Below are 57671 nucleotides of genomic sequence, written 5' to 3'. Positions count from 1 at the left end.
TTTGGAAACCCTTGGGAAGATGGTGTTAAATTAACGCCACTGCCAGAGGTCGAAAAACCGGCCTATATTCAAGAGTTAATCGATGATGCAGTTCAAAATGGCGCTAAAGTTATAAACAAAAAAGGAGGGGACACTACAGATAATTTTATTTTTCCTGCCGTATTATATCCAGTAACCAAAGCCATGCGGGTTTATAAGGAAGAGCAATTTGGACCAGTAATACCTGTAGTTCCTTTTACCGATATTGCAGAGCCTTTAGATGATATGGCAGAATCTAATTATGGACAACAAGTGAGTTTATTTGGCAAAAATATCCATACACTGTCACCATTAATAGATACTTTGGTAAACTTGGTATGTAGGGTAAATTTAAACAGTTCCTGTCAGCGTGGCCCAGATGTTTATCCATTTACAGGAAGAAAAGATTCAGCTTATGGCACCTTAAGTGTACATGATGCCCTGCGGTCTTTTTCTATACGAACTTTTGTAGCGTCTAAGGATAATGAATACAACAAAGCCATATTAGAAGGGTTATTGGAAAAGAAAACATCTAATTTTATAAGTACCGATTACATATTATAACCCGTTGTGCATTTTGGGTCAAACCAATTCTAAAAGTGCCAGTTCGAGTGTCCGCCAAAGACGGGACATATCGAGAACTATTTCAAAGATTATAAAATTATGCAAGTCTTGGTAATTAATGCTTACAAAGGAGTGGTCTTGGGGTTTGCTATTGGATAATTATATGTATAATTTTTTTCACTGAATGATACTGTACAATAATATTGGTGTATATGCATAAATTTGAGTAATTTAAATGCATAAAATAACACTAAACAAATTTGACTAAAATGAAAACATTAAAGTATGTATTTGTATCGATTCTTTCTTGTACAATACTAATGGGTTGTGGCGGAAAAGAGGAAAAGAAAAAAGAAGGTTTCTCCTATGAAAAAAAGACCGAAGAACCCCAGAAAAAAGTTGAAGACGACGTTGCGAACATAGTTATTTCCGGGGATGATTTAATGAAGTTTGACAAGTCCGAAATTAAAGTAAAAGCTGGTAAGAAAGTAAAATTGACCCTAAGACATGTTGGCAAGTTAGACAAAAATGTTATGGGACATAACTTTGTGTTGCTTAAAAAAGGGGTAGACTTAACAGCTTTTGCGATTAAGTCGGCTACCGCTAAAGATACAGATTATATACCATCTGGTGAAGAAGGCAATATAATTGCCCATACAAAATTAGTTGGCGGTGGAGAAACAACTTCTATAGAGTTTGATGCCCCAGAACCTGGAACATATGAATTTTTATGTAGCTTTCCTGGTCATTACGCTATGATGAAAGGAAAATTTATTGTAGAATAAGTTTGTAATCCCATAAAGCGAAAACCCCAAAAGCTACTGTTTTTTTGGGGTTTTTTGTTGTAAATAATCGATAACTTGTCACTTAGTAATCTGGTTTAAGGAAAGTTATTTAAGTGATGTATAATTTTTTTCAGTGAATAATACTGCACAGTTCTATTGATTTGTTTACATATATTTGGTTTCATTGCTTATTGAAAACAGTTGCTAAACTGTGTTTTAAGTTTAATTGTTACAATAAATTATTTATGAAATGAGCCATAACAAATCTTGTCGCCAGCTTATGTTAAGTGGCAAATTACATTCCCGTGCCGAGCTTGTTGAGAGCAATGAACCGAAGTGAGGCATGACTTAAAAACAAATAATTATTAAAATTTAAACGAGTGAAAATTAAAATTTTATTGGTCATTATGCTCCTCTTTGGAGTCCATTTGTTTGCCCAAGAGCAAATGAAGCTTGAGAATTTAAATGATTTTAGCCCACAAGCCGGAAACTGGCAAATTGTTGGAGGGGTTAATGTAAATCCAGATTTGGATGTTCACGATATGCAAGAGCACGAACAGAACGCTAAAACTAAAAAGCGTAGGAGAAAGCGAAATAAGCTAGAGGAAGTTCCCCAACCAATAACTTTTACAGCGGGAACAGGAATCCTTCTTAATATAAACGATTCAGAGAAAAGAGATAGATTACAAACCAATTGGGAGCATGGCGATATTAAATTGGAATTGGAAGTTATGTTGCCCAAAGGCTCTAACTCGGGTATTTATTTTCAGGGGAGGTACGAACTGCAATTAAAAGATAGTTGGGGTGTGGTTAATCCGAAGGTGTCCGATATGGGGGGTATTCATAACAATTGGGAATCTGCACCAGATAAAATTTTTAGAGGTATTCCGCCATTGAGTAATGCGTCTAAAGCACCAGGATTATGGCAAACCCTTAAGGTTCATTTTCAGGCTCCCCGATTTAACGATAAAGGGGAGAAAATAGCCCATGCTAAATTTGTTTCGGTAGTGCTTAATGGCGTAGTCATTCATAGCAATGTGGAAGTGCCACATTATACTGGTGGGCCGATTGAGAAAAATGAAGTAGCTAAAGGACCGCTTATGATTCAGGGAGATCACGGCCCTGTTGCAATTAAAAATGTAGCCTATCAATTATTGGAACCTTCCAATGTGTCTGTTTCTTCTTTGAAATATAAAGCATATAAAGGTGCTTTTAAAGGTTTGGATGAAATAAGGGAAGTCAGTATGCTTTCAGAAGGAGAAACCAATTTAATTGATGTGAACTTGACTGGAGAAGAGGATGCCTATGGTATTCGTTTTACAGGTGAGCTGAACATCCCAAAAGAAGACAATTATAATTTGTCTGTGGGATATACCGGAGGTGTTTTGCTGAAGGTTGATGGTGTTCCGGTTATTCGAAAAAATGCTTCAGATAGGCAAGAAACACTAAATGCTACTTTAAAGCTAACAGCTGGTAAACATGACTTTGAGTTGACCAATATCAAGTTTGCTGGATGGCGGGCACCACGGTTAGGATTTACTGTGGGAACAGCTGCGACATATCCAAAAGTATTCCATACTTATAATTCGTATCCACCAGCTGTCAATAGCATTTCTCCTATTTTTGTTCAGCCAGATGCTACGCCAAGGTTATTAAGGGCCTTTGTGAGTTTTCAAGGTAATGGTAAACGTCTGTCGCATACCATTGGGGTTGGAACGCCTAAAGGTATTAATTATGTGTACGATTTAGGGTCGGGCAACCTTATTGGGGTTTGGCGAGGTGACTTTGTAGATGCGACGCCCATGTGGCATAGTAGAGGAGATGGTTCTTTTAGACCAAGAGGGGCGGTACAATGGACTTTTTTGAATCAGCCTATAGCACAACTTTCAGGTTCTAATGAAGCATTTCCTGAAACAGGTACTGCTCCAGATTTTGTTTCAAAAGGGTATGGTATCAATGAAGCTACCCAATTGCCCATTTTCAAACATGTATATAAAGATGTGGAAATTGAAAATAGTATAGTGCCTAATGCTGCAAACACCCATATTGTTCATGAAATCCGTTTTTCAAAAACAGGATTACAAAATTGGTACTGTAAGTTGGCTTCTGGTGAAATTCAAAAGATGCCAAACGGTTCTTATGCTATAAACGGACAGTACTATATAAAACTTATTACGGGCCAAACCCCTGCAATAAGGGAAGTAGATGGAGAAGCAGAATTGGTGGTTCCCGTTGATGGAAGAGCAGTTAAATACGAATTAATTTGGTAAGGGTCATGAAGAAAACAAGTTATAAATATAGAATATTAGTAGTTTTATTAACAGTTGGGTTTTTACAAAGTACTATTGCCCAAAACACGCCGAAAGAAGAGGATTATTATCGAATTACCACCATGCCAACTCCCGAAGGTATTTTAATTGAAGGCGGTGGAGTGTTATCCTTGCCCGATGGTAGTGTAGCGGTGTGTACTAGGCGCGGTGATGTATGGCTCATAGAGAATCCAAACATGGCTAATGGCCAGGCGTCCACCTTTATAAAGTTTGCCTCTGGATTACATGAGCCCCTAGGTCTTGCTTATAAAGATGGGGCTATTTATACCGCGCAACGTGGTGAATTAACAAAATTGGTAGATACCAATGGGGATAGAATTGCCGATGTGTATGAAACTGTATATGCATGGCCGTTATCGACACATTATCATGAATATTCCTTTGGACCTGTCCTAGCGCCCGATAATTCCTTTTTTGTTACAGCCAATGTTGCTTTTGACAGTGAAGAGTGGTGGCGCGGAGAAAGTCGTGTGCCTTGGCGTGGTTGGACGATGAAAATTACTGAAGACGGACAAATGGAGCCATGGGCTACAGGGATGCGTTCACCAGCGGGTTATGGGCTTATAGACGGCGAACTGTTCTACACCGATAATCAAGGCGATTGGATTGGTTCTGGTGGGGTATGGCATTTGCCCAAAGGAGCGTTTACAGTACATCCAGCAGGGTTGAGATGGACTGGTCTTGAAAATTCTCCTGTTAAACTTACCGAAGAAGAATTTTATAGTAAAATTGACAAAAGGCAAGTTAAAAAAGATGGCCGCTTTGTGAAGCCTGAAAATATAGCCAATGAAGAAAATCCAGATTTTCTATACAAGGCAAAAGAATATTTCCCAGAACTGCAATTGCCGGCAGTCATCTTACCACATGGTATTTTGGGCATTTCGAATTCTGAAATTAAAGTAGATAATACTAAAGGTAAATTCGGGCCTTTTGAAGGTCAGGCATTGGTTGGCGATATGGGGCAAAGTAAAATCATGCGGGTGGCATTTGAAAAGGTTAAAGGCCAATACCAAGGTGTTGCTTTCGATTTTAGATCTGGTTTCCAGTCGGGCGTACTACGTATGGATTTCGACCATGAAGGTAACCTCTTTGTAGGAGAGACCAATAGAGGTTGGGGCTCGGCAGGAACCACAAATTCAGGATTGGAATTTGTATCATGGACAGGGCGCATGCCTTTTGAAATGAAAACCGTTAAGGCCATGCCCGATGGTTTTGAAATAGAATTTACTAAACCGGTAGATAAGACCAGTGCTGAAGATTTAGACTCCTATAAAGGTAAAAGCTATATATATAAGTACCATCCGGTTTATGGCAGCCCACAAACGAATATAGAAGATATCAATATAAAAGGTGTAAAGGTTAGTAACGACGGTCTTAGGGTTCGTGTGGTAATCGATAATTTACGACAGTACTATGTACATGAATTGACCTTACAGGGTGTTAAACTAAAAGGAAAAGATGAACTCACATTGCACCCAACCTTCTATTATACATTAAATAATATTCCAGATGGCAATAAGTTGCCCTTGTTTGAATTGTCTACCAAGCGTTCTAGTGCTAAAAAGAAAGTTGTTAAAAGAGCAACTGTTAAGAAAAAGACTGGGGTTAAGAAAACTGTTGTATTGAGTGATGAAGAAATACAGCCATTATTAACCAATAATACCTGTGTGGCTTGCCATAATAAAGATAAGCGTGTTGTTGGGCCTTCATTTAAGGCTATAGCAAAACGTAATTATTCCAACGAAAAGATTGTGGAACTAATCTATAACCCACAACCCAAAAACTGGCCAGAATATGCTACACCTATGGCGCCAATGCCTCAGGTGCCAAAGACAGAAGCCTTAAAGATAGCAGCTTGGATAAATTCGTTGGATGATAAATAATAAACTGTGTCTTGAATTAGTAAGACTAAATTGTGCATTTAAATTAAAAGGACTGTAAAATTTTATAGTCCTTTTTTGTGTTTAGGAGATAAGGTTATATTCTAAACCGTTAATTGTCGCTGTCTCTAATTTTTAAATTTTGAAACACGATTATATTGTTGTTAACAAATCAATAGTATTATGGATTATGAAGACTTAAAGGCTAACAAATTGTATTATTGAATGAAGTTTATCATTTTCTATAGCCTAAATTAGTTTGTTTGTAATCGCACTTGTAATAATTATACTTCAAATATTAAATTTTTGCCATATTAAAATCGATGAAAAGGTTGTTCAAATTCGTCAAAAGGGTGGATTGATTCTTCGTTTTTTTGTCCAAAACAGTACCACTATCATTATTGATGAATGAAGGTACATGTTAACTATAGTAGGGTTTTTATGGACATGGTTGCTATGTGTTTAATCAATGTTTTTGAACAAGCGTAAGTAATGAGCTTGTTTCCTATTTAACAAAATTTTAATACTTTGCTTACTGATTTGTTATCTAAATCGAGTGACTAGTATTAATATCCCATATTTGTTTATCATTTAATAGAAATAAAAATAATTTAAGAATTAGATTTGATGAGTAAAAACTATCAGTATAATGATTCTTTTTTAGTAAGGCGGGTTGCAAATGGTTGTGAAAGTGCCTTTCTAAATTTATTCAATTTCTATAAGAATGATATTTACAGGTATAGCAAAAGCATGCTCAAACAAAAAGAGTATGCAGAGGAAATAGTCCAAGATGTATTTCTAAAGGTGTGGTTGAACCGTGAGAACCTTGATCCTAATTTGTCTTTCAAGTCTTATATTTTTACCATTACGCGTAATTTAACCCTAAACTTTTTGCAAAAGGCTGCTAACGATAAGAAAATAAGAGAGCGTGTGTTTTATACAGCTCCTGAATTTTCTAATCCTACGGATGCTATTTTCGAAGAAGCTTATCTTGAAAAATTAAAACAACAGGCAATAAATAAATTATCGCCTAAACGAAAACTCATTTTTGAGCTTTCAAGAGATAAGGGCTTGAGCCATGAACAAATAAGTAAAGAATTAGGGATATCTAAGAGCACTGTTAAAAACCAAATGAGCAGTGCACTGGATACCATAAGAGACTTTTTATTTGCTCATGAAAATTTAACTTTCCTGTTTATTCTTCCTTTAATTTACTAGGTTTTAATAAAGTTTATTGTTTGTTAATGTGTTAAAATTCAAACATTTAAATTTTAAATTAAAAATTTTATTAAAAAAATGCTGTTTTGGAATAGTACTTTGTCTGTTTGGAGCTGTACTATAAGTACGTAATCATAAAATTATTTATTTGCTATTAAACTAAAACTATGAAAACAATCAAATTAGCATTATTAGTATGCTTTTCTACCTTGTTCTGTAATTACTCATGTAGTAAAGTTGAAGCTACATGGGGAGACCAGGAAATGGTATAGATCGATGCCAAAGGAGGTTCGCCTACTAATAGTTTAACCATAGTATAGGTAAAGTGGTTTGAGTTTTTTGATTTAAGATGAAAATGTATGAAAATTATCTCAATTGAGATTGTTTTGGAAGAGCATAGAGTAATAGTAATTTAATATAAAAAGGTTAAACCACTTTATTAGGAGATCAAAAATTGCAGTAGCCCTAAAATACCTGTTTTTAAAAGTTGTGTTAATGGTTTTTGTATAATTTAATATAATAACATTATGAAATTAAAGATTACTTTTTTATTGATTTTTTTAGGGATGAACCTTGTGGTTAATGCTCAAACAGATCCTTTGGCGGGTAAAGCTTATCATGGAACCAAAGGTCAATGGACCGATGCTCGAGCAACAGGGTTTACCGTTCCCAATACCGCAGAGATGACCATAACGGCTTGGATAAAACCTGAGGGAGACCAAGATGAATGGGCCGCAATTGCATCGTTTTATTGCAGTACGGCACCAACAGGGACCTTAGCATTGAACCTAAAAGCAGTAACAGGGGAGACCCATAACCGGCAGTTAGGGTTTCACTGGCCGGGAACAGCACATTATGGATATGACACAGGTTTGATCGTTCCAGATAATGAATGGTCTTTTGTGGCCATATCTGGTAATGCTACCAAAATAACCATTGTTCTTAACGATCAGGTGTGGGAAGTAAATGACCCTGCACCAAGTGCAATAACTACAGAGAACACTACGCTTTGGATAGGAAGCAATAATAATTATAGTAATAGAATATTCAATGGGTATATAGATGAAGTTACCGTGTATAGCCGGGCTTTAAGTATCGACGAATTAAGGTTGGCAAGGCACTTAATTAAATCGCAAACGGATTTGGACAACGACGCTAGTATTATAAGCTACTACCAGTTTAATAGCTTTATGGATGGCACAACAAATTACATCCATGATTTTAAAAGTGGTTACGATGCTCGTATTGCAGGAGCTACTTTGCCTACAATAGACCCCTCTATGGCACCAATAGGAACCGGAGCAAGTGAAAAAATGACCATAAATGGAGCAGGAACCTATAATTTTAGTACGGCTAAAGCTTCAATGACGTTTATAGATGCTGGCCCAGGAGGTGATGTGGTGGTTACAAAATTGGATAATGCGCCAAGTAATTTGCCTGCTACCAACGCCATTGATGATACCTATTGGATAATAAATAACTATGGCGCCAACAGTTCTTTTACTGCCATAAGTGACATTACATTTTCTGGAATTAATAATATAGATGGAACAACAGTGCCTAATACAGAACTTTTTAAGCGGTCAAGCAGCTCGGATGCCCAAGGCGATTGGGGAGCGTCGATTGCAACGGCATCATCAATAAATACAACAAACAAGTCGGCAAGCTTTAGCGGAATAACCTCTTTTAGCCAGTTTTATGTTGGTAGTAGTGCTGCTTTGGGAATTTATGATTTACAGAAAAGTAATTTCAAGGTATATCCCAACCCTGTAGAGAAAGGTAATGTGCTGCGAATTAAAGACCTAAATGAAACGGCAGCTTTTTCTTTATTTGATGTAGCTGGAAAAAAAGTGTATAATTTAAAAATAGAAACAGGAAATAAGATAGATATCCCAACACTATCAAGAGGAGTATATTTTTACCGATTGGAAACAGCATCAAAAATTGGCGTTGGAAAATTATTGGTAAAATAGAATGCTTCTTGTGGTGTGTTTTTGAAGCATATTAATCACAAGTTAGTTTTTTTTGTAAAAAAATGTATTTCGAGTAGTACTCTATGCATTTTCAACTGTATTATAAGTAAACAGCCCAAGAATATTTATAAATTAGTGCATGATCAAAGATCCACATATTAGAAACTTACTAAAGAAACATGCGTTAAATACATGTTCTAAAGAGGAAAGAGAAGAGCTTGTAAATTTCTTTAAAACACAAGGTGTAAAGGATATCGATTCCATTCCAGATGTTGAAGAGATCAACGAACTTATGGGTGAAGATGACTTTGAAATGGAAGAAGAGGCTTCTTTTCATATTTATAAAGACATAATAGCTCATACTAAGGATCAAAATAATGGTAGTGGGGCCGTTAAACGGTTCTTGAGGGTAGCCGCAATTTTTGTAGGTTTTATTTTAGTAGGGACGCTTTATAAAATGAGCCACAATTCCTCAAATCTGGAAGTGGATATAGAACATATCCGACAAGACAAGGTTACACTTCAGTTGGAGAATGGGGAGGTAAAAGTTATAGATATTAACCTTACACAAGATTTAACCAATGAAAAAGGAAGTATTGTAGGTAAACAGGTTAGAAATAGCATTGCCTATTCTAATAAAGTAGAAATAGAGACACTTACTTATAATACCTTAAATATTCCCTATGGACAAACATTTGAATTACTATTGTCCGATGGTACAGTTGTGCATTTAAATGCAGGGACGTCCATTAAATATCCCGTTAAGTTTTTAAAGGGATATAGTAGAGATGTTTTTTTGGAAGGTGAAGCCTATTTTGATGTAGCTAAGGATAAAAAGCACCGCTTTGTTGTTAATAACAAGGGAGTTAATGTTGAGGTTTATGGAACCAAGTTCAATGTGTCTACCTATCCTGAGGATGAGGTTACCGATGTAGTGTTAGTAGAGGGTTCCGTTAGTATGTATAAGACAGGTGAACAAGTTGATTCTCAAGAACAAGCAAAGGTTATGCTAAAGCCTGGCATTAAAGGGAGTTTTAATAAAAAGGACAAGGCTATTGAAACAAAACCAGTTATAACAAGTATTTATACTTCTTGGATTCATGGAGAACTGGTGTTTAGGGATATGACTTTTGAAAACATCCTTAAAAAATTAGAACGTCGTTATAATGTGTCAATCACCATAGAAAATAAAGTGTTTGCCCAAGAGGTTTTTAATGCGAGCTTTAAAGACGTTCCTATTGAAAAAGTATTAGAATATTTAAAGATAACATACAATATAGATTATACAATAAACAACAATTATATAACCATTAAATAATAATGACTATGAAATAAAACGACTCCTTTTATCACATTTCAATCAAAAAATTACTTGTAAAAATAAACCAGAAACTGTTGGAGCCAGTTTCCGGTTTTAGATAAGTGATTAAGAATAACCACAATTAAACAACTTAAAAGTATGAAAAAAATTCTTTATCAAAAGAACAAACACATTCTGTGTTTAAAATTTAACCTTAAAATGAAATTAAGTGTCTTATTTTTACTTGTTACGTTATTTACAGTACAGGCAAATACAAGCTATTCTCAGGTTACAAAAATTTCTTTAAAGCTGGAAAATGTTAAAGTTAATCAGCTTATTGATGTTATTGAGAGTAAAAGCGACTTTCGTTTTATATACAAAATAAAAGATGTAGACTTAGAACGTATTATTTCCGTTCAAGCTAAAAATGAGAAAATATTTTCCATTTTAGATAGGGTGTTCGATAAAACGGAAACAGCGTACAGTGTTATTGATAGGCAAATATTCTTAATAAGAAAATCAAAAGATAAGCCTGTAGATGAACAAGAAATAAAGCAACAAGATGTAATTGTTAAAGGAAATGTAATAGACGAAAGTAATTTGCCAATGGCGGGTGTTACAATTCTTGTTAAAGGAACTGCTACGGGTACATCTACAGATTTTGATGGGAATTATAGCCTCTTAGTCAAAGATCCTAATGCAATACTGGTATTTTCCTATGTTGGTTTTGAAACACAAGAAGTTCCATTAGAAGGGCAAACCACAATAAACATTATTCTAAAAGAAGATACTGCCCAGTTGGATGAAGTTGTGCTGGTGGCTTATGGTACACAGAAAAAGGAAAGTGTTGTTGGGGCTCAATCTACCATTAAATCAAGAGAATTAAAAGCCCCGGTTAGGGATTTGTCAACAGCGATTGCAGGTAAATTAGCAGGTGTAGTTGCTACCCAGAGGGGAGGCGGGCCAGGAGCTGATGGTGCAGACCTATTTATTAGAGGAATTGCTACTTTTTCATCTAGTCCACAAGGACCATTATTGGTAGTAGATGGTGTTCCAGATAGAAGTATTAATAATATTGATCCCGAAGATGTTGAAAGTTTTACTGTGCTTAAAGATGCCACAGCAACAGCAGTTTATGGTACACGTGGTGCAAATGGTGTTATTTTAATAACAACTAAGAGTGGTAAGGCAGGGAAACCAGTAGTAAATGCAGAGATTAACTCGGCGGTTACCAAATTTACTGAGCTCCCTGATTTTATAGATGGGCCAACATTTATGACCTTGTATAATGAGGGACTAACAACAAGGGGGCAAAATCCAGCCTTTACTCAAGAAGAAATTAATTTAACCGCTAGTGGGGTCGATCCAGATTTATATCCTAACGTAGATTGGTATGATGTGCTGTTCCGTGATTTTGGAACTAATAATCGTATTACTGTTAATATTAGTGGAGGTTCAGATAAATCAACCTATTACATTTCTGCCGGGTATTTTGGAGAAACTGGGCTTTTTAAGACAGGGGATGTAGAGGCTTTTAACTCTAATTTAAAATTAGATCGTTTTAACTTTACAACTAATGTAGATGTAAATGTTACAGAGAGTACAAAAATCGATTTTGGAATTAATGGCTTTATAACAAATTTCAACAGGCCAGCATATGGAGGCTCTGTAGCAGATATTTTTCACTTGGCAACTGCTTCTGCACCACACATTATACCACCCCAGTATAGTAATGGCCAATGGCCACAGCTTCAAGGAACCCTTGCTAGCCCTTATATGGCTTTAACCCAATCTGGAGTTACCAATGAAACAAGAAATACGGTACGTTCAAATTTACGGGTTACACAAAGTATGGATAAGATTCTTGAAGGCTTAAGCGCAACGGCCATGTTTGCTTTTGATGTTAATTCATTTAATGGTTTAAGAAGGGGGCGTAACTTACCAACGTATTGGGCTACAGGGAGAGACGACGATGGAAATTTAATTACTGAAATTTCAAGTACGGGATCTGAAGATTTAAGCTTTTCATTGGGACGTTACGGGGATAGACGTTTTTATTTGGAAACGGCTTTAAATTACGAAAATACTTTTGGTAAACACGACGTATCCGGCTTGTTGCTTTTTAATCAATCAGATTATAGGGATGCCACGAGTAGAGTGGGAACTTATACAGCGGCTATTCCATATAGACAGCGTAATCTTGTAGGGCGTGTTAATTACGGTTTTGAGAATAAATATTTTGTTGAAGCTAACTTTTCCTATTCAGGATCTGATAACTTTATACCTAGCAAGCGTTACGGGTTTTTTCCTTCGTTTGGTGCGGGTTGGGTAATTTCAAAAGAGAAATTCTTTGAACCTGTAACAGACGTTATGTCATTTTTTAAAGTACGCTATAGTTATGGGCTTTCTGGTAATGCAAATATTAATAATCCAAATAATAGATTCTTGTATTTAAGTACTATAGGGGATTCAGGTGGCTATACTTTTGGTGTGCCTGGAGCTACAAGAGGCTATACCGGTTTTGGGGAAACAAGAATTGGAGGTAATGTTAAATGGGAAACCTCATATAGACACAATCTAGGTGTTGAAATGAATTTCCTAAATAACGATTTAAAGTTAATTGTAGAACTGTTTAAAGAACGTCGTGAGGGGATATTGTTACGAGATTATTCAATTCCATATACTTCAGGGTTTACAACTGGTAATATCCCGTTCAACAATGTTGGGAAAACTAAAAATCAAGGTATTGATGTAACCTTGGAATATAACAAATCATGGACAGAAGAGAATTTCTTCCAATTTAGGGGAACATTTAACTACAACGAGAATGAGGCTGTATTTGATGGCCTGCCCGAATGGAGGTACCCTTATTTAAATAGAATTGGACAACCCATTAGCCAAAGGTTTGGATATATTGCTACCGGGTTATTCGAAAATGATGATGAAATAGCTAATGCAGCCGTACAAGCAGGAGATGTTAGAGTGGGGGACATTCGTTACAAGGACTTAAATGGAGATGGCATTATTAATAGTAATGACCAAACGGCTATTGGATACGGTAGTGTACCAAGAATTGTTTATGGTATCTCGATAGGAGGAGGTTTTAAAGGATTTGATGTCAGTTTGTTTTTCCAAGGTGTGGCCCAGGTTGATTTTAATTATTCAGGGGGTTTTGGTACAACACCTTTTTCTCAAGGATCTAGCTATGGTAACATGTATACCAACGTATTAGATAGATGGACTCCAGATAATCCAAACCCGCAAGCGTTTTACCCGAGATTGTCTACAAATCAGACCCAAACAACAAATTATTATACAAGTACTTGGTGGGTTAAACCAGCCGATTATGTTCGTTTAAAACAAGCAGAGATAGGTTATACACTACTTGGTGAGGAAAACAATATTAAAATGTTTAAAAAGTTTAGAATATTCCTTAGCGGAACAAATTTGCTAACCTTTTCTAAATGGGATTTTTGGGATCCTGAATTGGGTGATGGTAGAGGAGCTACATATCCAAACATTACTACTTATAACTTAGGAGTTAGACTTACTTTTTAAAAAAAAATAATATGGAAAGATTTAAACATAAAATTAAAAACACTGTACTTGGTGCATTAATTATATTTAGCATTGCTGGTTGTAACGACGATTTTTTTGATACACAGCCAGATAATTTACTTTCGATAGAAAGTATCTTTGAAAACAGACAGCAAACAGAGCGTTGGTGGGCAGGTTTGTTTTCAAGCATTCAAGATATTTGGGCCTATCCTTATAACTATCAATATGGTCTAATGTGTGATGAAATGGATGCCAGTAACTGGACAAATCCATCTATAAATTCAGGAGCAATTAGTGCAGATAGTTATTATTTTGGATTTACAGGACATTATGAGAAAATTAGATTGGCTACTATTTTTTTAGAAAACATAGATAACAATGATGAAATATTAGCACTTAATAATGGACCTGAAATAATCCGTCAATATAAAGGAGAAGCTCAATTTTTAAGGGCGTACAATTATTGGGTAATGATGAAACATTTGGGGCCTGTGGTAATTCAGCCGTTAGAAGTAGGAAGTCCAGACGGTGATTACCAAATTCCAAGAAGCACATGGAGCGAATGTATTGATTTTGTTCTTTCTGAAATGGCTCAGGCTAAAGAAAAACTTCCAGTAGATTATTTCCAATCGGGAACGGCCGTAGTTGATGGAACCCAAGTGGGGAGAATCAATAAAATGATTGTAGAGGCGGTAGAATCGCAAATATTGCTTTACAATGCAAGTCCTTTGTTTAATGGAAATACAGAGTTAGCTGACTTTAAAAACCTTGATGGAACACAATTAATCCCTCAAACATACGATGCCAATAAATGGACATTAGCTGCTAATGCGGCAAAAGAAGCTATAGATTTAGCTGAGGCCAATGGAAAGGGTTTGTACCAAGCAAGTGGAGCAGATGCTTTTACTACAGCTTACAATTCTGTTAAAAACCTATATTGGGATGGATGGGATGTAGAAGGTATTTGGTTAAGACCTTCAACAGGTAGTTACAATTGGGAAATTCATTGTGCTCCCAGGTCTACCCAAAACACTGGATACAATGGTTTAGCTGTAGTACAACGATTGGTAGACGATTTTAGAATGAGTGACGGAGAATCAATAGAAGATAGTCAAACTTATACAGAAACTGGATACTCAGGAAGTAGCACACCTTACTATGCTGCAGGTACTAACAATATGTATGTTGATCGTGAACCACGTTTTTATGCTTGGATCAATTTTAATGGAGCGGTACATCCTAGTATCCCAAGAGCTGGTCAACCGTATGTTGAGTTTTATAATACAGGTAATTCAGGTAAAAATGGAGCCCCTAGGGATTGGCCTAAAACCGGGTACACTGTTAGAAAAAATACTCATCCAGCTTTCAGGTCAGATCAAGGAACTTTTGGGCGTCCAGCTATGCTCATTAGGTTAGCTGAACTTTACCTTAATTATGCTGAAGCTTTGAATGAAGCAGATCCGGGGAATTCCAATATTTTAATCTATTTAAATAAAGTTAGAGTTAGGGCAGGACTTCCAGAATTGTCTGCAGGTATGAGCCAAGACGAAATGCGTGATCAAATTAGATTGGAGCGTAGGGTTGAGTTTTGTTTTGAGGCTGGCCACAGATTTTTTGATGTTAGAAGATGGAAGATAGCCGATAAATCAGACTCGTACCAAGGAGGAGTTTACTATGGTATGAATATGAATGAAGGAACTGAGTTGTCTAGCGACGAATTCCATACACGTGTTCCGGCATTTACAAGAACACAATGGCAACGTAGGTATTATTTCTTCCCTTATGGACAAAATGAAATGGATAGGAATAAACAATTAGTTCAATTTCCAGGATACTAATGTTAAATAACCATAAATTAAATAATTAATTATGAGATCAATAAAAATAATAGTTTTACTTCTATTGGCTATAATGTTTGGAGTTTATAGCTGCGAAGAAAAGACCCCGCTATATGAGCAATTAACAGACTCTAAAGAAGGAACCAATATTTTTCTTGCTAAATCCAATAAAGGCATAGAGAAACTGACTATTTTTCCAGCTGATGAAGAAACAAGAATAACGACAGTTGGAGCAGGCTATGGTGGGTTAGGTATACCTGCCAATAACATTGATGTTACGTTAGGTATAGATACACATGTATTGGATAGCATTAATGAGACAAGAGTAGTAAATGGTAAAACGCCTTACGAATTATTTCCAGAAGAGGCTTATGTATTTGACAAAATGAATCTTACAATTCCTGCCGGTGAATTGTATTCAGATTTGAGCACGCTTACCTATTATCCCGAAAAGTTTGATATGGAAAAAGGGTATTTATTGCCCATTTCCATTTCTGATGCATCTGGTTACCCTTTTAATAGGCTATCTAAAACATTGGTGTTTTTAGCACCCAAAGGACCAAGGTTGGAAATAGCGCAAAACATGTATGATACAACTGGTTGGGAGGTTATAGACTTTAGTTCAGATGAACCTTATGAAGCTAACTGGAGTGCATATGAACAAACAGGTAGTGCCAGAGCTGTAATAGATGGGATTTTAGATTCGTTTTGGCATACATGCTGGGCTGGATGTACGGCAGAGGAGGTTACAGTTTACCCACATTGGCTTACAATTGATATGAAAGAAGTAAAGTCGTTGGATGGCATAAGATTTCATCAAAGACAATCTAATACAAGAGCAGTTAAGGATTTAGAAATCCTTATTAGCACAGACAATCAAACTTGGGTTAGTCTGGGGGATTATCAACTGGAAAAGAAGATAGCTGCTCAAGATATTGACTTTGAATCAACGCAAGAAGCGAGGTACTTTAAAGTTTTGGCAAAGACGGCTTGGGATGGTACCAATTTTGCTGCTATGGCAGAAATAACTCCTTATGTAGTTGAAGAAACTTATGTGTTTGATGATGAAGATTAACTAGTTTTTTTATTTTGAATTGAAAAAAGCTGTCACAAATTAATTAGGCAGCTTTTTTGTTCAAAGTTAGACGGTAGATATGTTTCATGTATAGATTTTAATTGTGACTAAAATTTCTATCTATTGAATAATTGCTTAGGATGTTTAAAGCTATTATAGTAAATAGTAATCTCAAGGAGAGGTTAGTATAAAAGTAATTACATATCGGTAGCGTCCATTTGTATGAAAAGTTATAGGTTTAGCTTGAGAGAGAGTTGTGGGTAAATAATCCACCATTAAGCTTAAAATGACCCCGAAAACATTCACGTAAAATTTTAAAATTTGTCATGTGTTTAAATGTTTGAACATAATAGTAACTTAGCATAAATTGTTAAGGTTTAGTGTGTGAATAATACAACCAAAATAACCATGAAACTTCTTTACATAACTATGATGAAACAACTAAAATATGCAATAACCTTTATGTTGTTGGTATATGTTGGCGTCTTGAATGCCCAGCAATTATATACCCCTTACGATGATCTTCCAGGAATCATTAAGACCTATAAGCCCTTGTTTGACAATAATTTCCCAGAATGGGCCAAAAAGCTCTACGAATATCCAACCAACTATTTTGAAATAGAACAAGGGTTTAAAGAGTATACGGCCACGCATGGAAAGCAAAAGAGCCCCATAATACGCTATTATAAAATTTGGAGGCACGTGGTGGCTTCATATGTTAATGATAAGGGAGAAATTGTTATACCCAACTTCGATCAAATAGCAAAGACCCAAAATGCTTTGGCTAAAACATCAGGAGTGAATAAAACAGTAGATGCTTCCAATTCCAATTGGACGTTTTTGGGACCCAAACAAACCTTTTGGTTAAATGATGGCTCTATGGGAATACCTGGGGTAGCACCCTGGCAGGTGAATGTGTATAGCTTGGCAGTAGCCCCTTCAAATACAGACATTATATATGTGGGTACTGAAACTGGGTATCTCAACAAATCTGTCGATAAAGGCCAAAATTGGACTTTACTTGCACCAAATTATGCGTTAGGAGGCATTACGGCCATAACCATACATCCAACCAATCCCAATATCGTATACATGGCCAGTTTGGGTAAAATTCATAAAACAACAGATGGAGGCATTACCTGGAATGTGGTATTAAGTAATGTAGAGGCCAACCATATTCTAATAGACCATACCAACCCGAGTAAGATAGTGGCGTCTACAAACCAAGGAATTTATATAAGTTCCAACGATGGTACGAATTGGACCAATAAAGCTTCGGGAAAATTTTATGATGTGGAGTTTAAACCAGGAGATTCCAATGTATTATATGCGTTAAAGCAAAATGCCTCGAGCAAATTAGATGCCATGATGTCTTCTAATGGAGGGGATACGTTTACTGCATTACCAAATTTTCCAAATCAGTTTAATGATGGCAGTGGAGGGTTGCTGGCAGTAACGTCAAATAATCCAAATATTATATATACAACACTACTTAGCGATAATAATACACCACAGTTATATAAGGGAACAAATAATAATGGTAGCTGGACATGGAGTAAAGTGATAGATTGTAATACAGATACTTTTAAATACAATAATGGCCAAGGATATTACGATTTGGTATTAGAAGTCAATCCTAATAATGAAAATGAGTTTTTTGTAGGAACCACTACCTTATTTAAAACTTCTAATGGAGGTAGTACGTTCGATGCTATTGGAGGATATTTTGGTCGCTTTTCCATACATCCCGATATTCAGGATATGAAATGGCTAAGTGATGGCTCTGTTTGGGTCGCTACCGATGGGGGCATGAGTTTCTCAACCGATGCTTTTGAAAACGATTTTCAACCTTTGATCAACAATTTAATTGGATCCGATATGTGGGGCTTCGATCAAGGATGGAATGAAGATATTGTTGTAGGAGGAAGATACCATAACGGTAATACCGCTATAGCCGATTTTTATGGAGATAAAGCCTTGCGTATGGGAGGTGCCGAATCCCCTACAGGATGGGTGTTGCAAGGAAAAAGTAGGCATGTCGCTTTTAACGATTTGGGCAATGGATGGATATTGCCCAAAACAGCCGAAGAACAAGAAGAAGGACGCTTTTTGTTTACTAAGTTTCCTAACATGCTGGAATATGGAGGTAACAGGGGAAGTCTGGTACACCATCCAAATTATTACGAGATCCTGTTTTTGGGCGAGGGCAATGACCTATGGAAGAGTGCCGATATGGGCGTTACTTTTGAGTCGCTTCACACTTTTTCCGACAAAGTCATGGGGGTTTCAATTAGTGTAACAAATCCTAATGTGATGTATGTTGATGTAAAAGGCAACGGATTATATAAAAGTACCGATCAAGGACTAACATGGACTCATAAACCAGCTTTAAGTAGTTCGTCTAACGGCGGAAGTAAAATGAAAGGCAGAACAAGTTTGGTCGTTTCGCCTTACGATGAAAATACCATTTATGCCTGTTATGCTAATGGTACTTGGTCTTCAGATAAGGGTTTGGTATTTAAATCGACCGACGGAGGGGACACTTGGACCAATATTTCTGGAGCTATCGATGCCTACACCAAATGTTTGGCTATTCAACCTACAAGTACAGGCAATGAAATTATCTATTTATTTACCACCCGAAGAAACGGAACCGGAGCCAAAATATATTATAGAAGATCCGATATGAACAGTTGGAGTTTGTTCGAAAACAACTATCCACAAAATTTTGATGTCAATACAGCCATTCCTTTTTATCGCGATGGCAAAATTAGGGTTGCCGGTAGCGGTGGTGTATGGGAGTCGCCCATGCAGGAAGATTTTAAGCCTATCGTGAATCCTTGGGTACAAAGAAAAGAGTTCAATTGTATGACCGATACCTTGTATTTCGACGATCACTCCATTTTAAAACATAGTGGAGCCTCATGGAAATGGGACATATCCCCGGCACCCCAATATATTAACGATGCTAACATTAGAAACCCTAAAGTGGTGTTGGGTAGCCCAGGTTCTTACGATGTAACGCTAACCGTAACCCAAAACGGAATCGATTATGTAAAAACCATCGCAGGTATGGTTACCACTACAACCTGTCCTTCTATAAATGACTGTAGTAATCCTGCAGAATTGCCAAAAGAAGAATGGTCCTTATTGTATGCAGACAGTGAAGAAGTTAATTATCCAGGTTTGGCAACAATGGCTTTCGACGGCGATCCAGATACCATTTGGCATACCAGATGGAGTACGGGAACAGATACTTACCCCCATGAAATTCAAATTGACCTAGGAGGATTTTACAGTCTCAGTAAGTTTACATATTTGCCAAGGCAGAGTGGACAAAATGGACGAATAAATGAATATGAAATTTATTTCAGTACAGATAATACAAATTGGGGTGAGGCCGATTTTACTGGAACCTTCGAGAATTCCTCTGCACCACAAAGTTTAGAGTTTGCTACACCTGAAGTAGCTAGGTACATGAGAATTAAGACCCTGTCTGAAGTTAATGGTGGTGCCTGGACTTCCATCGCAGAATTAACACTTGTTGGATGCATCTACGATAACTGTCCCGATGTGGACAATCCAGACCAAGCCGATTTTGATAATGATGGCTTAGGGGATGCTTGCGACGACGACGATGATAACGATGGCGTATTGGATGCCAATGATCTTTGTCCAGAAACTCCTATAGGTACGATGGTGGATGAAAACGGATGTGAAGTATTTAATTTACCAGTCAATAATTTTGATATCCAGGTTGTGGCAGAAACATGCAGGAACAACAATAATGGAACAATTAGTATTACAGCAGTAGAGACCCATAACTATCAGGTATCATTACAAGGAGATAATGGCCAATCCAATTACAGTTTTACCAATCAATTAACCATCGATAATTTAAGTGCTGGAGTCTATCAATTGTGTATTACGGTAGAAGGTGAAGCTAACTTCGAGCGCTGTTACGACTTAACGGTAAAAGAACCATCCGATTTAGCTGTGCTGGCAAAGTTCGATACGAATACTAAGGCTGTGGATCTGTCAATGTTTAATGGAGAGTTATATAATGTGACCATAAATGGAGAAACCACTACGACAACACAAAGCAAGGTTTCCTTAAACTTAAAGTCTGGTGTTAACACGATAAAAGTAACGACCAATAAAGATTGTCAGGGCGTATTCGAAAAAACAATCATGCTTAATGACGATATACTGGTATACCCCAATCCATTTGAAGAAGACCTGTATATTAATTTAGGAGGTGAAGAGGCTAAGGTGGCTTTTGTTAAAATGTACAATAACAATGGAACGCTTGTGTTGGCACGTGTTCTAGCGGTTGCAAGTCAGACAGTAAAAGTAGAGGCAGCCTTTTTAGCTACAGGAATATATCACGTTAGCTTAAAGACAGAAAACGGTGAGCGTAATTTTAAAGTTGTAAAACAATGAAAAAGTTAATCTATATAAGTATGGCATTATTGGTAGTGTCATGTAGTTCGGGAGGGGATTCCACAGAAAAGAAAGTGTCAAACCCAGAAAAGGCTATTTTGGTTTCCCCTGAAAATAATTCCGAGTGTTTCGAAGGACAAATTATCAGTACTGAAAAGAGCACAGTAACATTTAAATGGAGTGCTGCAAATTTCACGGATAGTTATGATGTTAATGTTAAAAACCTGAACGATCAAACTACAAAACTGTATACAGCAACAGGAACCTCTTTAGATATCGATATCGATAGGGGCACACCGTATTCCTGGTTTGTCGTTTCAAAATCTAAAAAGTCAACATCAACGGCAACAAGTGATACTTGGAAGTTTTATAATGCGGGTGAAGGTGTTACCGAACATGCCCCTTTTCCGGCAGAAATTGTAGCACCTTCGTATAACGAAGCGGTTACGGTATCTAATGGGAAAGTCACTCTGGATTGGACGGGAAGTGATGTGGACAATGATATTGAAAGTTATGAAGTGTTCTTTGGAGAGGCAGACCCTCCTGGGGCGTTTCAAGCTAACATTCAGGAAAGTGTTTTGAATGATGTATCCGTTAGCCCTGGAAAAACCTATTACTGGAAAGTAAAAACCAAAGACAGTCAAGGGAATATATCAAATTCAGATGTGTCCAAGTTTACAGTCAATTAAATGAACAATCAAAGCCATGTTGTAATCCTAACCAAATTCAACATGGCTTTTTTGTGTTTAGGCCCTAATTAAAATCTAAGGGGCATTAACAAAAAGTAGTTTAATTTCTGAAAGTTTTCAGATTTTTTTGTTTTTAAAAATGGGATTTAAAATGTTCAATGCTTATAATTCAACAGTATCCAGTTAGCGTTGGCGACATACTGTTCTTTATCTGTATTATTTTTGAAAACCAAATATAAAGAAGCCTTGTCTTGAGTTGGGCGTACCGGTATGTCGTAGTATTTCATGGCGCCTTTATGTTCATTATGGTAACCTAATGTTGTTGAACCAATAAGCTTGCCATCAGGGGCATTCTCCCTAATTTCCAAGCTTCCTTTATAGGGGTAATCGCTGGCGTAAAATACTGAAAATTTAATGTTCTCTAAGTTCTTAAGGTTTACATTGTTAAATTTTAAATAGGAGTTGTTAACTATGGACCCTACAAGGGTTTCTCCTTCGGCATCCCAAGTGCCTAAACCCGAACTTTTCTCATCGGCGTTTTCGGCTTCGATCTTTGGTGCCTTAAAAATAACTTGTTCCCTTGCAGAGAGTTTGAACTCTAACTGGCCGTCATTACCATTGTCAAGATAAGATGCCATTAACACATACATGCCCTGGTTTTCCTTGCCAATATGCTCTTTAAATTCTATGCTTCCGCTAATGGGTAATAGCTTTTTGTTCGGACTTTTGTCTGGTTTTAGGGATAAAATATATTTTACAATTTTGTCAACTTCATCGGGTTGTAATTGTGGGTGGGCAGACATCATGTGCTCTCCCCATACGCCAGATCCTCCTTTTATAATTTTACTTACTAAGTAACCAATATCATTTTTGGTGTACTTTTTAGCGATATCAATATAGCTAGGGCCATTTACTTTCTCATTGGTGGCATGGCAGGCTTTGCAATCGCTACCATCAATTAATTGTTGTCCTTCTGGAACGGTATTTTGTTGATGGCCTATAGTAGCTTTTACTAAATCATTGCCTTCTGGTATATAATCTAGAGTAACTTTAACTTTGCTTGGGTCTATAGAGCCATCGGCGGTGGTGCCATCTTGTTTGTCGGTTACATGTACCGTGTAGTTAACTTTTTTATGATCCCAATATAGCAGGTTGTCCGGTTCTATTTTAATGCTCAATTCTGGAGGATCATTACCCACCAGTACCTTTGTTTCGGCAATGTTGGTTTCTCCTTGTTTATCGGTAACTTTTAAGCGTATGGTATAGGTACCTGCTTCATTAAATGTAAAGCTTGGGTTTTCTTCTGTCGCTTGTGATTCATTAGAGGTAAAGAACCATTCATAAGTAAGCGGGTCATGGTCATAGTCTTCAGAATCTGTTCCCGAAAATTTAACGGTTAATGGTACAGAACCTACTTCAATGTCTTTGGTGATTCTGGCTATGGGTTTTCTGTTCCCTGCTATGTATGTTATTCGATTTAAACGGGCGTCTAAATTTTGAGAGTTCCATTTTTGTCCATATTCCAGAAGATATAAACTACCGTCTGAACCGAATATCATATCCATCGGGTGGGAGAATTCACTTTTAGGCATAAAACGCTCTGCCTTTTCATAGTTATGTTCTTTGTCTAATGTGACGATATATATCCAGTCTCGCATCCACTCGTAAACGATGAGTTTGTCTTCAAAATATGGTGGAAAAGTGGTCTTGGCATTTGGATAGTCTGATGCATGAAAGATAGGCCCTGCCATAGGGTTTACGCCTCCTGTGCCCAACCAAGGGAATTCTTCCGATCTGTCATACGAATACCATATTAGGGATTCTTGGGCAGGAGGGAGATCCTTTAATCCAGTGTTGTTTGGCGAATCGTTTGTCAAGTGATTTGGGTCAAATTTAGGCCCCGATTCTCGGGTGTCAAAATTATAGTCGTTGTATGCTTGGTTGTTCCCTCTGGTATAGGGCCATCCCCAAAAACCGGCTTTTCTAGCTTGATCAAATTCGCCCATTCCTTTTGGTCCGCGGTTAGGGTCTCCCTTACCGGCATCTGGACCTACATCGCCCCAATAAAGATATCCTGTTTTGCTATCTATAGAAGGTCTAAACGGGTTTCTACAGCCCATAATATAAATTTCGGGTCTTGTGTTAGGGGTTCCGACGGGGAAAAGGTTGCCTTCCGGAATGGAATAGGTGCCATCGTCTTCTGGTTTTATTCTTAAAATTTTACCTCTTAGATCGTTGGTGTTGGCGGCCGATTTTTGAGCATCCCAAAGTGCTCTGCCCTCGCGTTCATCGATTGGAGCATATCCAGACGATTCAAAAGGATTGGTGTTATCGCCCAAAGTGATGAATAAGTTGCCGTTTGGGCCAAACTCCAATGCGCCACCACTGTGGCAGCATTTTCTAATGGTAGGGATTTTAAGTAGTATCTTTTCAGATGTAAAATCGAGAGTATCATCTTTTAATTCGAAACGCGATACATGTTGCAGTGGTTCATCACCAGGAGCTGAATAAAATAAATAAATCCAATGGTTGGTCTTATAATTGGGGTCGACGGCTAAACCCAATAATCCGTCTTCATTGCCATAAAACAGATCGAGTTGTGCTATCGTTTTGGTTTGTTCGGTTTTAAAATCAAACAATTTTAAGGCACCACGGCGTTCAACAAACAAAATGCCACGTTCTGGGAGTTCGTCCAGTTCCATAGGTTCATTTAGATTGAAATCAAGAACCTGTCTTACAAATCGGTTTTCAGGAGTTATACGGTCAGACGTCGCTTTACTATAATCCAATTCATTTTTTCCAATGGCATAGGTTATACCGCCAAGTAAATGTTTTAAAAAGGTTGCATCGGTATATGTTTCGTTGGTATGTCCCATTTCAGTATAAAAGGATCGTCCGCCATCATACTCATGATACCACGAAATGGGGTGGTTGTCTCCATTGGTTCCACCCTTATAACTATTCTCGTCTATTTTGATAAGCACATTTATATCTGGATTTATATCTCTAAAGTTATACCATTCGTCTTCCTTGCTCCAAGTGTCGTCCAGTAATTTTGTAGAGGGATGGGACTTATCGATAACATTAAGCTTAGCTTCCTGAATATGGGGGTGGTTCTTAAAATAAGCACCCACAAGTTTATTGTACCAAGGCCAGTCGTATTCGGTATCGGTAGCGGCATGTACACCAACAAAACCTCCACCAGCTTGCATGTAGCGTTCAAAATCGGCCTGTTGTGCTTCGTTAAGGATGTCTCCCGTAGTATTTAGGAAAATAACCGCAGAAAATTGCTTTAATGAATCCTCAACAAAATAGGCGTCATCTTCGGTAGCAATAACTTTAAAATCATTTGTTTTGCCCAATTGCTTTACAGCATCAATACCTGTTTCAATTGATCCATGTCTAAATTCGACTGTTTTGCTAAAAACCAATACCGTTTTGTCTTTAGAATTGCAGGATAGTATTAAAAATGCAACGGTCAAGGAGACCGCCAATTTTTTAATTAGATTGAATTTCATAAACGTATAATGTCTTAATTAAATAGTTATTTTTTTCTTTTAGCGATGTGTTAAGAAAATCATTTCGTTTTGAGCTTACCGTTGGAACTTATTAACGGTTATAGACTAAAATATAAATAATCCTCTTATACCCGTTCCAATTTAATAGGGTATGTTTTATGGGCATTCCATTGGCATACGTATAGGTTTTTATCATTATCTAGGCAAACGTCATGACAATGGTTGAAAAGTGTCGATTCTTGCACCATTAACTTTAACTTACCATTTTCGTAAACAGGGGCCATCCCTCCTGGGTTTGAAATTACCTTATTGTCTTTGTTCAATATGGTTATAAACCCAGAATCTGGTGTTTGGTTTAAATACCTTAATCGAGACCAACAGACACCTGAGTACATCATATCATCGTCCATCACAGCTCTGCATACATAAGCACCAGGTAAAAATATGGTATTTAGATACTTGCCGTCAAGTGTAAACCGTTTAAAGGAGTTATGCGCTCTGGAAGTACACATTAGTGTTATATTATCAGGATCGCGCTTATCTATTGTAACCCCATGAGCTGTACTGAATTGGTCGTCCTTGTCGCCCGGGCCTCCAAAGTGACGAATATATTCACCTTTAGCGTTGTATTGGATAATGTATTGTGAACCGTAACCGTCTGCTACATAAATGTCTCCGTTGTCCGCTATGGCTGTTTCTGTTGGACTGAACCTGTCTTTTTCAGAATAAATACCAATATCTTTCGGGTGTTGAAGTTTCATTAATAGCTTACCGTCTGTTGTTGTTTTTACAACGCTTCCCGAATTGGGATCGGTAATAAATAAAACATCAGTACCGCCTTCATCAAAGATTGATAATCCATGGGCGGAATTAAAGTTTAGTGTCCATGAATTTAGTAGTTTTCCTGATTGGTCATAAACTATGATATTGTTTTTGGGCTCGTCTGTAGACATGATTAAGTGTCCTTTTGAATCCAATACGATTTCATGACAATTGTTTACCGGAGTAGTATTTGGGTCTAAATTACCCCACGCCTTATGAACCCTGTATCTAAAGTCGCCATGTCCAATAATAGTTTCACTTAGGGAAGGTTTATTAATAATGCCAAAGGAGTGGATTGTAGGGGTTACTAAGGTACTCCCTAATACAATACCTGTTTTTTTAATGAAAGTACGTCTGTTAGGATTCATAATTTATATTGTTTAAACAAATTAACATAAAATGTAATTTGATACGGTTGACTAATCTTATATATTTTATAAGGATGCATCTGTTATTAATCTTAAAATGCTTTAGCTAAAGAAAACATTTGATACTTGTTTCCACTTAAGCTCAAATAATAAGAACAATGTAAGTTTTAAAAGTATGTTTTTTTTATAATATTGGTGTTTAAATTATTTCAGTGAAAAAAAATGAATAATTAACCTTTAACGAACTAAGTCTCTATCTGTTCTAGAAGGGGTAAAGATAAAAGTATGAAATGTGATGTTTTTAAAAGATAGCGTGTTTAAAATATTTCATAGTGGGTAATGTCGCTGTTTTTTTGGAAGTCTGTTGGCTTACTTAAATATATGGTTCAATATTAATTGACAAATGTCTGTAGGGTTTACAAATTCTGAATTAGGCATGGCTTCTGGTTCTTGTTTGTCTTGAACCAATACTGGGTAATAGGCTTCGTCCACGGCAATGGCTCCATGCGAGCCTTTAACTAATTGGGCGTTTAAAGGAATAACATTCAGTAACGTTCTGAAACCTAATTTCTTTTTTAAAAGCTTAAAAATGATCCTGGCGGTCATTAGTTTCTTTTTGGGGTCTGTAAATAGTTCTACAGGGTCGTAACCCGGTTTTTTGTGGATGTCTACCATTCTGGCAAAATCAGGCGCTTTTTTATCATCCAACCAATAGTAATAGGTAAACCAAAAATCTTTGTTGGCCACTGCTATTAAATCGCCAGAGCGCTCATGGTTTATGTGGTGTTCTATTTTGCCTTGTTCATCTAATACCAAATCTATTTCTGGACAGTCTTCCAGTAGCTTTTTTAGGTCTTTAAGCTTGCTTTTGTTATTAATGTATACATGCGCCACTTGGTGATCGGCCATAGCAAAAGCATCACTTATCCCAACATCGGGCAATTCCAAGCCATTTTCAGTTCGCACGTTTATATAGCCATGTTTTCTCAAAAGGCGATTGATATGAAATGGGCCTTTTACTGGATTGATACCATATTCGGAAAGTAAAAGAATCTTAACGCCCTTGGATTCGTAAAACGAAATGAGGTCTTTGCAAACCATGTCCAGTTCTTTTAGATCCTTTAAAATGGAGACTTCATCGTTGTGTTTTTGCAGGACATAATCCAAGTGCGGTAGGTATATTAATTGCAGTGTAGGTTCATGCCAGTTATGGACTAATTTAGAAGCATTGGCAATCCATTTTGTAGACTTAATGGATGTGTTAGGGCCCCAAAAGTTGAACAAGGGAAAAGTGCCCAGTTCTTTTTGTAATCGGTCCCTTAGGCCTTCAGGTTTAGAATAACAATCTGGTTTTTTTTGTCCGTCGGCTCGGTATTGCGGTCGTGGGGTGACATTAAAATCGGCATTAGAATACATGTTGTACCACCAAAACATATTCGAGCAGGTAAATTCAGGGTTTAGGGTTTTGGCCATGTCCCAGATTTTAGGGGCTTGAACCAAATGATTGGATTGTCGCCATAGCTTGATCTCGCATTCGTCCTTAAAATACCAGCCATTGGCAACAATACCATGTTGGTTGGGCCATTTTCCTGTAAGATAGGTAGATTGTGCGGTACAAGTAACAGCTGGAAGTACTGGCTTTATCTTTGAAAGCTGCCGTTTTTCAATCCATTGCGTTAGGAAGAGGTCTTTATGTTTTAATAAAGCACTTGACAGGCCAACAATATCTATAACAACGGTTTGATGCATGGGTTTAATTTACGATCCTGTTTAAAAATTTGCCAATTGTTTTTGTACCCATTCCAGTTCTCTGGAAATGGAAGCGGTAAGGCTGGTTTGCAATGCTTTGGGAAGGATGGACCAAGTATAGGTCTCAACTTCTAAATGGTTGCTATAGGCCTTTTGTTTCCATAGTTTAAGGGCTTTAATAATATCGTTTTGGGTTGATTGTAATACATCAAAGTTAGAAAGAAAAATGGGCACGTGAAAATGGGTACGCAACTCTTTAAAATCTTTATGAGCCATAGTTTGAATACCTTCACTTAAATCTGAAAAGTGTAATAGCTTACCATCATCCAGTTTTATCACCGATTGGTGTAAATAGGTGGGTTCATCAAATTGGCGCAAGTGTTTTTGTTGAATATTGATTGGAACATTGCTGGAACGTTTACACTTTATAGCGGCACTAATTTGAACTTTTCCAATATTGATGCCTTCTTTTTGTAAATTGGAAATCACATGTTCTGGCGATTCATAGGCCAGGGCAAAATGGCATACATCATAGCAAATTTGTATGTGGAGCAACAGATGCTGTTTGGCCGTTTCTTCACTGCATTTTAGTTGCTTTTGAAGCTCCAAAACCCCCACTTTTAAAAGGTAGTCTTTAAAGAAGTCAATAACTTCCTGGGTGTTTTCTAAAAAGCCATCGGGTTCTGGTTCCAAATCCAAGTGTAATAACTTACCGGTTGCGTTTTTTATGCCGACTAGTTGCGCGACAATTTTAGCTAATGAAGCACAGGCGTCTTTTTTAGCGGTATCAACAGATTCTTGATCTTTGAACCAATATTTATAGGATAGTGGCGATGTCGATACACTACCGTCCATATTTTCGGGGAGTAATTCTGCCAATATGGTCATGAGGTCGCATGTGTAAGCCAAACGCTCCGAAGTTGTCCAATCCGGGGTGTGAACCTGGTCTTTTATAACGACATTGTGGAAAGCGCCATAGGGAAATCCGTTAATGGTAAATACATATAGGTTTTCACGTTCCAGCCAGTTTTTAAAATCATCTAAGTTGGAACGCTCTAATAGGGTTGAGGCACTTTTTTGTGAAAGCCTCAATCCAATACCAAAAGGGGCATCTTGTGAAAGCTCCTTTTTTACGTTAAGGGTATAGTGTTTTATATTATGAAATACCTCTTCCCAGGTTTCACCAGAATGGATGTTTGTGCAATAGGTTAGATGTGCGTTTTCTCCAATTCTCATGCTTCAAAGGTATTTAATTTTGATATTTGGTACATGACAAAAAATGAATAACACATTTAAAATATTGGTTAACAAAGGATTGTGTTTTAGACCTGCCAGGTTTTTGAAACCTAGCAGGTCTTTGAGTTCAAGTGATTGCAATATGAAAAGTGATTTTTGTCATGTGCTCTAATTTTGATGGTAAGCGTTAAGGTAATCTATGGCTTTTAATACGGTGGTTTCATCCATATCATGTACTTCAAAACCGGTTCCTAAAGCTTTTAGCAACATAATGGTTAACTTTCCTCCCAGGTGTTCCCTAAACTCATTAAGTCCTTTAATAACCTTGTTATTCAAATGACTGTGGGTGAGGTCAAATCCAGCGTTCAAAATGCAATTTAAAATGCGGGTTAGGCTTTCTTCGTCGAGGTGGCCTTTTAAGTAAGAATAGGTGCTGTCTAGGGCAATGCCTATAGCAACCGCTTCTCCGTGACGTATGCTGTAATTGGATAATTGCTCTAATTTATGGGCTGCCCAATGTCCAAAATCCAATGGGCGGGATGAGCCCTGTTCAAAGGCATCTCCAGAATTTTGAATGTGCTGCATATGCATTTCAGCGCACCGGTGGATTAAGGTGTTCATGGCGTCTTGGTCCCTGTTGTTAAGCGCTATCGCATTTGCTTCTATCCATTCAAAAAATACCCGATCTTTTATTAAAGCCACTTTTATAGCTTCTGAAATGCCCGAACGCCAATCGCGATCGTCTAGGGTCGAAAGAAATGTATCGTCGTTAATAACAGCAAAAGGCGCCGAAAAGGTGCCTACAAAATTTTTCTTTCCAAAGTAATTAATACCATTTTTTACACCTATTCCCGAATCGTTTTGAGAAAGGACCGTTGTGGGGATTCGTATTAAGCGAACGCCGCGATGGGCTATGGCCGCAGCAAATCCAACAGCATCCAAAACGGCACCACCGCCTATGGCAATAACATAGGAGTGTCGGTCAATGCCAAAACTATTAACGCTTTTTAAAATGGTCTTAATATGTGATTCGTCATTTTTTGCCTGCTCACCTCCTGGAATTTCCAGAATGTCGCCCTGTAGGTTTACAAATGTATTATGAGTTTTAAAATAGTTTGAAATCGCAGCTTTTAAATGTGGATGCGCTTTGGTTACACCATCGTCAATAATAACAATGGCATTGCTTTTTGTAGGGGCGTTATCTGAAAATAAATCGACAAGTATGGGGTTGTCAACCTCAAAAAGGGAACTTGTAAATATGAGGTTGAAGTTAATATTAACTTGAAACGATTGTTTTATAATTGTCGTTTTATTCATTATTAGGTCACTGGAAATTTCTTTGATAAAAATAACGATAGGGGTAAAAAGCATAGCAATAATAATGCCATGGTTATCGAACTGAAACCTGCCGTATAGCTTGCGTCAAGTGGGATAAGTGATAACACTCCCAGTTTAACGGCTTGTTGTATTAGTTTAGGATTGTTGTTAAGAATGGCCCTTAACTTGGCAAATGCATTGATGCCGTACCAAAACATTAAGAAAATGAAAGCATTCTTAATCGATAGATCGTAATATTGGTACATAGCTATAAACCCAATAACGATCATGACATCCAATAGCATGGCAATCGCAATCGCTATTTTATTTTTGCCTTTGGTTTCCTTTTGAGCGGTTAATGTAATGGCTGAAATGAATATTACAGGTAGCAAACCTATTAAATAGTACTTAGGGTCCAATGCCGTATTAATACTCATACCAAGGATAAGATTAACACCACGACATAGTCCCATGTTTAAGGGGCCTAAAGCGACATGGTGCTTGCTGTATTTGTCATATAAAAGTGCTAAAAGCATGATGGCCATGGCCAAAAAACCACTGGTCTTGGAAACCAAAAAGGCAGCAATAATACCTAATGCGAAAAGTGTTGTTCCAAGCGATTGGGCTGCTTTTAGTGATAATCTCCCACTGGGAATAACACGCTCTGGGCGATTGATCTTATCCTGTTCAATATCAAAAACATCGTTAAAGACAATGCCCCCGGCATATAAGCATGCAGTGGAAACACCTAATAGGATGATATGTGTTATTATTTCCGGATTCCACATATTTGGAATTAAAAAACCGGCAATAGCTATACCCGCAATAATATCAGCAATAGAGGTGATAACATTTGCGGGACGCATAATTTGCAAGACAGCATACCATTTCATTTGTGTAATTAGTTTTTTTCAAAGGTTATACTTCACTTCGGCGGAACTCAGTGGCCATGACCTGCGCTGAGCACAGGCTGTAGCATCCATCGTTTAATGTTTTTAAAATGCTTTATTTAGAACCTTTAAAATGGATTGTTTTGGCTTCTTGTCCCCTTAATATGGTATTGCCTTCGTGCAAATCGGCTTGATTTACAGTAGTCTCGTTAAGCCAGTCCGATTCATTAAACTGTCCGCTTTGCCCATAAATGGTGAGTGCATTTTGGTAACAGGTCAAATGAATATCTTTGTCGGAAACACCATTCTTTTTCATTAGTGCAGCCGTTTTAGGAACCGATAGAGGATCACTTACACCCCAATCGGCCGAACTGTCTACAATAATTTGCTCCGAGCCATAGTTCTTAACAATATCGACCATACGCATTTTACTCATCTTTGTTTTTGGGTAAATGGTAAAAGCGGCCCAATAACCACGATCACGAACCCATTTAACGGTCTCTTCATTATTGTGGTCGATAACTACCTTATTGGGCGATATGCCATGTTCTTCAATAACATCCATGCTCCTTAGCGTACCATTCTTTTTATCGCGATGAGGTGTGTGGATCATAACGGGAAGATCAAACTCCTTGGCTAATTCCAATTGCTGTCTAAAATACTTATCCTCGGCGGCGGTTTGGTCGTCATAACCTATTTCACCCACGGCAACAACGCCCTCTTTGGCTAAAAATTCGGGTAAGATGTCAATAACCTGTTCTGCTAAGGCTTCGTTATTGGCTTCTTTTGAATTTAAACCAATAGTGCAATAGTGTTTAATGCCAAACTGTGAGGCTCTAAAACGTTCCCAACCAACGAGCATGCTAAAATAGTCTTTAAACGAGCCAACACTGGTACGTGCCTGGCCTAGCCAAAAGGCGGGTTCGATAACCGCAACGATACCGGCAGCTCTCATGTTTTCATAATCATCGGTGGTTCTGGAAACCATGTGGATGTGCGGATCTATATAATTCATAATATATGTTTTATTTAGTTTTTACCTATGCGATCCCAATATTCACTGTTTAGATTGGGATTATCTTGTTGCAAAATTTGTTCTATGACTTCTTTTTCCAATCCATCAAAGGATCGTTCTGAAATTAGTTGTTTTATGTCATCTCTAAGATAGCCTGCTACCATGCGCCATATTTCAAGAGAAACCTGTCTGCCTGCAGCCCAACGCTCTTTTACATAGTCTTGAAGCATATTTGCTAAATGTTCATTCTTTCCTAAATCGATGTTTTGAACATTATAAAGGGGCCTATCCATAAAGAAAGACTTCAGGACCAGTTGATTCCAGGCCTCTTCATCAAGGTATTGCAGGGCAAAAGGATTACCAGATGCAATGGCATCAAAAACATTTACCATGTTGGTACGGATGCCTTCAGCAACTTGAGCACTAAAATCGGATGCGTTTTCCAGAAAATAAAGACCTCTGTATAAGACCACTTGTTCTTTCATTTCGGCAATCTCAAAAAATGCTTCTATAATGGTTTTATTTATCGATATATCCAAGGCCAACATCAATAGAATACGCGCCAGATCTTGCTTGCTCCATGGTGTTTTTGAAAATCCGGGGTATATTATTTCTAATTGCTCCAATTCGTCGGGAGACCATGTTATGGTTTCACTACCAATAAATCGTGAGGTAAGACTAAAAAGCATATTAAACTTTTTACAGGTCTCTATATTCGAAATAATGGCTGTTTTAGCAAGAATCCAGTCTAGTTCTTTAGAATTAAATTTAGATTTTGCTAGCGTTATAAATTGTTCTTGTTCCTTAAATGAACTCATCTTTTAAAAGTAAAATAGAAGCGGTTATTATTATGCTATGCTTTTCTCTGTTTAAGTAAGTATAAAACACCCAGGGCTGCTATTAAAAGTCCTAAGAATTCCCTGGACCCTTCCAAATAAGGTTTCTCGTATACCATTTTACCAAATAGTTCTTCTTTATGCTCTGTTTGTAAATAAGTGATGAACAATGAGAGGTGAAAGGCAGAATAGGCCAATAAGGCTATGATAATTAATATGAGTGCCTTCTTAGGAATTTCCCTGAAATTGGAATATAAAAAAATAGCAGCAACAAACCCGTAGATTGAAACCCATACTACGGCATCAGGATCATTGAGCTGCAAAACAGCAAAAATGCCAAATAGTATAAAGAGTACGATGTTAATTGTTTTTTTTGATTTATTCAAGGTCCTTGGATTTTATAAAAAATTACACCTACGTTGTAAAATTAACTAATTTACAGTGGAGGGCGTCATTATTTAGCAATAAAACAATAGCTTTTTTTTGTTTTTCTCAACTATTGGTAGAACATAAGAAAAACAAGTAATCCTATTGTAATTGCCATCCTTCTCTGTATTCTCGCTTTACAAATTGATTGGCTTCGTCAAAGTTTTTAACGGTCATGTTAATGCCGTCCCATAACAGTTTTTTTCTGCCTGGGTATTGGAATTGGTTGGGTTTTGTTTCCTGTCTAAGCATATAACTTCTAATTGCCAGATTGCCCATTAAAACACTTTCTGTGAGAGGTCCTGCATAATCAAATGATGAAGTTAAAGCTTTGTGTTTTGCTTTGCCAAAGCCTTCTTTGCAGGCTTCTACCCAAGAGGAATGGTGACCGTGTTCGGGTAAAATGTCTTTTTTATCATCGGTAAACGTGATGAGTTCTCCATTATTCAAATAGACCTTAGGGGCTCTTCCATAGGTGCCGCAGGTCATAATGCCTTTTTCTCCAATCATGATAACACCATTGGTACTGTCGTTGTCTCCAATAGGATGGTCAGCAGGAATAAGGTCTGGGTGGAATGGACGTAAACCGCCGTCGGACCAAGTTAGTGTGACTTCAGATTTGTTTTTTGCTGAAGCTGAAAACTTTAATTGCGTTCTAGATGAAGGTGGACAAGATTCTGGTAGATATTCTGGAGACCAGTCTTTTTTGAAAACGGCCCCAACACTGCTTTCCACTTCGGTAGGATAACCAAGTCCTAAAACTCTATAAGGAGGATCCATTAAATGGCATCCCATATCGCCCAGGGCTCCGGTTCCAAAATTCCACCAACCGCGCCATTTAAATGGGTGGTAGAGTGGGTGGTAATCTACCCATTGGGAAGGGCCTATCCACGTGTCCCAATCCAATCCATCCAATAATGCTGGTTTTTCGGTAGGGGTGGCAATACCTTGTGGCCAAACGGGTCTGTTGGTCCAAACATGGACTTGATTTACAGAGCCAATCATACCCTCGTCAAACCATTTAGTCATTTGTTTAACGCCATTCCCTGAAGCACCTTGGTTTCCCATTTGGGTTACTACTTGGTATTTGTTAGCTGCTTCAGTAAGCATTCTAGCCTCATAGATATCATGGGTTAAAGGTTTTTGAACATATACGTGCTTACCAGATTGAATGGCGGCCATAGCGATAACAGCATGTGTGTGATCTGGTGTTGAAACGGTTATGGCATCAATGTCGTTTCTGCCATCAAGAAGTTTTCTAAAATCTTTGTATCTGGCAGCATTTGGAAATTTTTCCATTAAGGCTTTAGATTGATTCCAGTCGACATCGCAAATAGCAACAATGTTAGAAGCTCCATTGTTCCAAGTATTAATAGCGTCTGAATACCCTTTGCCGCCGCCTCCAATAACAGCGATATTTAATTTATCACTAGGCGGAATAAACCCTTTGCCCATAACATGTCGAGGGATAATTGAAATGCCTAAACCTGTTAATGCGGTTGTTTTTATAAATGTCCTTCGGCTATTTTTTTTGCTATTTGTCTCCATGGTTTAAGTTTTTAAAAACTATCAGAATTTTTATAGGCTTCAATGACTTTTAATTCGCCTTCTTTGCCGCTTATGGAATTGCCATGTTCCATACCCAATATACCATTGTAACCTTTGGAATGAATAAATTTAAACACATTTTTATAATTTATTTCACCTGTGGTAGGTTCATTACGCCCTGGATTGTCACCAATTTGAAAATAGGCTATTTCATCCCAACATTGCTCAATATTTGGAATTAAATTGCCTTCTTGAATTTGTTGGTGGTAAATATCAAATAATATTTTACAAGCAGGGGAATCGACGGCTTTACAGATTTGATACGCTTGTGGCGATTCACTTAAAAAGAGCCCTGGATGATTCCTGAAATTTAAGGGTTCAAGAACCATGGTGAGGTTATGGGGTTCTAATATAGCCGAGGCTTGTTTTAAAGATTCTATAACATGTTCGGTTTGAAAACTCATATTTTGTTTTAAATCTACATGTCCAGGGACTACGGTCATCCATTTGGCGTTTACACGTTTGGCAACTTCAACCGAAGATTTAATGTCGTTTAAAAACTCTTCTCGTTTTGTTTTATCACCACTAGCTAAATTGGGTTCTTTCCAATAAATTTTATGGGCTACAAACACGCCCATGGTCATATTCCTTTTGGCCATGGTTTTGGCCATTTGTTCTTGGGTATCTGTAGACCTGCCCTTCATACCGTTATCTTCAAAAGCAGTAAAGCCTTGCTCTGCCATAAAGTTTAATTGGTCTATAGGGGCGACGCCTGCAAGGTTTTTAAACATGCCTAAGTGCGGCGCGTATTTTAGTTTGAACGTATGGTTTGGAACTGAGCTTTTTTGGCTTGCTTTATCTAAGGCATGTACGCCCAAAGCCCCCATACTAAATAAGGATGTTGTGGCGGCTGTTTTTCTTATAAATGCTCTTCTTTTCAAAATAACTTATTTTTAATAAAATGTGGTTTGACCGGGCATGGGAATAGGGTATTCGCCTAGTTCGTTTGGAACAACGGGGGGCACGGAATTAAAACTGAGCATGTCCTCATCTGGAACTAATTTCAAGTCTGAATTCATGGCTTTGTCCCAGCTTATTTCTTTGCCAGAGTATGTTGCCATACGACCTAAAATGGCGGTCATGGTGCTTTCTGCCCCATATTCTGCATTGTTTATTACTTCTTCGCCCGATCTTATTGCAGCAAAAAGCCTGTCGTGTTCTACTTGGTACGGATTTTTATCGTTTTCGCCATCGTGTTTGTATATGTTGTTTCCGTCGTAGGATTTTAAAATGGCAGTGTTGCCACCACCAGTATAAGAGGTTCCTAAAGTGCCCTGAAAGGTTTCTGAAACTTGACTGAAACAACCTGGTTGATGTCTACACTGACTGGAAATAATGGCGCCACTAGGGTAGGTGAACTCTACAAAATGGTGATCGAATATTTGCCCGTGGTCTTTTCCTTTTCTTACTTCCCGACCACCCATGCCTTGGGCCTTAATGGGAAGCTCTCCAATAAACCAATTGGCGACATCTATGTTGTGTATGTGTTGCTCTAGTATATGGTCACCACATAGCCAGTTAAAATAATACCAGTTTCGCATTTGGTATTCCATTTCGGTCATAGAATCGGTTCTAGGGCGCACCCATACGCCAGCACCGTTCCAGTAAACTTGCCCAGATACAATTTTGCCTAAATCGCCATTTTTTATGCGTCTATTCAATTCAATATATTCTGCTTGATAACGCCTTTGCAAACCAACTACAACATTAAGCTTTTTCTCTTTAGCCAGTTTTGCTGCGTTCAATACTTTTTTAATACCGGCAACATCTGTAGCAACAGGCTTTTCCATAAAAACATGCTTGCCTTGTTGTACTGCATATTCAAAATGTTGGGGTCTGAATCCTGGAGGTGTGGTTAAAATGACCACGTCGGCTTCGTCTATGGCTTTTTTGTAAGAGCCAAAACCAACAAACTTCATACTAGGTTTTAGTTCGATTCTGCTTTTATCAAATATTTTGGATAGGTTCCCATGGGATTTTTCAATTTGATCTTCAAAAGCATCTGCCATGGCAACCAATTTTACATTGCTGTCTGCTTTAAGCGCTTGAACTGCCGCTCCTGTACCCCGGCCACCGCAACCAACGAGGGCTAGTTTTAAGGTTTTTTCCTTTTTAGTAGTATGCATAGGAGAAGCAAAAAGTGAAGGGCCTAATAAAATGCCTCCCGTAACTAATGAAGATTCTTTTACAAAATGCCGTCTGGATATTTTTTTGTCTTTCATAGTGTATGTTTTAGTTTGTTAAGTTTAAAAGTCAGCGATAGCTTCAAGCCAATATGCTTTTATATCTTCTTTTGAGGGTTGTACTTTAGGCCTTACTATTCTAAATCCGATAAAAGGGGCGTCGGTATGCCACCAGTTACTTTTGGGGATCTGAGGGTCTCTTCTTTTCCATTTAGGGTTTGATGTTTGTCTGGATGTGCAGCACAATTTATCGGCCGTATCTTTCCATGAACCACCTCTTAAAACGCGAGGGTATAGTTTGGAGGGCTTGTTCCAGGGATTATTTTCCGGTGAGTTTTTATAGTAGTTTGGGTCGTATTGATCCAAAACCCATTCTGAAACATTGCCCAATAAATCGTGAACACCTAAGGAATTAGCTTTTTTGGTTCCCGTCTTTTCATATTTTTCGTTGCTGTTTTCGGCATACCAGCCAATATCGCTTAAGGAATTGTTTTGATCGGTGTTTCCCTTTTTACAGACGTATTCCCATTCTGCTTCGGTGGGCAAACGATAAAATATTCCGGTTTTTGAGGTGAGCCATTTGCAATACATTAAAGCGGCATATTGGGTCATGTTAACCGCCGGAGAACTGCCTTTGCCCATATTAAAACTCATATCTACATAAGGAGGTGTGGCTCCAGATACGGCGTCGATACCCAATGCTTTTAGTTTGGAATCATCTTGAAATTGTGAAGCATCAAAATTTGCATATACAAAGGCGTCGTACTGCTCCCAAGTTATTTCATATTTACCTATCCAAAAATCATCAACGGACACCTTGTGAGCTGGGTTTTCATCAGCTTTGCCTTGGTCATTGCCCATTATAAAATGGCCACCTTCAATAGCGACCATGTCTATGGAAATAGATGCGCTCTCTACTTGCTGGGAATAATCTTTAAAGTTTTGTGATAGTGCTACGTTTGATAGTAACCCCAAAAAAAATAAAGTGTTAAGTTTTGTAATGGTCTTTATCATTTTAAAGTTCTAAAATCTCAATATTTTTAAATTCAACAGGGTGGCTTTCGCTTTGTAATGAAATATAGCCTCCTTTTAAAGGAGTACCTTCTTTGCTTTTCCATAGCTCGGCATTATAGTCCACTGGCCCCCCAATTTGGGGTTTGTAGTAAGTGAGTACATTATTGCCATTAATGAAATGCTTGATTATAGAATCGTTTCTCACTTCAATTTCAACATTTACCCATTGGTCCCCATTGTATGTTTTAGATGAAGAATCAATGCAGTGCGATGTGTAAAGTTCGTCATTTATAACGACATGAGTACCAGGGGTGCATAAATTCCCTGTTGGGCGTTCGCCAGAATTTAATCCGCCTAAAAGTTGAACTTCTATTGAAACAGGAAAGTCTTGATTTAGTCCTATATTTTTAGGGTCTTCACAATGAACCATGATGCCACTGTTTCGGGTTGCCCATCCAGCGCCGCCTTTTACCTGTTCGCCAGTAAATCTGTATTGCATTCTGAATTTATAATTGCTAAAAGGCTTTTTGTAATAAATATGGCCAAATGCATTGTTAAAAGAATCGTAAGCCTTATAGTTTACTTTCATAACGCCATCTTCAACAATAAAGGTGTTTTTGTAATTCTCTCCCAGAGGATGCCCTTTTATTTTAATGATCCAATTGTTTAAATCTTTGCCGTTAAATAAAGATTTCCAGTTTTCGGCTTGTTGTTTGGTCTTGTTTTGGCAATTAGTTAAAATAACGAGGCACAAGAGTAGAAGCCATGTGTTTTTTGTAAATAGTTTAGTTTGCATTATTTGTATGTTGGGTTTTATAAAGACCAGGATTTGCCTCCGGTTAATTCTTGTAGGTTGCCACAATAATAGGCTCCTGGAACTGGGTCGTAGGCTAAAACCTTTTCTCCAACCTCTTCGGTGGTTTTGTACGCGTTAATGGCCATCCATTTAATGCTGTTTAAAAATTCGGATGTTGTTAGGTCTAAAGATTCTGGATTGGATGCTCTTTCCTCATCGACCTCTCCTTTAATTAACATGTGTTTGTCCAGTAGCGCTTTGTAACTGTCTGGTGTTATTTTTTTAATATCATCTTCAGGGTTGGGCCTTAACAGACCAATGATATTGTTAAATCCTGTTTTGTATTGTCCTTGGTCTTCATCTTCAAAAACTTCATTCATGTATTTGTCAATAAACTGCGGGATATTGAGCTCTAAAGCCGATGGCAAATTTTCTGTTTTAGGTAAAATAATATCGACCAAGTTTGTTAAAACCACACCTTCTTGTTCACTTAAAAATTCTGGAGTCCAAGATTTGACATCATTGGAGCAACTTTGTAATAAGCTAATTACAGAGGGTGTTGCAACAAAAAAGGCAGATGTTAAGCCTATGTTTTTTAATGCTTCTCTTCGTTTCATCTGTTTATTTTCATTGTTTTTTATTGGTCAGACCTGCCTTGCCGGCAGGCAGGTGGAATGCCCTTATTATCATTTCGGCTGGTTTGCAACTTTTTGCTAATGGGCATTTCATATAAAAAAAATTAAGCGTTATTCTTTTTAAACTGCTCTGCTGCATGATTTGCCGCTCTGGCAGTAAAGGCCATGTAGGTTAAGGATGGGTTTTGGCAGCCTGCCGAGGTCATGAAAGAGCCATCGGTAACATATACATTGTTGCAAGAATGAATTTGATTGTATTCATTTAAAACCGATGTTTTAGGGTCTCTGCCCATTCTGGCAGTACCCATTTCGTGTATGCCCAATCCCATGGCTCTGCCTTCTACATTATCATACCCTTCTACATCTTTAAACCCTGCCGCTTCCAACATTTTAACCGCTTGTTCCTGCATGTCCTTACGCATGGCGAGTTCGTTTTCTCCAAAATCGGCATCAAAGGTTACGGTGGGTAAGCCCCATTCATCCAATTTCTCGTAATCTAAATACATTCTGTTGCTGTGGTTTGGTAATGTTTCTCCAAAACCGGTTAATCCAACCGACCATTCTCCTGGTTTTAGGATGGCCTCTTTTAAAGCTGGTCCATATTTTAGTTCGGCAACCATTTCGGAAGTGCCTGATCTGCTTGCGCCACCTTGGAAGCCATAGCCTCTTTTGAATTCTTTTTTATCAGTTTCTCCGCCAATGTTCCTAAACCTTGGGATGTAGATGCCGTTGGCCCTCCTGCCTTTGGTGTATTTGTCTTTAAAAAGGTTGGTTTTGGCTCTTGCCCCTACATGAAAATGATGGTCCATAATATTATGTCCCAGTTCGCCACTGTCGTTTCCTAATCCGTTAGGGAAGCGTTCCGATTTGGATTGCATCAGGATAGAGGCCGAAGCAATGGCGGAGGCACACAAGAAAATAATTTTAGCTTTAAACTCAATTTTTTCTTTGGTTTCAGCATCAATTACTTTAACGCCTGTAGCTTGTTTTGTGGTATCGTCGTAAACCACCTCGTAAACAATCGAGTTTGGTCTCAAGGTCATGTTTCCTGTAGCTTCAGCGGTTGGTAGGGTAGACGAATTACTGCTAAAGTACCCGCCGTAGGGACAGCCTCGCATGCATCGGTTTCTATATTGGCATGTGCTTCTGCCTAAGCCTGGTTTTGTGCCTTCTGTAATATGGGCTACCCTGCCTATGGTGAGCAATCGGCCGTCATCAAAATGCTCGGAGATTTTAGACTTTAAATGTTCTTCAACGCAATTAAGGTTCATTGGTTTTAAAAACTTTCCGTCTGGTAATTGTTTTAATCCCAAATTTTCACCACTTACCCCAATAAAGTCTTCAACGTGGTCGTACCAAGGAGCAATATCCTTATAGCGAACGGGCCAGTCTACAGCAATGCCTTCTTTTTTGTTGGCCTCAAAATCTATATCACTTAGGCGATAGCTTTGTCTGCCCCACATAAGGGAACGTCCGCCAACATGGTATCCTCTAATCCAATCAAAACGCTTGTTTTCATTATAAGGATGTTTTAAATCGTCTACAAAAAAGTGTTTGCGGTATTCCATGGTAACATAACCGGTTCTATGCTGTTTGTGCATCCTTTCTTTGGTTTCCTTTGTAGGGGCCCCACCATTAGGCATGTCCCAAGGATCTAGGTGTGCCGTTGGGTAATCTTCAATATGTTTTACCATTCTGCCACGTTCAAGGACTAGGGTTTTTAAACCTTTTTCGCAAAGTTCTTTGGCAGCCCAGCCGCCAGAAATGCCAGTTCCTACAACGATTGCGTCGTAAGTTTCTTTAGAAGGATCTAAACAGGATAAGCTCATTTATAATGTTTTAAAAGGAATTTTTTTGTGGATGAAATTTTTATTTAGAGGCAAATTAGCTATTTTGCGGTGATTTAATGTTCAATTTTTTTCAGTGAAAATAAATGCACAGCAAATAGCGCCGTTTGAAGCCGAGGGAGTGGTGTATCATGCCGATACCTGTTTGCCCTTGGTTGATGCCGTAAATAGAAAGAAGTTAAAGTTTAAAGCTTTGGCTAGGTATACTTATCCGGGAGACCGCTTGACGGACGATACTCTTGGCTTGAATAGTGTAGGGTATTGGGATGCTAATGAGCCTCAGGATTGGGGTCTGGATTGGCATAGAAATGAAGGAATAGAAATTCATTTTTTAGAATCTGGTTCTATGCCCTATTCCCAAGAAGGAAAGGATATGATGTTGTTTCCTAATAGTTTAACGGTTACGAGACCTTGGGAAGCACATAAGGTGGGGGATCCAAAAATTGGAATGGGTAAGTTCTATTGGGTTATTTTGGATTTAGGGGTGAGGAGGCCGCACCAGAAGTGGGTATGGCCAGAATGGATTATGTTGGCGCCAAATGATTTGGAGCGATTGACCACCATTTTAAGGCAAAACGAAAAGGTGCATTGGAAAGCGGATAATAGAATTCGCGATTGTTTTCAGCGTATAAGTCAGGTAGTTAATACAGATGACGATGGTAGTAATGCGTCAAGGATAAGGCTGTTGATTAATTATTTGTTGATTTTGCTGTTGGACTTGTTGAATTCTGAAGATGTGACCTTAAACGAAGACCTTATTGATAGTTCAAGAAGTGTGCAGCTGTTTTTGAAGGAATTGGATAAAAACCTTTCTGACGATTGGACAATCGGTAAGATGGCCAAATCTGCTGGGGTTGGCTTAACCAGGTTTACTCACCATTGTAAAAGGCTAACCAATTTAACGCCAATGCGATATTTAATGATTAAAAGAGTGGAGTTATCAAAGACCTTGTTAATAGAGGCTCCCGATTTAAGTATTGCTGAAATTGCTTTTAGTTGTGGCTTTTCAACAAGCCAATATTTTTCGACCGTTTTTAAAAAGCATGAAAAATGTACACCTATTGAATATAGGGATAGGTTTTTGGTTGAAGAAAGTTTGGAACTTGAAATGCACTAGATTTCCTGTTAAAATAATTGTATAAATCCTTTCACTGAATAAAAATAAACAAGAGTTGGCGATTGATTTTTTATTTTCACGATAATTAATTTCAAATCGTGTAATAAGCCATAACAGCATTTAAGGTATTGTTGTTTTTTTTGGAGGATTGCGTGATGTTAAAATAAAACAGATGGAATTTAAAAAGTCAATTATTAAAATGTCTACAATTGCCTTGACGCTACTAGTGGTTGTTTCTTGTGCAAATGGAAAGAAAAAAGAAGCTATGAACAATTCAGTTGAAAAAATGGATGCCACTCCCTTTTTTAAAATCTCCTTAGCACAATGGTCTTTGCATAGAAAAATAAGAAGCGGGGAAATTAGTCCTTTCGATTTTGCCAAAGAAGCCCACAGTTTAGGTTTTCAGGCTATCGAATATGTTAGCGGACTCTATAAGAAAGAGGTGGAAGAGTTGGGGATTGATGAAGTTGTTAATAGATTGAAAGCTGCAAGTGAAAAGCACGGTGTGAAAAACCTTTTAATAATGGTTGATGGTGAAGGTAATTTAGCTTCGAGTAATGTTGAAGAGCAAGATGCTGCCGTAGAAAACCATAAAAAATGGGTAGATGCTGCTAAAACCTTGGGATGTCATTCTGTTAGGGTTAATGCCCATGGCGATGGGACTTACGATGAAGTATTGAACCAAGCAGTTCAGGGCTTGGGCAAATTATCTGAGTATGCCAAAACTAAAGGTATTAATGTTTTAGTGGAAAATCATGGGGGGTATACTTCTAACGGTGAATGGTTATCGTCTGTCATGAAACAAGTCAATATGTCTAACTGTGGCACGCTCCCCGATTTTGGTAACTTTTGTATAAAAGGAGGTGTCCACAACTGCAACGAAGAATATGATAGATATAAAGGCGTTGAAGAATTAATGCCTTTTGCCAAAGCAATAAGCGCTAAGTCATACGACTTTGATGAAGCTGGTAATGAAACCAAAATAGATTATGCCAAAATGCTTAAAATCGTGAAAGATGCTGGGTATACAGGATATATAGATGTAGAGTATGAGGGAGATAGATTAAGTGAGGATGAAGGTATTCTTGCTACTAAAAAACTACTTGAAAAAGTGGGAACAGAAATGAACTAACCAAACTAAACTAAACCATAAATATGGAAACTATAAACAAAAACAAACTTTTTTTAGCAAGTTGCCTGGCATTAATTGTTACAGCGATGACCTTTGCTATTAGGGCAGGGATTTTAGGCCAATTAGGAAACGATTTTCAGTTATCCGATACAGAATTAGGTTGGGTGAATAGTATGGCTTTTCTTGGCTTTCCAATAGCTACCATATTTGGGGGATTGGTGTACAATTCAGTAGGCCCACGTAAGCTCATGGTGATAGCATTTGTATCACATCTAATAGGGTTGGTGCTTACTATTTTTGCTGGTGGATTTTGGACATTGCTTATATCAACCTTTTTTATTGGTTTTGCTAATGGTTCGGTAGAAGCAGCCTGTAATCCGCTTATTGCCGAAATGTATACGGATAACCGCACAACCATGCTAAATAAATTTCATGTTTGGTTTCCGGGAGGAATTGTAATTGGAGCATTGATTTCAAAGTTTATGACCGATTTTGACATGGGATGGCAACTGCAAATAGGCGTTATGTTAATTCCGACGTTGCTTTATGGTATCTTATTCTTTGGACAAACATTTCCTAAAAGTGAAAATATCGTGTCTGATACTAAGGTAAATATTAAAAGTTTGCTGTCGCCACTATTCATTTTTATGGTGGTTTGTATGACCCTTACCGCTACTACAGAATTAGGAACCCAGCAATGGGTTGAAAAAATACTGGGCAACTCTGGTGCCAGTCCTATGTTAATTTTAGCGATGGTAACAGGCTTAATGGCTGTTGGACGCTACTTTGCAGGGCCAATCATCCATAAGTTAAATCCTCCGGGCGTATTGTTAATGTCTTCAATTATCGCTACAATAGCAATCTACATGATGAGTACTGCTACAGGTGGAATGGTCTATGTGGCTGCTATCCTATTTGCTATTGGCGTGTGTTATTTCTGGCCTACCATGATTGGTTTTGTAAGTGAATATGTTCCAAATACAGGCGCATTAGGCATGTCTTTAATTGGAGGTGCAGGTATGTTTGCAACTAGTATTTGGCAACCTGTAATAGGCTCATGGCTGGATAATGCTAAGGCAACAGCATTGGAATCTGGGGTGGCTTTGGAGCAAGCTGAATTATTAGCGGGACAGGAAACCTTAAGTAACATAGCCTTTTTTCCATTGGCATTAATACTCCTGTTTGGTATTTTGTTTACCCAGCGTAAAAAATTAGAAGCGAATCGTGTGTAGATTGCTTAAAAGTTATAAATAAATTCTAGAAACGAATAATGGCAAAAAAAATAAAGTTAGGAATTATTGGAGGGGGAGGAGACTCCTTAATTGGGGTGCTTCATAGAATAGCTTCCTTTATAAATGATAATTATGAAATAGTAGGAGCGGTTTTTAATCCGGTTTGGGAAGATAATATCAATTTTGCAAAACAAATAGGAATCAATACCGATCGTATTTATGTTGATTTTGACACCTTAATAGAAGAAGAACTTAAACTGCCCAAAGAAGAACGAATACAGGTTTGTTCTGTGCTTACGCCAAACTTTTTACATTTTCCTATGGCTAAAAAGCTCTTGGAGAATGGTTTTCAGGTTATTTGTGAAAAGCCTATGACCACAACCTTCAGTGAAGCGAAGATATTGCAATCAGTGTTAGAAGAACATAATGCGGTATTTGCTGTTACCCATACCTATACTGGCTATCCAATGGTGCGCCAAATGCGGGAAATGATCAAGGCGGGAGCGCTTGGCAAAATTCAAAAAATAGATGCACAGTATTACCAAGGATGGTTAAATCCTGTTATACATGAACAGGAAAAGCGCGCTTCCACCTGGCGGTTAAATCCGGAAAAGGCTGGGATAAGTTGTTGTTTTGGTGATATTGGAGTGCATGCTTTCAATATGATTGAGTTTACTACTGGTATGCAAATAGATGCTATTCTGGCAGATCTTAATTATTTATATGAAGATAATAAAATGGATATCGATGGAACTGCCTTACTTCGTTTTAATACCAATGCTAAAGGCGTTATTCGCTCCAGTCAAATAGCTACTGGGGAAGAGAATAATTTAGCCATAGCCATTTATGGAGATAAAGGGGGATTTAGATGGGAACAGGAAAATCCCAATTATCTATATGTGCTTAGCGATGAAAAACCCGTACAAGTTTATAAACCTGGGCATGTCTATAATTCTGACCTATCACTGGATGGAACAAAATTACCACCAGGACATCCTGAAGGGATCTTTGATGCAATGGCTAATATATATTTAGGTGTGGCCAGGGCGATTCGAGGAGAAGCCTACAATTCAGGAGAATTTCCAACAATGATGGATGGTGTTCGAGGTATGAGTTTTATTGAAAAAGCTGTGGAGTCCCATCAAAAAGGAAACGTTTGGTTGAAGATTGAAGACTAAAGTAAACACGTTTTATACTAAAATGGAATTCTGCCGAATACTAAATAAGGACCATAAATGTCCTTTAAATATTAAAAATAAATGAAAACAATAAAAGGCCCTGCGGTTTTTTTAGCACAATTTGCAGGTAATGAAGCACCGTTTAACAGTTTGGATGGGATGTGCGAATGGGCCGCAAATTTAGGGTATAAAGGGATTCAAATACCTACTTGGGAATCCAATTTAATAGATGTTGAAAAGGCTGCAGAAAGCCAAACCTATTGCGACGAATTAAAAGGCAAAGTAAATGCTTATGGGTTAGAGATAACCGAGCTTTCTACACACTTGCAGGGACAATTGGTTGCCGTTCATCCGGCCTATGACGTGATGTTCGATGGTTTTGCGCCAGAAGCCGTGAGAAATAATCCGAAAGCCAGAACAGCTTGGGCTATAGATTTTGTAAAGAAATCCGGAACAGCAAGTAGAAGGTTGGGCTTAAATGCCCATGCAACATTTTCTGGAGCTTTATTGTGGCCTACCGTTTATCCATGGCCGCAACGCCCAAATGGGTTAGTGGATATGGGGTTCGATGAACTGGCCAACCGATGGTTGCCTATATTGAATCATTTTGATGAGCAAGGTGTAGATGTCTGCTATGAACTTCATCCAGGGGAAGATTTACATGATGGGATTACTTTCGAACGGTTTTTAGAAGCTACTGGAAACCACAATAGAGCAAGTATACTTTACGACCCCAGCCATTTTGTATTACAGCAATTGGATTACCTTACGTTTATCGATTACTATCATGAGCGTATTAAAGCCTTTCATGTAAAAGATGCAGAGTTCAACCCTACAGGTAAACAAGGGGTTTATGGTGGATATGCCGATTGGAAAGACCGCGCTGGACGTTTCCGCTCATTAGGCGATGGGCAAGTGGATTTTAATGGTATTTTTTCAAAACTAACCAAATACGGATGCGATGTTTGGGCCGTTATGGAATGGGAGTGTTGCATTAAATCTTCAGAGCAAGGCGCTAGGGAAGGGGCTCCTTTCATTCAAAAGCATATTATTGAAGCGGTACAACGCAGTTTTGATGATTTTGCTGGAGGGGAAACTGATAAAGAACAATTAAAAAAAATACTGGGACTATAAATTAATCAATCTTTTTTAAACTAATTAAACCATGCAAATAAAAGAAGCTCCAGAAACGTTCGATGTTATTATAGTAGGTTCTGGTGCTGGGGGAGGTATGGCAACTAAAATACTTTCTGAAGCTGGTTTAAATATAGCAGTTATTGAGGCTGGACCGTTTTTCGATCCAGCTAATCCCGAGTCAAGAACACAGTTAAAATGGTCTTACGAATCGCCAAGGAGAGGCGCAAGCTCTACTAGGGATTTTGGGGATTTTGATGCCGCTTATGGAGGCTGGAATATTGAAGGTGAGCCATACACCAAGAAGAATGGGACAAAATTTGATTGGTTTCGCTCCAGAATGCTTGGAGGAAGGACCAATCATTGGGGACGCATTTCATTGCGGTTTGGGCCCTTGGACTTTAAACGAAAAAGTTTAGATGGCTTAGGTGATGATTGGCCTATTTCCTATGATGATGTAAAACCTTATTACGATAAAGTAGATAAGCTTATTGGTGTTTTTGGAAGTAATGAAAATTTACCCAATGACCCCGATGGCTTCTTTTTACCTGCCCCTAAGCCAAGGCTCCATGAAATGTATTATATAAAAGGCGCCAGAAAAGCTAATGTGCCCGTGTACCCCTCACGATTGTCCATACTAACAAAAGCGATCAATAACGAGCGCGGCGTTTGTTTTTATTGTAGTCAGTGTAATAGGTCATGCAGTGCATATGCCGATTTTTCATCTGGCTCCTGCCTTATTTTTCCAGCCCAAAAATCTGGAGGACAAATCAGGCTCTATACAGATTCTATGGTTAGGGAGGTTGTTACAGATGATTCCGGAAAGGCAACAGGTGTTATTTTTATAAATAAACAAGATAGAAAAGAATATAAGTTAAATGCCAGGGTAATTGTTTTAGCGGCATCGGCGTGCAGTTCAGCTCGAATTTTATTAAATTCCAAAAGTAAAATTCATAAAGACGGCTTAGGAAATAGTAGCGGATTGGTTGGTAGGTATTTACATGATTCTACGGGCGCGGGACGTGCTGCATTTGTGCCCGATTTAATGAATAGGGAAACCTATAATGAAGATGGCGTTGGGGGAATGCATGTCTATACCCCATGGTGGGGAGATAATAAAAAATTAAATTTCCCGAGAGGTTACCATATCGAGATTTCTGGAGGATTGCGAATGCCTGCATACGGCTTCGGTTTTGATATGGATGTTTTAAATAAGTTTATAGGGGCTCGTGTTGGAGGTTACGGAAATGGTTTAAGAGATGACGTAAAGAAGTTTTATGGAGCCATAATAGGTTTGTCTGGTCGTGGCGAAAGTATTCCATTAGAAAGTAATTATTGTGAAATTGACCCTGATGTTGTTGATGAATGGGGGATTCCTGTGTTAAGGTTCCATTATCAATGGAGTAAGCATGAAAGATTACAGGCTAAGCATATGCACGATACTTTTGAAGAGATTATAGACGGTATGGGAGGATATGCATTAGGCGATATGCCTACGGAAGCAGACGATTTTGGATTGTTGGCCCCGGGTAGAATTATACACGAAGTGGGAACTACGCGTATGGGGAACGATCCGAAAAAATCTGTGACAAATAAGTACCAACAATTACATGATGTAGATAATGTTTTTATCGTAGATGCGGGGCCCTTTGTATCCCAAGCAGATAAAAACCCAACGTGGACCATACTGGCATTGTCATGGCGAACCTGCGATTATATTGTTGGTGAATTGAAAAGACAAAACATTTAGTAATTTCTAGGGATGAATAGACGAGATAGTTTAAAGTCAATACTATTAGGTTCGGTTGCTACAGGGCTTGCACTGAATGGTTGCTCCTCTAATGAGACAAAACCCGAAGGGATGCCTAAACCCGATGACACTCCTTTGTATGGAAGAACTGAAAGCGAGAAGTTAAGGGATAAAGAGTTATTCGAATCTATATTCTTTAACGAACATGAGCTTTTAACAATAGCTGTTCTTTGCGATATCATATTGCCCAAGAGTCCAGCTTATGCATCGGCAACCGAAGCAGATACTGTTGCATTTATAGAGTTTATTGTAAAAGATATACAGGAGCATCAAATCCCCATGAGAGGAGGGTTAATGTGGTTAGATAGTTTTAGTAATAAATTGTACAACAAGGAATTCATTAAGTGTTCAGAAGAAGAGCAATTTTACATTTGCGACCAAATAGCCTATCCCGGGCAAACAAAACCTGAGTTAATACAAGGAGAAGCATTTTTTACCAGATTACGTAATTTAACACTTACGGGTTACTATACTTCAAAAATAGGAATAGATGAACTGGGGTATAAAGGTAATACATCAAATGTTTGGGATGGTGTGCCAGATCATATCCTAAAAAAGCATGGGTTTGAATATGAAGAAGAATGGTTGGCTAAATGCGTAGACCAATCGAAAAGAGGGGATGTAGCCCAATGGGATGATAAGGGTAATTTAATTAGTTAGACACATAATTTATATAAAAAAAAATTAAAGCTAGTACATATGAGATCATTTTTTTATTTGTTAATAACCTTAGTAATTACAGTTTCTTGTAAACAAAAAAAAGAGAATGTTGCTGTTGAAGAAAATCCAGCTGGAATTGTTGAAACCGATGTGGCAAAGGAGTGGATTACACTGTTTGATGGCAATTCACTTGATAATTGGCGAGGCTATCGTATGGATGAAATGCCTTCGGAATGGATCATTGAAGAAGGCGCTATGGCTTTCAAACCGGGTGAAACTGGCGGAAAAAATATTATCACAAAACAGAAGTTTACCAATTTTGTATTGTCTTTAGAATGGAAAATCTCAGAAGGAGGCAATAGTGGAATTTTTTGGAGTGTTTTTGAAGATGAAAAATTCAATGAAGCTTATCAAACCGGCCCAGAAATTCAGGTGTTGGATAATGCAAAGCATCCCGATTCTTTTGTGGAAGGTGGAACGCACAAAGCGGGTTCCCTATATGATATGATTGCTTGCCCAGATACTTTAATAAAACCGGCAGGTGAATGGAATCTATGTGTTTTGGAAGTGAATCACAAAACAAACCAAGGGAAAGTTTCGATGAATGGAACCGAAGTCATGACATTTCCCGTTCATGGTGAAGGTTGGGATAAGATGGTAGACAATTCCAAATTTAAAGGCTGGGAAGGCTTTGGTAAATATCAAACTGGTCATATAGGCTTGCAGGATCATGGCAATCCTGTTTGGTTCAGAAACATCAAAATCAAAGAACTTTAGTTTTGTAAAGATTGTTACTATATAGATTGTTATGAAGTGTTTTTTAATGGTTTTGGGAATTTTTATGTCTGTTTCGGTTTGCGTGCAAGCACAAGGTAATGACCATGTAACAGAGCCAGCCACACCTGAGGCAACGGAATTTTATAAGCCGGTACCTAAAACAGTAGTGCCAGGAAGTCATAATTCGGCGCCCTCTGATGCCATTGTACTTTTTGACGGTTCCAATTTCGATGCATGGGAATCATCCAAAGATAAAGGTAAGGTGAATTGGTTGTTAAATACCGATGGTAGTATGACCGTTAAGGATAAGTCTGGTAATATCCAAACCAAACGTAAGTTTGGAAGTGTTCAGTTGCACATCGAATGGCGATCTCCAAAGGAGGTAAGAGGAATAGGTCAGCATAGAGCTAATAGCGGTGTATTTTTACAGGAACGCTATGAAGTTCAGGTATTGGATAATAACGATAATGAGACCTATGTGAATGGTCAGGTAGGGGCCATATACAAACAACATGTGCCTTTGGCTAAAGCTTCGGTGCCGTCTGGCGAATGGAATACCTATGATATTATTTACCATGCTCCACAATTTAATGCTAATGGCGTTAAAACAAAATCGGCCACCATTACAGTACTGCATAATAATGTGCTTATTCAGGATCATGTAGAAATACAAGGAACAACAGAGTACATAGGTTGGCCCAAAAACGAGCCCCATGGAAAGGCGGCTTTAATGCTTCAGGATCATGGCGATAACAGTGGCGTTAGCTATCGTAATATTTGGGTTAGGGAGTTTAGGTGATCTTTCAAAGCTATTTTCTTAATTTGCCTCTAATTAGAGAATAAGCTTTTGTTATATGGGCTTCTACAGATTTAATAGATGTGTTTAAGTATTCAGCTATTTCTATATTGGTTAAACCGTCTTTTTTGCTTAACATAAAAACACGTTTGCATTTTGGGGGTAGATTCTCTATCTCTTTGGTTATTAGTTCTATTTTTTTCTTAAAAAAATCTTGATCAACATTTTCAGCCTCTTCTTTAAGGGCCTCTGCTTGAAATTTTTCTAATATAGACACAAATTGGTTCCTGTGGTACTGGTTAATAAATTCATTGTAAACCGATTTATAAAGAAAGCCATTCAAAGAAAAATCAGAACGCAACTTTTTTCTATACTCCCATGTCCTCAAAAATACATTTTGAACAATGTCTTGTGTCATGGTATGGTCGTTAGTTAAGCTTAGGGCATAAACGAATAGCTTTTTATAATAAATGTCTACCAAATAGTTGTATGCTTCTTTATCACCATCTTTAAGGCATTCAATAAAACTATTGTGGTCTTTAAAAAGATCGTCCATATATGTTGCAGAAAAACTTGAGAAAATATACGTAAAAGTCTTAAAAAAATATAAAATCAAAAAAAAATTAGTGAAAAAGTTAGGGTTGTGTAAATTTCGTTTGTATTAAGTTAAAATAATGTTATGATACCAGGAAGTATTGAGAAAATTATAGTTAGATATTTATCTAAATCGGCATCATCTAAAGATTTGGATAAATTGATTGAATGGGTGAAGACACCAGAGAATAAATTGCTTTTTAAAGATTATTTAAAAGACCACTATGCTATAGTTTTCAGTGTGAATGATCCAGATGCTAAAGCCATAAAAGAACGATTGTATATAGAAATTTCAAAGACAAAGCGTAAAAATGGGAAAAGAATGATATCTGTTTTTAAGTACGCAGCTGTAGTGTCTTTGTTTTTATCAATAGGGTATTATTTCTATCAGAAAAACTTTTTATTAAAGTGGTCTACAGAAAATAATATCACATTACAACTGGAAGATGGGACGATTAAAATCATAGATGATGAAAGCTCGCAAGAGGTTTATAATATTGAAGGGGATGTGATTGGAGTTCAGATAGGAAAGAAACTGTCTTATGATAAGGAATCAGATTTGGACAAATTAGTTTATAATACGTTAACGGTTCCTTACGGTAAACGATTCAATATTGTATTGTCTGATGGAACGTCTGTACATTTAAATGCAGGGACTTCCATAAAATATCCAATTAAGTTTATTAAAGGGGTAAAGAGGCAGGTTTTCCTTAATGATGGAGAAGCTTATTTTGATGTAGCTAAAGATAAAGAACACCCTTTTGAGGTGGAATCAAATGACTTAAATATTCGCGTTTTGGGAACCCAGTTTAATGTGTCTGCCTATCCAGAAGACGAATATATTAAAACGGTACTGGTGGAAGGTTCTGTGGGGCTTTATGCTAGTGATAGTCTAAATAATGAAGTTAGTTCTACTCTATCACCAAATCAAGAAGGTACTTGGGATAAAAATAAAAAACAAATCTTAGTACAAGAAACCACTATTGATAAGCATGTGGCTTGGATTGAAGGCAGACTTATACTGGATGAGGTGAGATTTAACGACATCCTTAAAAAATTGGAAAGGCAATACGATGTAACATTTGCCAATAATTATAAAGCGTTAGAAAGCAGGTATTTTACAGCAAGATTTGATGTAGAAGGTATTGATCAGGTTATGAAAAGTTTAAGTGAAGCGGCGTCTTTTACATATACAATTAATTCCAATAAAATAATTATTAACCCTTAAAACTATTCATATGATTTAAAGTTACACACCATTAAAATTAGAAATCATTTTATAATAGATATTAAAAAAATCGGAAAATGCTGCAACATTTCCCGATTTCATAAAATGATTTAAACACGTCAATTAAGTTAATTTAAACCACAACAAAAGTATGAAAAAATCTATTAATGAGACCGTCATGACCAGGCGTGTCTCTTATCTAAGTTTGAAAATGAGACTCACCGGATTGTTGCTATTGCTTTCAATTTTTCAAATCTATGCAAACGACTCATTTAGCCAAAATGCTAAGGTTTCTCTTAGCATGGATAATGTCACGATATTAGAAGTATTGAATGAAATAGAACACAAAACAGATTATAAGTTCCTGTATGAAAAAGGGATCTTCCCTTTAAATAAAACAGTTAGTGTGTCTTTTAAAGAAAGAAAATTATCTAAGATACTCGATTATGTGTTTGAAGGGCTAAATGTTTCTATACTTTATTTAGAAAAGCAAATAGTAATTAAGCAAAAGAAGCTAAAAAAAACCTTCGATGATAAAAGTAAAATAATAAGAAAACAAGGAATAAAGGTTTCAGGTACCATAACAGATGCTACAGGTATGCCACTAGCGGGAGCCAACATTATTGAAAAAGAAACATCTAATGGTGTCTCAACCGATTTTGATGGAAATTATAACATAACAGTCTCTGGACAATCATCTGTGCTTGTTGTTTCTTTTGTGGGTTATAATTCTAAAGAGATAGTTGTTGGGAACCAAACTGTAATCAATGTTGTATTGGAAGAAGATACTAGCCAGTTAAGCGAAGTTGTGATTACTACGGCATTGGGTATTAAGAGGCAAAGTAAAGAATTGGGGTATGCTGCTCAAAATATAAAGGCAGAAGAAGTTACAATAGCATCTCCTGTAGATGTTGCCCAAGGATTACAAGGTAAGATTGCTGGGTTAAATATCAATACATCTAATGGTATAGGCAATGCATCATCTCGTATTGTTATTAGAGGAAATAATAGTTTGTTTGGGAGAAACCAACCTTTAATAGTTATTGATGGAGCTATTGTTGAAAATACAGAGTTAGAACAAGGCAATGTTGGAAATAACCAAGACTCTTACAGAGATTGGGGTAATTATTTGAGTTACCTTGATATGAGTACAGTAGAAGATATTAACGTATTAAAAGGACCTAGTGCAGCCGCCCTTTATGGGGCACGAGGTGCTAATGGTGTGATCTTGATTACATCTAAGAAAGGTGCTAAAAGAGATGGGGTTGGTATTCAATACAATGTCTCTAGCGTTATTTCGGATGTGTACCGATTTACAGATGTTCAAAATGAGTTTGGAGGTGGTTTTAGAGCGGGATTGTTTACTGCAAATCCTGAGCTTCCTAAAACAGCTGACGGAAAGAGTTTTCCGGCAATTTTATACCCGCAGGCTTGGAGCGGTAACCCTTACCCTGGGGCTTCAGGGGTAGATTCATTTCATGGCACTGTACCTGGAGGATACAATACCTGGGATATTTTTAGCTGGTTTGGAGCAGGATCATCATGGGGTCCTAGACTCGATGGTACGCAAGCTTTATGGTGGGATGGCGAAACAAGGCCTTACTCCCCACAACCTAATAACCGAGAGTACATGTTTAAGCAAGGTTTGGAAACAACTCATAATTTATCGTTTTCATCAGCTAGTGATTTTGGAAGTATAAGGGTGGGATATGTTCACAAAGAAGGCGATGCCGTTGTAGAGAATACAAATTATAAGAGTAATAGCCTCTCATTAGGATCTCATGTGAATATTTCTAGAATTTTAAGTGCAGATATTAATGCAGCCTATAATCAAAATTTTAGATTGAATACACCAGAAATTGGAAATAATAATTCCTGGACCAAATTTAATATCTATGGGATGTCAAGGGAATATAAAGGGCTTGAAAAGGATTTGTATTATGGAGAAGATTTATACGATGGTTATAGAGTGAATTTTGGAGGAGCATACCCTCATGCTGAATATAGTAGGGATTTGTTCTGGGATGTTTATGAAAATAATGACCGTTTATGGAGAGACCAATTCTTGTCCACCATAAAAGTGAATGCAGAAATCACACCATGGTTGAATGCTTTTGTAAGGACATCGGCAGATTTATTAGGAACACGATTTGAAGAAGTCAATAATACATTAAATTCTAATGGTCTTAATGGAGGTTCTTTTAGAAAAACAGTGAGTAAGTCAAGAACATACAATACAGATATCATGGCAACCTTACATAAAGACAATTTTTTAACCGATGGATTTAATGCAAGCCTCACTTTAGGGTATAACAACTATTCAACAAATTCGGCAGGTGTAAAAGGACAGAACTTAGGGCCTTTTAAAGTGCCTAATGTGTATTCGTTGTCTAACTGGACTAATAGAAATAATACTAGAATTGATGAGACACGATATGATATTAAATCATTTTCTTATTTAGGGTTTTTAAATCTGTCTTACAAAGATTATTTATTTTTAGAGGTAACTGGAAGACAAGACCATACTTCTACCTTGCCCCAAGGAGACAATTCAACATTTTATCCGTCGGCAAGTACGTCGTTTGTATTTACTGAAGCACTTGATTTAGGGAGTTTCGAAGAAACCCTTAATTATGGAGCCTTAAGGTTTGCATTGGGTAAAAGTGCCAATGCTGCAGATCCATACCAATTGGATAATACGTATACTACCAGTGCTTATGGAAATGTTACTACTATTTCTAGACCCGATGTTATTCCTCCACAGGAATTAACATTTCAAACATCTGTGTCAAAAGAGGTAGGATTAGCTTTAGGATTCTTTAACAATAGAGTTAATTTTGATGTGACTTATTATGATATAAAATCTGAAAATCAGATTATTACATCTAATATATCACTGGCGTCAGGAGCTGGAAAGGTAAAGATTAACTCTGGAGAGCTTACCAATAAAGGATTTGAGTTTATACTTAATGCCAAAGTTTTAAGAAATGAAAACTTTTCTTGGGATGTGTCTTTAAATGGGTCTAAAAATACTAATAAAGTAGTAGCCTTAGGAGAAGGGGTTGAAGAACAACAAATTGCTACCGTGTTTGGTAGCCTTGGTGCTTTTATGAAAGCATCGGTTGGAGAAAATTATGGAACCATTTATGGAACTGACTTTGAGTTGGATGACCAAGGCAGGCGACAGGTAACCAATATATATAATAAAGATGGTAGTGGCGAAGTTGTAGGGACCCAGTATGTTGTGTCTAATGAGGTAAAGAAGATAGGTAATGCAGCTCCTAAATTAACTGGAGGTCTTGGTAATGTTTTTAGATACAAGAATTTTAGGCTAAGTGCTTTAATGGATTTTAAGTTAGGTGGAGATATTTATTCTGTAGACCATGCCGTTGCTATGGGTAGTGGTTTGTCTCCTGAGACAGCAGCGGCAAGACAAGATGGTGCTGGGTTGCCGTATACTTATCCTGATGGTACTACGGCCAATGTTGGTATGGTTATGGAAGGTTACAATGTTGATGATAACAGAGAGAACGACCGTGTTATTCATCCAGTGTATTATTATGGGATCACTTATGCGGGTTGGTCTCACTTAAATAGACCTAGAAGTTTATCGGTGTTTGAGAACTCTTGGGTTAAGTTAAGAGAGCTTTCACTTACTTATAATGTGCCCCAGGATATTTTAAACAAAACGAAAATACTCCAAAACATGTCTGTATCCTTAGTAGGAAGGAATTTATTCTATTTATATACGACATTGCCACAGAAGTTAAATCCAGAGGGGATAAACGGAACAGGAAATGGCCAAGGCTTACAATGGTCTGCATTCCCAAGCATTAGATCAGTTGGTTTTAATGTTAAGGTAGGGTTTTAATTAATAAAAATAAAGAACATGAAGATAAATAATATAAAAACTATATATAGAAGAGCTTGCACCATATTACTGATGCTTGGTTTGTTATCCATACATTCTTGTGATGATGATTTTGGTGATATCAATCAAAACTATCAAGCCAATCTCTACGAGGCTAATGTTCCGGGATTGTTTGCAGGTTTATTGGAATCCTTACAAAAAGAGGTTACGC

Annotated in this window: 41 protein-coding genes (2 of these 41 running past the window's edge); 24 read left to right on the top strand and 17 right to left on the bottom strand. The window is 37.6% G+C overall.

Annotated elements, in window-relative coordinates; all coding sequences use genetic code 11:
- From MR062_RS03900 to MR062_RS03845, 12 genes are all read left to right on the top strand, one after another.
- On the top strand, positions 1-582 hold the final stretch of the coding sequence (locus tag MR062_RS03900; RefSeq protein WP_242202773.1) for an NADP-dependent glyceraldehyde-3-phosphate dehydrogenase. The gene continues 1011 nt to the left of window position 1, outside the view; only the last 582 of its 1593 coding nucleotides appear in the window; its start codon lies off the left edge, out of view; its stop codon occupies positions 580-582.
- 269 nt (positions 583-851) lie between these two features.
- Positions 852-1367, top strand: coding sequence for an azurin (azu, locus tag MR062_RS03895; RefSeq protein ID WP_242202772.1), 516 nt, complete (start codon positions 852-854; stop codon positions 1365-1367).
- Between the two features lie 380 nt (positions 1368-1747).
- Entirely contained in the window at positions 1748-3637 is a 1890-nt protein-coding gene (locus MR062_RS03890; RefSeq protein WP_242202771.1) for a family 16 glycoside hydrolase, read from the top strand.
- A 5-nt stretch (positions 3638-3642) separates the two neighbouring features.
- Positions 3643-5580, top strand: a complete 1938-nt coding sequence (locus MR062_RS03885; protein ID WP_242202770.1) for an auracyanin family protein — start codon at positions 3643-3645, stop codon at positions 5578-5580.
- A gap of 624 nt (positions 5581-6204) precedes the next feature.
- Complete coding sequence (locus MR062_RS03880) at positions 6205-6795, top strand: RNA polymerase sigma factor (protein ID WP_242202769.1); 591 nt, start codon at positions 6205-6207, stop codon at positions 6793-6795.
- Between the two features lie 527 nt (positions 6796-7322).
- Positions 7323-8768 carry a LamG-like jellyroll fold domain-containing protein gene (locus MR062_RS03875; RefSeq protein ID WP_242202768.1) on the top strand — a complete coding sequence of 482 codons (1446 nt, stop codon included), beginning with the start codon at positions 7323-7325 and terminating at the stop codon, positions 8766-8768.
- A gap of 139 nt (positions 8769-8907) precedes the next feature.
- Positions 8908-10086, top strand: coding sequence for a FecR family protein (locus tag MR062_RS03870; RefSeq protein ID WP_242202767.1), 1179 nt, complete (start codon positions 8908-8910; stop codon positions 10084-10086).
- Between the two features lie 141 nt (positions 10087-10227).
- Positions 10228-13626, top strand: coding sequence for a TonB-dependent receptor (locus MR062_RS03865; RefSeq protein WP_242202766.1), 3399 nt, complete (start codon positions 10228-10230; stop codon positions 13624-13626).
- 11 nt (positions 13627-13637) lie between these two features.
- Positions 13638-15464: a RagB/SusD family nutrient uptake outer membrane protein gene (locus MR062_RS03860; RefSeq protein WP_223548929.1), complete on the top strand. Its 1827-nt coding sequence runs from the start codon at positions 13638-13640 to the stop codon at positions 15462-15464.
- 31 nt (positions 15465-15495) lie between these two features.
- The gene (locus tag MR062_RS03855) at positions 15496-16539 is read left to right on the top strand and encodes a discoidin domain-containing protein (RefSeq protein WP_242202765.1); all 1044 of its coding nucleotides are present in this window, start codon (positions 15496-15498) and stop codon (positions 16537-16539) included.
- A gap of 429 nt (positions 16540-16968) precedes the next feature.
- Positions 16969-20982, top strand: coding sequence for a discoidin domain-containing protein (locus tag MR062_RS03850; RefSeq protein ID WP_242202764.1), 4014 nt, complete (start codon positions 16969-16971; stop codon positions 20980-20982).
- Positions 20979-21671, top strand: coding sequence for a hypothetical protein (locus MR062_RS03845; protein WP_242202763.1), 693 nt, complete (start codon positions 20979-20981; stop codon positions 21669-21671). Before MR062_RS03850 ends, MR062_RS03845 begins: the two co-directional genes overlap by 4 nt.
- A 155-nt stretch (positions 21672-21826) precedes the next feature.
- On the opposite strand, the gene MR062_RS03840 is transcribed toward MR062_RS03845, so the two are convergent.
- From MR062_RS03840 to MR062_RS03765, 16 genes are all read right to left on the bottom strand, one after another.
- A complete protein-coding gene (locus MR062_RS03840; RefSeq protein WP_242202762.1) occupies positions 21827-25189 on the bottom strand; it encodes a ThuA domain-containing protein in 3363 nt (1120 codons plus the stop codon).
- 125 nt (positions 25190-25314) lie between these two features.
- Positions 25315-26379: an NHL repeat-containing protein gene (locus MR062_RS03835; RefSeq protein ID WP_242202761.1), complete on the bottom strand. Its 1065-nt coding sequence runs from the start codon at positions 26377-26379 to the stop codon at positions 25315-25317.
- 369 nt (positions 26380-26748) lie between these two features.
- Positions 26749-28128, bottom strand: a complete 1380-nt coding sequence (locus tag MR062_RS03830) for an alkaline phosphatase family protein (RefSeq protein WP_242202760.1) — start codon at positions 28126-28128, stop codon at positions 26749-26751.
- A gap of 21 nt (positions 28129-28149) precedes the next feature.
- Complete coding sequence (gene eboE, locus MR062_RS03825) at positions 28150-29364, bottom strand: metabolite traffic protein EboE (protein ID WP_242202759.1); 1215 nt, start codon at positions 29362-29364, stop codon at positions 28150-28152.
- 168 nt (positions 29365-29532) lie between these two features.
- Entirely contained in the window at positions 29533-30681 is a 1149-nt protein-coding gene (locus MR062_RS03820; protein WP_242202758.1) for a 3-dehydroquinate synthase, read from the bottom strand.
- 2 nt (positions 30682-30683) lie between these two features.
- A complete protein-coding gene (gene eboC / locus MR062_RS03815) occupies positions 30684-31574 on the bottom strand; it encodes a UbiA-like protein EboC (protein ID WP_242202757.1) in 891 nt (296 codons plus the stop codon).
- A 112-nt stretch (positions 31575-31686) separates the two neighbouring features.
- Positions 31687-32586 (bottom strand): TatD family hydrolase, encoded by a 900-nt coding sequence (locus MR062_RS03810; RefSeq protein ID WP_242202756.1) that lies wholly within the window; start codon positions 32584-32586, stop codon positions 31687-31689.
- Positions 32587-32600: 14 nt separating this feature from the next.
- Positions 32601-33404 (bottom strand): EboA domain-containing protein, encoded by an 804-nt coding sequence (locus tag MR062_RS03805; protein ID WP_242202755.1) that lies wholly within the window; start codon positions 33402-33404, stop codon positions 32601-32603.
- Between the two features lie 35 nt (positions 33405-33439).
- On the bottom strand, positions 33440-33808 hold the full coding sequence (locus MR062_RS03800) for a transmembrane 220 family protein (protein ID WP_242202754.1): 369 nt from the start codon (positions 33806-33808) through the stop codon (positions 33440-33442).
- Positions 33809-33950: 142 nt separating this feature from the next.
- Positions 33951-35396 (bottom strand): Gfo/Idh/MocA family protein, encoded by a 1446-nt coding sequence (locus MR062_RS03795; protein ID WP_242202753.1) that lies wholly within the window; start codon positions 35394-35396, stop codon positions 33951-33953.
- A gap of 11 nt (positions 35397-35407) precedes the next feature.
- A complete protein-coding gene (locus MR062_RS03790) occupies positions 35408-36337 on the bottom strand; it encodes a hydroxypyruvate isomerase family protein (protein ID WP_242202752.1) in 930 nt (309 codons plus the stop codon).
- A gap of 12 nt (positions 36338-36349) precedes the next feature.
- Complete coding sequence (locus MR062_RS03785; protein WP_242202751.1) at positions 36350-37678, bottom strand: Gfo/Idh/MocA family protein; 1329 nt, start codon at positions 37676-37678, stop codon at positions 36350-36352.
- 24 nt (positions 37679-37702) lie between these two features.
- Positions 37703-38653 (bottom strand): formylglycine-generating enzyme family protein, encoded by a 951-nt coding sequence (locus MR062_RS03780; RefSeq protein WP_242202750.1) that lies wholly within the window; start codon positions 38651-38653, stop codon positions 37703-37705.
- Position 38654: 1 nt separating this feature from the next.
- Positions 38655-39449 (bottom strand): 3-keto-disaccharide hydrolase, encoded by a 795-nt coding sequence (locus MR062_RS03775; RefSeq protein WP_242202749.1) that lies wholly within the window; start codon positions 39447-39449, stop codon positions 38655-38657.
- 17 nt (positions 39450-39466) lie between these two features.
- Positions 39467-40066: a gluconate 2-dehydrogenase subunit 3 family protein gene (locus tag MR062_RS03770; RefSeq protein WP_242202748.1), complete on the bottom strand. Its 600-nt coding sequence runs from the start codon at positions 40064-40066 to the stop codon at positions 39467-39469.
- 122 nt (positions 40067-40188) lie between these two features.
- Complete coding sequence (locus MR062_RS03765) at positions 40189-41913, bottom strand: GMC oxidoreductase (protein WP_242202747.1); 1725 nt, start codon at positions 41911-41913, stop codon at positions 40189-40191.
- A gap of 94 nt (positions 41914-42007) precedes the next feature.
- Between MR062_RS03765 and MR062_RS17670 the strand changes: the two genes are divergently transcribed.
- The 9 genes from MR062_RS17670 to MR062_RS03720 all read left to right on the top strand — a co-directional run bounded on the left by MR062_RS17670 (position 42008) and on the right by MR062_RS03720 (position 51770).
- Complete coding sequence (locus MR062_RS17670; RefSeq protein ID WP_242202746.1) at positions 42008-43048, top strand: helix-turn-helix domain-containing protein; 1041 nt, start codon at positions 42008-42010, stop codon at positions 43046-43048.
- Positions 43049-43220: 172 nt separating this feature from the next.
- The gene (locus tag MR062_RS03755) at positions 43221-44180 is read left to right on the top strand and encodes a sugar phosphate isomerase/epimerase family protein (protein ID WP_242202745.1); all 960 of its coding nucleotides are present in this window, start codon (positions 43221-43223) and stop codon (positions 44178-44180) included.
- Between the two features lie 23 nt (positions 44181-44203).
- Complete coding sequence (locus MR062_RS03750) at positions 44204-45412, top strand: MFS transporter (protein ID WP_242202744.1); 1209 nt, start codon at positions 44204-44206, stop codon at positions 45410-45412.
- 38 nt (positions 45413-45450) lie between these two features.
- Positions 45451-46590: a Gfo/Idh/MocA family protein gene (locus tag MR062_RS03745; RefSeq protein ID WP_242202743.1), complete on the top strand. Its 1140-nt coding sequence runs from the start codon at positions 45451-45453 to the stop codon at positions 46588-46590.
- 81 nt (positions 46591-46671) lie between these two features.
- Positions 46672-47724, top strand: coding sequence for a sugar phosphate isomerase/epimerase family protein (locus MR062_RS03740; protein WP_242202742.1), 1053 nt, complete (start codon positions 46672-46674; stop codon positions 47722-47724).
- 31 nt (positions 47725-47755) lie between these two features.
- Complete coding sequence (locus MR062_RS03735) at positions 47756-49474, top strand: GMC family oxidoreductase (protein WP_242202741.1); 1719 nt, start codon at positions 47756-47758, stop codon at positions 49472-49474.
- A 12-nt stretch (positions 49475-49486) separates the two neighbouring features.
- Entirely contained in the window at positions 49487-50194 is a 708-nt protein-coding gene (locus tag MR062_RS03730; protein ID WP_242202740.1) for a gluconate 2-dehydrogenase subunit 3 family protein, read from the top strand.
- A gap of 39 nt (positions 50195-50233) precedes the next feature.
- Positions 50234-50971, top strand: a complete 738-nt coding sequence (locus MR062_RS03725; protein WP_242202739.1) for a 3-keto-disaccharide hydrolase — start codon at positions 50234-50236, stop codon at positions 50969-50971.
- A gap of 64 nt (positions 50972-51035) precedes the next feature.
- On the top strand, positions 51036-51770 hold the full coding sequence (locus MR062_RS03720) for a 3-keto-disaccharide hydrolase (protein ID WP_242202865.1): 735 nt from the start codon (positions 51036-51038) through the stop codon (positions 51768-51770).
- A gap of 10 nt (positions 51771-51780) precedes the next feature.
- Here the strand turns inward: MR062_RS03720 and MR062_RS03715 are convergent, their stop codons facing one another.
- Complete coding sequence (locus MR062_RS03715) at positions 51781-52323, bottom strand: RNA polymerase sigma factor (protein WP_242202738.1); 543 nt, start codon at positions 52321-52323, stop codon at positions 51781-51783.
- Positions 52324-52446: 123 nt separating this feature from the next.
- Between MR062_RS03715 and MR062_RS03710 the strand changes: the two genes are divergently transcribed.
- The 3 genes from MR062_RS03710 to MR062_RS03700 form a co-directional block, all read left to right on the top strand.
- Complete coding sequence (locus MR062_RS03710) at positions 52447-53589, top strand: FecR family protein (protein ID WP_242202737.1); 1143 nt, start codon at positions 52447-52449, stop codon at positions 53587-53589.
- Positions 53590-53740: 151 nt separating this feature from the next.
- A complete protein-coding gene (locus tag MR062_RS03705) occupies positions 53741-57460 on the top strand; it encodes a SusC/RagA family TonB-linked outer membrane protein (RefSeq protein WP_242202736.1) in 3720 nt (1239 codons plus the stop codon).
- An 18-nt stretch (positions 57461-57478) separates the two neighbouring features.
- Positions 57479-57671, top strand: partial view of a SusD/RagB family nutrient-binding outer membrane lipoprotein gene (locus tag MR062_RS03700; protein ID WP_242202735.1) — the beginning only. Its footprint extends 1400 nt past the window's final position; 193 of the gene's 1593 nt are visible here — the first part of the coding sequence; it begins with the start codon at positions 57479-57481; the stop codon falls past the right edge of the window.

Source organism: Aestuariivivens insulae, assembly GCF_022662195.1.
Lineage (GTDB): Bacteria > Bacteroidota > Bacteroidia > Flavobacteriales > Flavobacteriaceae > Aestuariivivens > Aestuariivivens insulae.
The sequence above is the reverse complement of the archived record's forward strand: the minus strand, read 5'-3'. Positions and strand labels throughout refer to the sequence as shown.

Coding starts and splice junctions, on each gene's coding strand:
- MR062_RS03795 (WP_242202753.1), bottom strand. CDS start 35,396: ATGGAGACAAATAGCAAAAAAAATAGCCGAAGGACATTTATAAAAACA.
- MR062_RS03865 (WP_242202766.1), top strand. CDS start 10,228: ATGAAAAAAATTCTTTATCAAAAGAACAAACACATTCTGTGTTTAAAA.
- MR062_RS03810 (WP_242202756.1), bottom strand. CDS start 32,586: ATGAATTATATAGATCCGCACATCCACATGGTTTCCAGAACCACCGAT.
- MR062_RS03720 (WP_242202865.1), top strand. CDS start 51,036: ATGTCTGTTTCGGTTTGCGTGCAAGCACAAGGTAATGACCATGTAACA.
- MR062_RS03840 (WP_242202762.1), bottom strand. CDS start 25,189: ATGAAATTCAATCTAATTAAAAAATTGGCGGTCTCCTTGACCGTTGCA.
- MR062_RS03830 (WP_242202760.1), bottom strand. CDS start 28,128: ATGCATCAAACCGTTGTTATAGATATTGTTGGCCTGTCAAGTGCTTTA.
- MR062_RS03745 (WP_242202743.1), top strand. CDS start 45,451: ATGGCAAAAAAAATAAAGTTAGGAATTATTGGAGGGGGAGGAGACTCC.
- MR062_RS03765 (WP_242202747.1), bottom strand. CDS start 41,913: ATGAGCTTATCCTGTTTAGATCCTTCTAAAGAAACTTACGACGCAATC.
- MR062_RS03735 (WP_242202741.1), top strand. CDS start 47,756: ATGCAAATAAAAGAAGCTCCAGAAACGTTCGATGTTATTATAGTAGGT.
- MR062_RS03780 (WP_242202750.1), bottom strand. CDS start 38,653: ATGATAAAGACCATTACAAAACTTAACACTTTATTTTTTTTGGGGTTA.
- MR062_RS03880 (WP_242202769.1), top strand. CDS start 6,205: ATGAGTAAAAACTATCAGTATAATGATTCTTTTTTAGTAAGGCGGGTT.
- azu (WP_242202772.1), top strand. CDS start 852: ATGAAAACATTAAAGTATGTATTTGTATCGATTCTTTCTTGTACAATA.
- MR062_RS03775 (WP_242202749.1), bottom strand. CDS start 39,449: ATGCAAACTAAACTATTTACAAAAAACACATGGCTTCTACTCTTGTGC.
- MR062_RS03875 (WP_242202768.1), top strand. CDS start 7,323: ATGAAATTAAAGATTACTTTTTTATTGATTTTTTTAGGGATGAACCTT.
- MR062_RS03855 (WP_242202765.1), top strand. CDS start 15,496: ATGAGATCAATAAAAATAATAGTTTTACTTCTATTGGCTATAATGTTT.
- MR062_RS03850 (WP_242202764.1), top strand. CDS start 16,969: ATGATGAAACAACTAAAATATGCAATAACCTTTATGTTGTTGGTATAT.
- MR062_RS03835 (WP_242202761.1), bottom strand. CDS start 26,379: ATGAATCCTAACAGACGTACTTTCATTAAAAAAACAGGTATTGTATTA.
- MR062_RS03770 (WP_242202748.1), bottom strand. CDS start 40,066: ATGAAACGAAGAGAAGCATTAAAAAACATAGGCTTAACATCTGCCTTT.
- MR062_RS03860 (WP_223548929.1), top strand. CDS start 13,638: ATGGAAAGATTTAAACATAAAATTAAAAACACTGTACTTGGTGCATTA.
- MR062_RS03755 (WP_242202745.1), top strand. CDS start 43,221: ATGGAATTTAAAAAGTCAATTATTAAAATGTCTACAATTGCCTTGACG.
- MR062_RS03725 (WP_242202739.1), top strand. CDS start 50,234: ATGAGATCATTTTTTTATTTGTTAATAACCTTAGTAATTACAGTTTCT.
- eboE (WP_242202759.1), bottom strand. CDS start 29,364: ATGAGAATTGGAGAAAACGCACATCTAACCTATTGCACAAACATCCAT.
- MR062_RS03805 (WP_242202755.1), bottom strand. CDS start 33,404: ATGAGTTCATTTAAGGAACAAGAACAATTTATAACGCTAGCAAAATCT.
- MR062_RS03750 (WP_242202744.1), top strand. CDS start 44,204: ATGGAAACTATAAACAAAAACAAACTTTTTTTAGCAAGTTGCCTGGCA.
- MR062_RS03715 (WP_242202738.1), bottom strand. CDS start 52,323: ATGGACGATCTTTTTAAAGACCACAATAGTTTTATTGAATGCCTTAAA.
- MR062_RS03740 (WP_242202742.1), top strand. CDS start 46,672: ATGAAAACAATAAAAGGCCCTGCGGTTTTTTTAGCACAATTTGCAGGT.
- MR062_RS03870 (WP_242202767.1), top strand. CDS start 8,908: ATGATCAAAGATCCACATATTAGAAACTTACTAAAGAAACATGCGTTA.
- MR062_RS03705 (WP_242202736.1), top strand. CDS start 53,741: ATGAAAAAATCTATTAATGAGACCGTCATGACCAGGCGTGTCTCTTAT.
- eboC (WP_242202757.1), bottom strand. CDS start 31,574: ATGAAATGGTATGCTGTCTTGCAAATTATGCGTCCCGCAAATGTTATC.
- MR062_RS03710 (WP_242202737.1), top strand. CDS start 52,447: ATGATACCAGGAAGTATTGAGAAAATTATAGTTAGATATTTATCTAAA.
- MR062_RS03730 (WP_242202740.1), top strand. CDS start 49,487: ATGAATAGACGAGATAGTTTAAAGTCAATACTATTAGGTTCGGTTGCT.
- MR062_RS03785 (WP_242202751.1), bottom strand. CDS start 37,678: ATGAAAGACAAAAAAATATCCAGACGGCATTTTGTAAAAGAATCTTCA.
- MR062_RS03885 (WP_242202770.1), top strand. CDS start 3,643: ATGAAGAAAACAAGTTATAAATATAGAATATTAGTAGTTTTATTAACA.
- MR062_RS03820 (WP_242202758.1), bottom strand. CDS start 30,681: ATGAATAAAACGACAATTATAAAACAATCGTTTCAAGTTAATATTAAC.
- MR062_RS03845 (WP_242202763.1), top strand. CDS start 20,979: ATGAAAAAGTTAATCTATATAAGTATGGCATTATTGGTAGTGTCATGT.